The following is a 57173-nucleotide window of genomic DNA, read 5'->3' on the forward strand; positions in this document are numbered from 1 at the left end:
GCTGCAGAAGAGGAGTGGCAAAGACGTTGTCCAGCACTACTTTTGCGCCCGCGGCGTGCGCCATTTCGCTCACCGCGGCGATGTCCACCAGCGACTGGATCGGGTTGGACGGAGTCTCGAAGAACACCGCCTGCGTCGGCACCGACAGCGCCTGCTCCCATTGGGCGAGGTCGTCGCCGTCGACAAAGACGGTCTCCACGCCCCAGCGCGGCAGGATCTCGTTGCACACCACGAAACACGACCCGAACAGGCTGCGCGCGGCCACCAATCGATCGCCGGCGCCTAGCAGCGCACCCAGCGAGGTGAACACCGCGGCCATGCCGCTGGCCGTGGCGAGCGCCGCCGGTGCTCCCTCGATCAGCCGCAACCGTTCCTCGAACATCGAGACGGTGGGGTTGCCGTAGCGCGAGTACACATAGCGGTCCAGCTCGCCGGTGAACGCCTGCTCGGCGCTGGCCGCCGACGGGTAGACGTAGCCGGAGGTCAAGAACATGCCCTCGGCGGTCTCTTCGAATCCGGACCGCAACAACCCCCCGCGCACGCCGATGGTGGCTGGGCCGACGCCGTCGGGCAATGCCTTCGGAGTGCGGACCGACGGACTGTCGGTCATTGCTGTTTCCAGGGCAATCCGACTGCCCGCCAACCGGTTTCACCACGGTGTCCGTGCTCGTCCAGATTGCCCTCGAAACCGTCCAGGATGTTGTAGGACGGCGCTATGCCGGCCTCGGTGGCGGTCTCCGCGGCCCCGATCGAGCGGTTGCCCGAGCGACACAGGAAGACGACCGGGCCAGGCTCCGCCGGGAGCCGATCCTTCAGTTCGGTGAGGAAGTTCGCGTTGTGCCCGGTCGAGGTGTTCCATTCGATGAACACCGCGTCGCGGCCCAGACTCGACAGATCGGGTATGCCGACGAACCGCCATTCCGCGTCGGTGCGCACGTCGACCAGGACCGCCTGGGGGTTGTCGCTGAGCAACTTCCATGCCTCAAGCGGCGTGATATCTCCTGCGTAGCTCATTCGCGTGAGTCTAGTTAACGGCCCGGGGACACCGCGGTGGCCACGCCCCGAGCCCGGTCTCGCGCGGCCGCCACATCCGGCGCCGTGGCCAGCGCGACACCCCGGCGCGGCCCCGGTCCGCCGTCGAATACCCGAAGGTCGCTTTCCGGCACCGCCAGCGCCGCGGTCAGCGCCTCGGCCGTGGTAGCCGGGCGGCTGGTGCGGGCGGCGGCCGGTGAAATCATCAGCGCATCCACCGGCAGGCCCAGTATCGCCCGGGCCTGCAGCTCGAACGCCGAAATGCGCTGGCTGCGCAAGGTCACCCAAGCACTTTGCGGCAGAACGGCACTCACGTCAGCGAAGTACACCTCGTCGCCGTTGATCATCAATTCGACGGCGAAGACGCCGCGGCCGCCGAGCGCCTTGACGATGCGCGCCGCGATCGACTTGGCGGCGTCCAGGGCGGCCGGGCTCATCTTCTGGGGTTGCCAGGATTCGAGCACGTCGGCTTCGGCGTGGCGGTGCCCGATCGGCGAGCAGAACTCGATCAGCGGCCCGTTCGGGCCCTCGCTGCGGATTGCGAGCAGCGTGACGCAAAATTCGACCTCGACCACCGTTTCGGCCAGCACACGTGGCTGCTCGGCCTGCCCCGCCACGCGCCGCCACGCCGGCTCGACGTCGTCGGGGCCGGAAAGCACCGCGCGCCCGGCAGTCGGACCCAGCGACTCGACCAGCAACGGATAGCCGCCGTGCGCGGCCACCGCCTTGAGTTCGTCGACCGATCCGACGAACCAGAACGGCGCGGTCGGCAGGCCCAGCTGGTCGGCGGCCAGCCGGCGCAGTCCCTCCCGGTCGTTGGTCAGCCGGACCGTGCGGGCGTTGGGGACCAGTTCAATCGTGTCGTCTTGCGCGCGGGCCGCCAGCGCCTCGACCGCGGCACGGGGGACCGCGCCGGTGGCGGTCACCACGAAGTGCGGTTGCAGCCGGTCGATCGCCGCCGACACGGCGTCGGTGTTCGGGTGTTCGTCGACCCGGGCGCCCAGGCGGCGCAGGGCGGTCGCCAGCTCGCGGCTGAGCTCGCCGGAACCCAGCAACATCACCCGGGGGCCGCCTGCGGTGTCGCGCTGTGCTTCGGTCACAGTTGAATGCTACGGCCGACCGGGTCAGGGCTGGCCCGGCAATAACCGCACCATCAGGCCGGTACCTTCGGCTAGCACGTCGTTGTCGCCGTCGACTAATTCGGCCGAGACGAACGCCTTGCGGCCCTGGGCGCTGGTGACCCGCCCCCGCACCAGCAACGGAACGTCGATCGGGGTGATCTTGCGATAGTCGACGTGCAGGAAGGCCGTTCGGCTGATCGGACGTCCCGCGGCGTGCGCGATCATCCCGAACGTGTGGTCAAACAGCAACGGCAGGATGCCGCCGTGCACGGCCATGTTGCCGCCGACGTGAAAGCGGCTGAAATGGCCGGTCATTTCGACACCGTCGGGGGCGTAGCGCGTCAACGTCCAGGGCGGTATCAGCAGGCTGCCCATCCCGGGCAGCTCCGGCGCGCGGCCCGCCGGCGCCACGCCTTCGGCGGCCTCGTACGGCTCCAGCAGCTCCGCCAATGCGGCGACCCGGTCGGCCGCGTCGTCCCAGACGTCGTCGGCGGGGTCGGCCGACACGGCGAGGTCCTGCAGCCGGCGCATGGTCGCCACGAATCGCCCGAATCCCGGTCCGGGGGTAACCGGCGCGTATTCGGGAAAGCCGCCGTGATGGTCGTAGTCGGGGTCGAGTGCCTTGGGATCAGGGTCGGCCACTAGCGCGCCGCCAGCACGTCGCGGCGCACGATGGTCTGATCACGGCCCGGCCCCACGCCGATGCACGAAACATGCGCTCCGGCAAGCTCTTCCAGACGCAGCACGTAGTCGCGGGCCTTGGCGGGCAGGTCGTCGAATTCGCGTGCGCCGGAGATGTCCTCCCACCAGCCGGGCAGCTCCTCATAGATCGGTTCGGCCTTGTGTAGATCGGTCTGCGTCATCGGCATCTCGTCGGTCCGTGTCCCGTCGACCTGGTAGCCGACGCACACCGGCACGGTTTCCAGGCTGGACAGCACGTCGAGCTTGGTCAGGAAGTAGTCGGTGATGCCGTTGACCCGGGTGGCGTAGCGGGCGATCACCGCGTCGAACCAACCGGTGCGCCGCCGCCGACCGGTCGTGACACCGAACTCGCCGCCGGTCTTGGACAGGTATTCGCCGCTCTCGTCGAACAATTCGGTCGGGAACGGACCCGAGCCCACCCGGGTGGTGTAGGCCTTGAGGATTCCCAGCACGGCGGTGATCCGGGTGGGGCCGATGCCGGACCCGACGGCCGCGCCGCCCGCCGTCGGATTCGACGACGTCACATACGGATACGTGCCGTGGTCGACGTCGAGCAGAGTGCCCTGGGAGCCCTCGAGCAGAACGGTCTCGCCGGCCTCCAGCGCGGTGTTGAGCAGTAGCCGGGTATCGGCGATCCGGTGCTTGAATCCCTCGGCCTGCTTCAGCAGGGCGTCGACCACCTGATGCGGATCCAGCGCCTTGCGGTTGTAGATCTTGACCAGGATCTGGTTCTTGAGTTCCAGGGCACCCTCGACCTTGTGAGTCAGCTCCACGGGGTCGAGCACGTCGGCGACCCGGATGCCCTGGCGGGCGATCTTGTCCTGGTAGCACGGTCCGATGCCGCGGCCGGTGGTGCCGATCTTCTTGTTGCCCATGTAGCGCTCGGTCACCTTGTCGATGGCCACGTGATAGGGGAGCAGCAGATGCGCGTCGGCGGAGATCAGCAGCCTCGAGGTGTCGACACCGCGATCTTCGAGCCCCTTGAGCTCGTCGAGCAGCACACCGGGATCGATCACCACGCCGTTGCCGATGACGTTGGTGACGCCGGGCGTGAGCACTCCCGAGGGGATCAGATGTAGCGCGAAATTCTCTCCGGTCGGCAAGACGACGGTGTGCCCGGCGTTGTTGCCGCCCTGGTAACGCACCACCCACTGCACACGCCCACCGAGCAGATCAGTGGCCTTACCTTTGCCCTCGTCGCCCCATTGGGCGCCGATGAGGACGATTGCCGGCATGACATGCTCCCGCCTGGTCTCGCCTGCTTATTGTGGTCCAGCCGGGGTCCCACCTTAGCCTGGCGACGATGCGGGCGGCTTGCGGCCCGCTGAGGAACCAGGCAATTCAACCCGAGCCCAGCAGGTCGCGAGGAGCGCATGAATATCGCCGCGGACACGGCCGACATCGCGGTGCTGCGCTTCGGCGACCGGCGACTGCCTGGTCCGCTTCACGGCCTGCCGCTCCATCGGGTCGAGAGCCCGGCCGACATCGATGCCGCGATCGGGCCGTACCGACGACTGGTGGTGCTTGGCGACGACGCCGAGCTGGCCGCGGTGCTGGGCCGGCTGATGCGGGCCGAGCGGCTCGACGTCGAGGTGGCCTACGTGCCGCGCCGCCGCACCCGCGCCACCCGTATCTACCGCTTGAAGGCGGGATGGCGGGCGGCCCGGCGGGCCCGGCGCGGCACCCCCGGGCGGGTCACGCTGGTGCGCGACGAAACCGGCGCGGTGATCGTGGGCCGGGCCGGCTGGCAGCCACCCAAGGACGGTCATCGCATTCACGGCGAGGCCGTCGTCGACGACACGCGACTGTTCGACGGCGACGTGACCGGCGCGTATGTCGAGCCGACGCTGGCCGTGCCGGGCCTGCGGGCCGCGGTGCACGGACGCTGGCGCCGGTGGGTCCCGGGGCGCGCCGTTCAGCTGGGCAGCACCGGCGTCGTGGTAGTCCGCGACGGTGTCGCCGCGCACCGCGCCGCCCGGCGGTCGACGTTCTACCGCCACGTCGAGGGTTGGTTGCTGGTCCGGTAGTTTCGACCGGTGGACTCACACGGGCACGCATCGGTGCGGCCGAGCCCAATCTTCTTGGCACTGGTCGGATTGACGGCCGTCGGCGGTGTGCTGGCCTGGCTGGCCGGGACGACCGTGCGGCCGATCTCCTACGCCGGGGTGTTCGTCTTCGTGATCGCCGGTTGGCTGGCTTCGTTGTGCCTACACGAATTCGGCCACGCCGCGACGGCGTGGCGATTCGGCGACCACGACGAGCAAGTGCGCGGCTACCTGACCCTGGATCCGCGGCGCTACGCCCATCCCGGGCTGTCGCTGCTGCTGCCGATGGTGTTCATCGCGCTCGGTGGTATCGGTCTGCCCGGCGCCGCGGTCTACGTCCGCACCTGGTTCATGTCGCCGACGCGCCGCACCCTGGTCAGCCTGGCCGGCCCGGCGGCCAACCTGCTGCTGGCGGTGCTGCTACTGACGCTGACCCGGCTGTTCTTCGACCCGGACCACTGGGTGCTGTGGGCCGGCGTGGCATTTCTGGGCTTCCTGGAGATCATGGCGGTCGTGCTGAACCTGCTGCCCATCCCCGGCCTGGACGGCTACGACGCCCTGGAACCGCACCTGAGTCAGGAGACGCAGCGCGCCGTGGCGCCGGCCAAGCAGTACGGCGTGTTCATCCTGTTGTTCCTGCTGCTGGCGCCGGCGGTCAACCAGTGGCTGTTCGCGGTCGTGGACTGGTTCTTCGACTTCTCCGGGGTCCCGCACCTGCTGGCCAGCGCCGGCAAATCGCTGACGCGCTTCTGGAGCCGCTGGTTCTAGGACTTGCAATATATGCGCTATCACGCATATATTGATCGGCATGGGCGCAGGGCACAGTCACACCCCCGCCGAGGCCGACGCGTCTCGGATGATCCCCCGCATGGTCATGGCTGCCGGGATTTTGGCGACGTTCTTCGTGATCGAGCTGACGACTTCGCTGTTGATCAATTCCCTTGCGCTGCTGGCCGATGCCGGGCACATGCTGACCGACGTGGTCGCGGTGTTCATGGGGCTGGCGGCGGTGATTCTGGCCAAGCGCGGCAGCACCTCGCCGAATCGCACCTACGGCTGGCACCGCGCCGAGGTCTTCACCGCGGTGGCCAATGCGGTGTTGCTGGTCGGGGTGGCGTCGTTCATCCTCTACGAGGCGATCGAGCGGCTCGATACCGGAGCCGACGTTCCCGGCCTGCCGATGATCGTGGTGGCACTGGCCGGGCTGGTCGCCAACTTCGCGGTGGCGATGCTGCTGCGGTCGCACTCCGAGGGCAGTCTGGCCGTCAAGGGCGCCTACATGGAGGTCATCGCCGACACGGTCGGCAGCCTGGGCGTGCTGATCGCCGGTGTCGTGACCGTCACGACGCACTGGCCCTACGCCGACGTCGTCGTCGCCGTGTTGGTGGCCCTCTGGGTGCTGCCCCGGGCGTTCTCGCTGGCGCGCGCGGCGCTGCGGATCCTGTCCGAGACGTCGCCGGCCCACATCGACGTCGAGGAGCTACGGGCGGCGCTGGGCACCGTCGACGGCATGAGCGAGGTGCACGATCTGCACGTGTGGACGCTGTCGCCGGGCAAGGACATGTGCACGGTGCACCTGATCAGCTCCAGCGACTCAGCCAGCGTGCTCACTGACGCGCGTGAGGTGTTGCACCAGCGCGGGCTCGAGCACGCCACCGTGCAGGTCGAGACCCGCGACAGCGACTGCTCGGAGAACTGCTAGAGACCGAGCTCTTTGCGGGCCGCCGGGTCGCAGTCGTCGAGCAGGTCCAGGCAGCGGTTCAGCTCGTCGGTCTCGCCGATCGTGTCGGCGGCCTTGGCGAGCGCCGCCACACAGCGCAGGAAGCCGCGGTTGGGCTCGTGCGCATAGGGCACCGGACCGAAGCCCTTCCAGCCGTTGCGGCGCAATTGGTCCAGGCCGCGGTGGTAGCCGGTCCGGGCGTACGCATAGGCGGTGATGGCCCGGTCTTCGTCCAACGCCTCCTCGGCCAGCGCCGCCCAGGCCACCGATGCCGACGGATGCGCGGCGGCGACAATGCCCGGATTCTCGTTGGCCAGCAGTTCGGCTTCGGCTTCGCTGTCGCCGGGCAGCAGTATTGGATCGGGTCCCAGGAGATCACCCATCGGTGTCATAAGTTCCATTCTGCCGTCTCGCCGCGGGTGACTAAGCTCCAACTCATGCCTAACCCACCGGAGCCCGATCGCGGCACCCCGCCGGGTGAGGACCCAACCGGCGAGCACGTCGACGAGGCAACCGAGGCCTACCCGCTGGTTCCTCCCGACCCCGAGACCGAGACCGTGGTGATCAACCCCGACACGGACAGCCAGCTCGAGGGTGACCCGGCAGGGCAGCAGCCCGAACGTCGCTTTACCGCGCCCGGCTTCGACGCGAAGGAAACGGCGATCATCCACACCGCCCCGGAGCCGGCGACGGAAGTCTTCTCGACACACCCGGCGCAGCCCGGTGCGCCGGGGCAGCCGCTGCCGCCCGGACCGCCGCCGCTGTCTCCGAAATCAGCTGCACCGCAAGCTATCCCGGGCCGCGACGGGAACAAGCCGAGGTCGACGTCCAGGAGTTTCAACTGGGGTTGGGTGCTCGCGATCACCGTGATCGTGCTGGCCCTGGCGGCAATCGCAATCCTGGGCACCGTGCTGCTGACCCGCGGAAAGCACCAACACGTCTCGCAGGAAGACATGGTCCGCCAATCCATCCACGCCTTCGACACCGCGGTGCAGCGCGGCGACCTGATCCAGTTGCGCAGCATCACCTGCGGCACCACGCGCGACGGCTACGTCGACTACGACGAGCGCTCGTGGAACGAGACCTACCAACGGGTTTCGGCGGCCAAGCAATATCCGGTGATCGCCAGCATCGACCAGATCGTCGTCAACGGCCAGCACGCCGAGGCCAACGTCACCACATTCATGGCCTATGACCCGCAGGTCCGCTCGACACGCAGCCTCGACCTGCAGTACCGCGACGACCAGTGGAAGATCTGCCAGTCCCCCAGCGGCTAGTCGCCCTTCGCGCCGAGTGTGCGGCCAGCCGCACGTTGGGCGTCGGGTGCGCGGCTGGCCGCACACCCGAGCCGGCTAGACCCCGAGCGACTTTCCGGCGCAGTGCAGGTCGTTGCAGGCCTCGATCACGCGCTCGGTCATGCCCGCCTCGGCCTTCTTGAGGTAGCTGCGCGGGTCGTAGACCTTCTTGTTGCCCACCTCGCCGTCGACCTTGAGCACGCCGTCGTAGTTGGTGAACATGTGCCCGGCGAGCGGGCGGGTGAACGCGTACTGCGTGTCGGTGTCGACGTTCATCTTCACCACGCCGTAGCGCAACGCCTCCTCGATCTCCGACTTCAGCGAGCCGGAGCCGCCGTGGAAGACGAAGTCGAACGGCTTCGACCCGTCGGGCAGACCCAGTTTGGCCGACGCCACCTTCTGGCCCTGGTCGAGGATGTCGGGCCGCAGTTTGACGTTGCCGGGCTTGTAGACGCCGTGCACATTGCCAAACGTTGCCGCCAGCAGGTACTGGCCCTGCTCGCCGGCGCCGAGCGCCGCAACCGTCTTCTCGAAGTCCTCGGGCGTGGTGTAGCGCTTCTCGTTGATTTCGGCCTCGACGCCGTCCTCCTCGCCGCCGACCACACCGATCTCGATCTCGAGGATGATCTTGGCGGCCGCCGCGGCCTTGAGCAGCTCCTGCGCGATCTCCAGGTTCTCGTCGATCGGCACGGCCGAGCCGTCCCACATGTGCGACTGGAACAGCGGGTTCTTGCCGGCGGCCACCCGCTTGGCCGAGATGTCCAGCAGTGGGCGCACGTAGGTGTCCAGCTTGTCCTTGGGGCAGTGGTCGGTGTGCAGCGCGACGCTGATCGGGTACTTGGAGGCGATTTGGTGGGTGAACTTCGCCAGGGCAACCGCGCCGGTGACCATGTCCTTGACGCCGAGACCGGAGGCGAACTCCGCACCTCCGGTGGAGAACTGGATGATGCCGTCGCTGCCGGCGTCGGCGAAGCCCTTGATGGCAGCATTGACGGATTCCGAGCCGACGCAGTTGATAGCCGGGAAGGCATACGAATTTTCCTTGGCGCGTCCCAGCATCTCGGCGTAGACCTCGGGCGTTGCGATGGGCATGAATTCCTCCCTAAGACTTCGGTTGCCTCAGTATCGCAACTCCACGTTGCTGACGGGCACCCGACTGGGGGCCGGTATCTTGAGTCATCATGAGCACCGCCGTGACGGCTGAGTGGGTTTAATGCGCGACATCGTCGATCCGATGTTCTGGATCGGACCCCAAGGCCTGTTTGCCTCCGCGGTTCTGCCGACCATCCTGGTCATCGTCTTCGTCGAGACCGGCCTGCTGTTTCCGCTGCTCCCTGGCGAGTCGCTGCTGTTCACCGGCGGGCTGCTGGCCGCCCACGGCACGCTGAACATCTGGGTGCTGGCGCCTTCCGTCGCGGTGGTCGCGGTGCTGGGCGATCAGACCGGGTATTTCATCGGCCGCCGGATCGGGCCGGCGCTGTTCAAGAAGGAAGATTCCCGGTTCTTCAAACAGCATTACGTGACCGACTCGCACGCCTTCTTCGAGAAGTACGGGCCCGCGGCCATTATCCTGGCCCGCTTCATGCCGTTCATCCGGACCTTCACGCCGGTCGTCGCCGGGGTGTCCTACATGCGCTATCCGGTGTATCTGGCGTTCGACATTGTCGGCGGCGTGCTGTGGGGCGGCGGCGTGACGGTGGCCGGCTACTTCCTGGGCAACATCCCGTTCGTGCACCAGAACCTGGAAAAGATCATCCTGGTCATCCTGTTCGTCTCGCTGTTGCCGGCGCTGATCGCCGCCACGCGCGGCTACCTGACCCGACGGCGCTCCGCTAAGGGCGGCAAGGGTTCAGGCGACGACGAAGTCGCATCCGGTCTTGGCACGGACGTCGTCGACCGTCACCCCGGGGTGTAGTTCGGTCAGGGTGAGTCCGCGTTCCGGGTCGACGTCGAAGACGCACAGGTCGGTGATGATCATGTCGACCACGCTTTTCCCGGTCAGCGGCAGCGTGCACTGCTTGAGGATTTTCGGGCTGCCGTCCTTAGCGGTGTGATCCATCACGACGATCACCCGCTTGACGCCGGACACCAGGTCCATCGCGCCACCCGGACCCTTGACCATTTTGCCCGGAACCATCCAGTTGGCCAGGTCACCGTTCTCGGCCACCTCCAGGGCGCCGAGGATGGCCAGGTCGATGTGCCCGCCGCGGATCATCGCGAACGAGTCGGCGCTGCTGAAAAAGCTGGAGCCGCCGATCGTGGTGATGGTCTGTTTTCCCGCGTTGATCAGGTCGGGATCCACCTGATCCTCGGCAGGATATGCCCCGATGCCGAGCAGGCCGTTCTCCGACTGCAGCGTCACGTTGATGTCGTCGGGGATGAAATTGGCCACCAGCGTCGGGATGCCGATGCCCAGGTTCACGTAGTAGCCGTCGTGCAATTCTTTCGCGGCGCGCTTGGCCATGGTCTCGCGGATCGGGGTGTCGTTCTTGCTGACGGCCGCGCCCCTGATGGTGCGGAATTCGATCCGCTTCTCGTAGCCGGTGCCCTGGATGATGCGGTCCACGTAGATGCCGGGGGTATGGATCTGATCGGGGTCCAGTTCGCCGACCTCGACGAGTTCCTCCACCTCCGCGACGGTCACTTTGCCGCAGGTGGCGATCATCGGGTTGAAGTTGCGCGCCGTCTTGCGATAGATGAGGTTGCCCGCGGTGTCGCCCTTCCACGCCTTGACGATCGCGACGTCGGCGCGAATCCCTTCCTCCAGCACATATTCAGTGCCGTCGAAGACGCGCATGTCCTTGCCTTCGGCGAGTTGGGTGCCGAAGGCGGTGCGGGTGTAGAAGCCGGGAATCCCTGCGCCGCCGGCGCGTAACTTCTCGGCCGGCGTGCCCTGCGGGGTGAGCGACAGGTCCAGCTCACCGGCCAGCACCTGGCGCTCGAATTCCTTGTTTTCTCCTACGTAGGAGGCAATAACTTTCTTGACCTGACGCCCCTTGAGCAACAGGCCCATGCCGAAATCGTCGACGCCGGCGTTGTTTCCGACGATCGTCAGCTCTTTGACGCCGCTGTCCACCAACGCCAGGATCAGATTCTCCGGGATACTGCACAACCCGAATCCGCCTGCGGCAATGGTGATTCCGTCCTTCAGCAGGTCTTGCAGTGCCGACTCGGCATCCGGGCGAACCTTGATGCTGGAAGGGGTCATTCGACAGCTCCTCTCAAAGACCACTCACGCGTGGCCTGGTGTCACGGCGGTGACGTTACAGGCGGCCTCCATCAGCATCCACCCCGATAGCTGCACCGACAGATCCCTTTCCGGAGTCTCGGACGCGTTCACCGCGCCCTCGACGAACTGCGCGCGCGTGCCGCCGGCCGTCGGCAACTCCGCGTCGCGGTCCCAGAACGCTCCGAACAGCGGCAGCCCGTCCACGGTTTGCCGGTAATCCCAGGCCGATTTCGCGCTCGACAGCACGATCGTGCGCGCGGTGTCCCGGGCCACGGCGTCGTCGGCGGAGTCGCCCGGCAGATCGGTGGCGACCAGCGCGAGGTAGCGCGCGGTGATGCCGGCGAACAGCCCGCCGTCGCCCCCGCCGGAACCCTTCAGCACCCCCGACGGCGCCATGTGCTCGTTGACGGCGGCGACCAGGCGGTGCACCCGCGCGGCGTGCCGGGCCCGCGCCCGAACGCCGGTGCGCGCGGCCAGCTCGGTCTCCAGCCCGAGCACCACACCCTGGCAGTAGGTGTACTGGGCGCGGACCAGCGAGCCGGCCTTGATGCCGTCGAACACCAGGTGGGTGTCCGGGTCGATCAGGGTCTGCTCGATCCAATCGCCCAGCTGCGCGGCGCGCTTGAGATGCTCCCCGTAGCGAGCCAAGAAGATTCCCGCCGGACCGTTGGCCGGGGCGTTGAAGAACTGGTCCTGCTTGCGCCACGGGATGCCACCGCCGTCCTCGGGCACCCACGCCTTCATGAACTGGTCGGCGAGTTTCGGCAGGGCGCGGCCGCGCTCGATGCCGACGATCCGGGCGGCACGTTCCAGCGCGATTGCCAGCCAGGCCATGTCGTCGTAGTAGTTGTTGGACCAGCGGAAGTTGTTGCGCAGCCGGTGCGAGCGGACCTGCCGGTCGATCTCGGTGTACCGGTGCGGCTGTGGGTCGCGCTGTTGCGCGTCGACCAGGCAATCCAGCAGATGCGCCTGCCACCAGTAGTGCCAGGTGCCGAACAGCCGGTCCCGCCGCGCTGACGGCCAGGCCACCACGCCCAGCTGGGTTCCCGGTAACCCCCACAGCCTTTTCAGGTGGCGTTGGGCGACAGCGGCTTCGGAGCTGGCAGCGCGGTTGGCCCATAGCTGGTCCATGTCTACCGATCCTGCCTCATGCTCTTCGGGGCCGTTGAGTGTGCGTTGGCGACGTCGAATGTGCGCCCTGTGCGCCGCGGATCGGCGTGTCGTCGGCTCGGGCCGTGCATTCAACCCCGCCGACGCACAGCAAGGTTGACCTGCTGCCGAACCGAGGGTGTCCTACTGTGAAATATGCGCTACCGGCACACCATTTCGGGGACCACGTACTCGTTCGCGGGGCTGGTCGACGTGATGGCGAAGGCGACGCCGTTGCGCTCGGGCGACCAGCTGGCCGGCTGCGCGGCCGAATCCGACGCGGAACGGGCCGCGGCGGCGTGGGTGCTGGCCGACATCCCGCTGGCGACGTTTCTCAACGACGTGGTCGTGCCGTACGAGACCGACGAGGTCACCCGGCTCATCATCGACAGCCACGATCGCGAGGCGTTCCGCCCGATCGCGCACCTGACCGTCGGAGGCTTGCGCGACTGGCTGCTGGATGCGGCGTCGCGCGACGACAGCGCCGCCCGCATCGCCGCCGTCTCCCCCGGGCTCATCCCGGAGATGGTCGCCGCGGCGTCGAAGATCATGCGCAACCAGGACCTGATCCTGGTGGCCGCCGCCGCGACGGCGACCGCGGCGTTTCGGACGACGATCGGATTGCCGGGCACGCTGGCCACCCGGCTGCAACCCAACCACCCCACCGACGACCCGCGCGGGATCGCCGCGGCGATGCTCGACGGCCTGCTGATGGGCTGCGGCGACGCGGTGATCGGCATCAACCCGGCGACCGACTCGCCGCACGCGGCGGCGGCGCTGCTGCACCTGCTCGACGACATCCGCCAGCGGTTCGCCATCCCCGTGCAGTCGTGCGTGCTGTGCCACGTCACGACCACGATGGAACTGATCGAGCAGGGCGCGCCCGTCGACCTGGTCTTCCAGTCGATCGCGGGCACCGAGGGCGCCAACGCCGGCTTCGGCACTTCGATCGCGATGTTGACCGAAGCCAACGAGGCCGCACGGTCGTTGCGCCGCGGCACGGTCGGCGACAACGTCATGTACCTGGAGACGGGGCAGGGTTCGGCGCTGTCGGCCGGGGCCCACCTCGGCGTCGGAAACCAGCCGGTCGACCAGCAGACGCTAGAGGCGCGCTCCTACGCGGTGGCCCGAGCGCTGGAACCGCTGTTGATCGACACGGTCGTCGGCTTCATCGGGCCGGAGTACCTCTACGACGGCAAGCAGATCATTCGCGCCGGGTTGGAAGACAACTTCTGCGGGAAATTGCTCGGCCTGCCGATGGGCGTAGACGTCTGCTACACCAACCACACCGAAGCCGACCAGGACGACATGGACACGCTGCTGACCCTGTTGGGCGCGGCGGGTACCGCGTTCGTGATCGCCGTTCCCGGCGCCGACGACATCATGCTCGGCTATCAGAGCCTGTCGTTTCACGATGTGTTGTACGTCCGAAAAGCGTTGGGGCTGCGGCCCGCGCCCGAATTCGAAGCCTGGTTGGCCGGCCTTGGCATGGCCGACGCCGACGGCCGCATTCTGCCCGTCGACCTCGCGACGTCGCCGCTGCGCGCATTGGCGGCCGGCTGATGACCGACCTGTGGGCACCGCTGCGGGCCACCACGCAGGCGCGCATCGGGCTCGGCCGTGCCGGCAACTCGCTGCCGACCCGGCGGGTGCTGGAGTTCCAGGCTGCACACGCCGCGGCGCGCGACGCCGTCCACGAACCGCTCGACGTCGACGACCTGATCAAACAGCTGCACGGCACCGGGCTCGGCGAACCGCTGCGAGTGCACAGCCACGCTCAGACGCGCAGCGAGTATCTGCGTCGACCCGATCTGGGCCGCAGCCCCGCGGATCTGTCGAGCCTGCCAAAGACCAACGCGGACATCGGCTTTGTGCTCGCCGATGGATTGTCCCCCAGGGCCCTGACCGACCACTCCGCGGGCACGCTCGACGCGCTGGTCCGCGCATTCGACGGCCGCTACCGCATCGCCCCGCCGGTCATCGCCACCCAGGCCCGCGTCGCACTGGGGGACCGCATCGGCCAAGCCCTCGGCGTCACAACGGTTCTGGTGCTGATCGGTGAACGCCCCGGGCTGTCGGTCGCCGACAGTCTGGGCATCTACCTGACGCATCGGCCGACGCCGGGGGTCACCGACGCCGACCGCAACTGCATCTCCAACATCCATCCACCCGACGGCCTCGACTATTCGACGGCCGCGGCGGTCGCCGCCATGCTGGTGGCCGGGGCCCGGCAGCTCGGCCGGTCGGGCATCACCCTGAAGGATCGGGGCGGCTCAGCTGAGATTGGTTGCGGCGGTGTGCAACTCACGTAGTTCCCGACACGCGAGTTCGCCCAGGTCGTGGTCGTCGCCGGGTTCGGTCCAGCGCGCGTAGGCCGTCTTGAACGCCAGGGCGCCGAGCTCGGCGGCCAATGCCGCGGTCGGTTCCGGCACACCCCGGGATTGCAGCGCTTCAACCATCGCCAGCGCCAGCCCAATCTGCTTGAGCGCGTTGCGTTCCTGAAGCTCGGAACTGGCGGCGATCGCGGCCTTGAGCCTGGGCGCGAGTTCTTTGTTGAACGACGTGAACGCCGCCGCGGCCGACTTCAAACCCGAACACACTGCCGTCAACGGTGTCGCATCGGCCGGCGCCGCGGCGATGCCGTCGCGCAGCAGCTGCGCCAGCGCGTCCTGACCGGCCGCCAGCACGTCGCGTTTGTCCGGGAAGTGGCGAAAGAACGTGCTCTTCGTCAGGCCCGCACGCTCGGCGATCTCCGCCACCGTCGTCTGGTCGTAGCCGCGCTCGTTGAACAACTCGAGCGCCGCGCCGACCAAGCGTGCACGCGCATCGGGTTCCCAACGAGCCATGGCCCCAGCTTAGTGATGCGACCGTTGTCCCATCACTGCTGTATGGTGATGGGACAACAGTCACATCACATGGAGGGAGCAGCGTGTGCGCGTATTCGTCACCGGCGCCAGCGGAGGAATCGGCTCGGCCGTCGTCTCAGAATTGACCGCCGCCGGTCATCAGGTCGTCGGCCTGGCCCGCTCCGATGCCGCGGCCGCGACCATCAGCGGACTCGGCGCCGAACCGCTGCGCGGGAACATCGCCGACCTCGACATCCTGCAGAAGGCGGCCGTCGACGCCCACGGCGTTGTCTACCTGGCGTTCTCGCACGACTTCAGCACCGTCGGCGACGCCGTCGGAGACGAAGCCCGCGCGGTCGGCGCGCTCGGCGACGCGCTGGTCGGCAGTGGTAAACCGCTGGTGCTCGCGAACGGCACGCCGGCGGTGGCCGGGCGCCCAAGCACCGAAGACGACCCGTTCACCGTCGAGGGCCCGGTGGCGGGACGGGGCCGCACCGGCCAGGCCGTCATCGACCTGGCCGCGCGCGGCGTCCGGTCCGCCGTGGTACGGCTGCCGCGATCGGTGCACGACGCCGGCGGACGCTACGGCTTCGCCAGCCTGCTGATCCAGGCCGCCCGCCGCGCCGGCGTGTCGGGCTACGTCGGCGACGGTATGCAACGGTGGCCGGCCGTGCACCGCGACGACGCGGCGTCGTTGTTCCGGCTCGCCCTCGAACAGGCCCCGCCCGGCTCGGTACTGCACGCGGTGGGTGACGAGGGGGACCCGATGCGGTCGATCGCCGACGTGATCGGCCGTCGGCTCGGTGTTCCCGTCGAGTCCGCTGCCGCCGAGAATTTCGGCCCGCTCGGCGTCGTCTTCGCCGCCGACCAACCGGCGTCCAGCGCACTGACCCAGCAACGATTCGGTTGGCGGCCAACACATCCGAGCTTGCTGGAGGATCTGGAAACTGGCAACTACCCCGACTAGCGCGTCAACCGGGCGCAGCCGCCAACGCCAGCAACAGATCACGCAGCCCCGTCAGCGAGTGGGCCGGCAGGAACAGGTCGCAGTAGGGCAAGGCGGCCGCCATCGACCCGGTCAGCGGCTCGAAATCACGCTGTGCCGCACGAGGATTGAGCCATATCAACAGCTCGGCGCGGCGGCGCAGCCTAGCCATCGCATGCTTCAGCTCCTCGGGCGGATCGCTGTCCCAGCCGTCGGAGGCGACGATAACCACCGCGCCGCGCAGCGCGTTGCCGTACGGCGGGGCGAGCAGCGCGGCCACACCGCGGCCGATGAAGGTGCCGCCGTAACGGTCGGCGACCTTGGCGTTGGCCCGCTGCAGCGCCACCTCGGCCGACCGGTGCGACAGCACCGAGGTGAGCCGGGTCAGCGACGTCGAGAACGCGAACACCTCGGGCCGAGTTCCGGCCTGGCGCAACACCGCCCGCATCAAATGCAGATACACCGCGGCGTAGGGCTGCATCGAGCGGCTGACGTCACAGAGCAGCACCACTCGCCGCGGACGGCGTCGCGGCCGGGTCCGGGCCAGCACCATCGATTCCCAGCCGGTCGACCGCGCGGCGTTCATGGTGGCCCGCAGGTCGATCCGCTTGCCGCCGGGGCTGCGCTCGAAGCGCAGGCTGCGCCGCCGCGGCCAGCGCGCGACGGTCGCTTCCAGCCAAATACCAAGCAGCCGAAGGTCTTCGGGGTCGAAAACGTCGAACGGCTCGTCGGCCAGCGCAGCGATCCGGCTGGGCAGCACGTCGGGCAGCAGCAGACTCGGACTTGCCGTGTCTTCGCCGTTGGCGACGGTCCGCGTCACCCAGGGAAGTTTTTGCGTGGACGTGGATCCGCCCCCGCCCGGACGCACCGTGCCGGCGGCCGGCGTCTTGCGAACCGGCAGCGGCAGGGGTGTATCGGGGAGCGCGGCGTCGCCCGGTTCGGCCGCACCGAACACCGCAGCGAAGACCGTGTCGAAGGCCCCCAGGTCCTCCATCCGGTTGACCAACGTCAGCCTGGCCGCCCAGTACAGCGCGGTTCGATTGTCGGGGGCCAAATTTCGCAGTGCCTGCACAAAGTTCGCCGGGCCACTGGCGGGCACCAACACCCCCACGCTGCGCAACCGGGCGACCAGCGCCGTCGCGAGCGCCGCCCGGTCGACGCCCCGCAACAGCAAGGGGGTGCCCACGGGTCGCTAACGCCGCCGCAGCAGCACCCAGATCAGCACCAGCGCGGCAAGCGCCGCCAGCGCCGGGGCGGCGTATTTCTTCTTGAACTGGTCGCCACCGGCGAGCTGTAACAGGTCGATGGGCTCAGGCTCGGAAGCGGGGGCTTGCCGAGTTCCCGGGACCGGGTTCACCGGCCAAGCCGGAATCGGCTCCTCTGACCCCGACTCGGGCACCCCGGTCTCCGCCGCCGCTTCGGGCGCCTCCGCGGCGCCGGTCTTCTCGGCGGCCAGCTTGGCTTCCAGCGACTCCACGAACTGTCCCAGCAGTTTCTCCGACACCTGTTGCAACATGCCACTGCCGAACTGGGCCAGCTTGCCGACGATCGTCAGGTCGGTGTCAACGGTGACGCTGGTGCGCTCGCCGTCCGCCTGCAGCTGCGCGGTGACCGTCGCCGCCGCGTTACCGGTGCCGCGTGCTTCCTTGCCCTTGCCGTCGATGACGGCACGGTGCTGGTCGCGGTCCTGCTCGATGAAGCGCACCTTTCCGCTGAATTCGCTTGTCACGGGGCCCACTTTGACTTTGACCTTGCCGAGGTAGTCCTCGCCCTCGTGGCCGACCAGCTGGGCGCCCGGCATCAGCGGGATCACCTGCTCTAGGTCGCACAGCACGTCCCAGGCCTGATCGATGGGCGCACCAACGGTGAACTGGTTGGCAATCTTCATGCTGTGGGTCCTCTCATATGCGGCTGTACTCGGAAAATGCGTCGCGAATCTGCGTGCGGTCGTCGGGCGTCTTAGCCAGCGCACCGAGGCTCATGGCGGCGGAATCGTCGACGAGGTCCGCGACGCCCAGCGACACCAGGGCGGCGACCCAGTCGATGGTCTCGGCCACGCCCGGCGGCTTGTCCAGGTCTAGATCGCGTGCACTGCCCACGAATTGGGTGGCCTGTTCGATCAACGGCGCGGCCGCGCCGGGCACCGTGCGCCGCACGATCGCGGCGGCCCGGTCCGGCTCGGGGTAGTCGATCCAGTGGTACAGGCAGCGCCGCCGCAGCGCGTCGTTCAGGTCGCGGCTGCGGTTGGAGGTCAGCACCGCGATCGGCGGGTGCTCGGCGACGAAGGTGCCCAGTTCGGGTACGGTCACCGCAGACTCGCCGAGGAACTCCAACAGCAGGGCCTCGAATTCATCATCGGCCCGGTCGATTTCGTCGATCAATAGCACGGGAGGTGTGGGCCCCTGGTAGCGCACACACTGCAGGATGGGTCGGTCCACTAGGTAGGTCGCGGTGTACAGATCGGCTTCCTCGATGCCGGTGCCACGAGCTTCGGCCAGCCTGATGGACAGCAGCTGGCGTTGATAGTTCCAGTCGTAGAGCGCCTCGTTCGCGGTCAGGCCCTCGTAGCATTGCAGCCGAACCATCGGCGTTTTCAGCACCTCTGCAAGGGTTTTCGCTGCGGTGGTCTTGCCGACGCCGGGCTCGCCCTCGAGCAGCAGCGGCCTGCCGAGAGTGGTGGCAAGGTAGATCGCCGCGGCGGTCCCGGTGTCGAGTAGATAGTCCTTTGCGTCGAACTGGCGCACCACGTCGTCGGGGCTGCTGAACGTCACTGGGCACCCTTGCCGGCGGCGAATGCCGAGCGGCATCCCGGGCAGCAGAACCAATAGTCGGTACCCGCCAGCTGCAGGTGTTCGGTCGCGGGCCCGGTCGGCACCGTCATGCCGCACACCGGATCGATCGCCTCGGCCGCGGCGCTGGCCGCCGGGACCGTCTGCCGGGTCAGGCTGCCGTCGCGCACGGCGGCGATCAACTCGGCCGCGATCGACACCGCGATCTCCGCGGGAGTCTTGGCGCCGATGCGGATTCCGACCGGGGTGTGGCTGCGGGCCCGCTCGGCCTCGGAGATTTCGAGGTCGTTCAGGATCGAGGCCCCGCGGACCTTGCTGGCCACCAGACCGATATAGCCGACACCGTTATCCAGTGCGGCACGGATGATTTCGGCTTCCGGCCCGCCGTGGCTGGCGATCACCACCGCGGCGGTGTCGGACAGGTCGGTGTCACGCCGTGCGTCGTAACCGAGCACCCCGCACACGTCGATCAGCGCGTCGGCGATCGGGGTGGCGCCGTAGATCCGGATCAGCGGGGCCGGCAGCTGCGGTGTCAGGAAGATCTCCAGCGACCCGCCGGACAGGCACGGATTGACCACCACGCTGGCACCGGCGGCCTCCGGAAAGTGCACGTCCCCGTCGGGCAGCACCCGCAGCAGCACACTCTCGCCCGCCTGCAGCACACCCAGCGCCGCCTTGCGCACGGAGTTCTGCGCGCACTGCCCACCGACGAACCCCTCAATTGTTCCATCCGACAACAGGATTGCCTCATCACCCGGAAAGGCCGACGTCGGCGGCTGAGCACGCACCACCGTGGCATGCACAAACGGTGTCCGCGCCGCCAACAGTTGCTGAGCCCGCTCGCTGATCGCCGTCATCGCGCGTCCCTGGATCGGCGGCCTGGCGCGGCCCTGCATGGCTTCCCAGACCCGCGACGGCGTCAACGGCATGTCGGCATGCCGAACCCCGTACGGTGCCAACGCGTCCACCACGGCGTTGACCACCGCGGGCGGCGATCCGACCGTCGCCGATTCCCCGATGCCCTTCGCGCCGATCGGATGATGCGGCGACGGCGTCACGGTGTGACCGGTTTCCAGATGCGGAACCTCGAGCGCGGTCGGGATCAGGTAGTCCATCAGCGACCCGCCCAGGCAGTTCCCTTCCTCGTCGAAAGCGATCATCTCCATCAGGGCCATCCCGATGCCGTCGACGATGCCGCCGTGCACCTGGCCCTCGATGATCATCGGATTGATCTGGGTCCCGCAGTCGTCGACGGCGAGGAAGCGCCGCACCTTGACCACCGCGGTGCCCGGATCGATATCCACCACGCAGAAATACGCGCCGTAGGGATAGGTCAGGTTCTCCGGGTTGTAGCAGATCTGGGCGTCCAGCCCACCCTCGACACCCTCCGGCAGATCACCCGCGCCGTGGGCACGCATCGCGATGTCCTGAATCGTGACCGACGCGGACGGGTCGCCCTTGACGTGGAATTTGCCTTTCTCCCAATCCAAGTCGGCGACCGAAACCTCGAGCATGCCGGACGCGATGATCTTCGCCTTGTCGCGGACCTTGCGGGCCACCAGCGCCGCGGCGGCCCCGGACACCGGCGTGGACCGGCTGCCGTAGGTGCCCAGCCCGAACGGCGTCTGGTCGGTGTCGCCGTGCACGACGTCGATGTCGTCGGGCGGAATACCCAGCTCCTCGGCGACGATCTGAGCGAACGTCGTCTCGTGGCCCTGACCCTGCGTCTGCACCGAAAGCCGTACCACCGCTTTGCCGGTGGGGTGCACCCGCAGCTCGCAGCCGTCGGCCATGCCGAGGCCGAGGATGTCCATGTCCTTACGCGGACCGGCCCCGACGGCCTCGGTGAAGAAGGACATACCGATGCCCATCAGCTCGCCACGTTCGCGTTTGGCGGCCTGCTCGGCCCGCAGCACGTCATAGCCGATCATGTCCATGGCCTTGCGCATCGTCGTCTCGTAGTCACCGGAGTCGTAGACCCAGCCCGTCTTGCTGCGGTACGGGAACTGGTCGGGCCGCAGCAGGTTTCGCAGCCGCAGCTCGGCAGGATCCATCTTCAGGTCGAACGCCAGGCAATCCACCAGCCGCTCAACGAAATACACGGCCTCGGTGATCCGGAACGAACACGCATACGCCACGCCGCCGGGCGCCTTGTTGGTGTACACGGCTGTCAGGTGGCAGTAGGCGGCTTCAATGTCGTAGCTTCCGGTGAACACCCCGAAAAAGCCCGCCGGGTACTTCACCGGCGCCGCGGTGCCGTTGAACGCGCCATGGTCGGCCAGCACGGTGGATCGGATCGCCAGAATCTTTCCCTCGTTGGTGGCGGCGATCTCGCCGACCATGATGTAGTCGCGCGCGAAGCCGGTGGACGTCAGGTTCTCGCTGCGGTCCTCCATCCACTTCACCGGCTTGCCCAGCAGCAGCGAGCCGACGATCGCGCACACGTAGCCGGGGTAGATCGGTACCTTGTTTCCGAATCCGCCGCCGATGTCGGGCGCGATCACCTGGATCTTGTGCTCGGGCAGGCCGGCGACCAACGCGTACAGGGTGCGGTGCGCGTGGGGCGCCTGGCTGGTGGACCACAGCGTCAGCTTGCCGGTGACCGGATCCAAATCGGCTACCGCACCGCAGGTTTCCATCGGCGCCGGGTGGAACCGGGGGTAGATCATTTCCTGCTTGATGACGACGTCGGCCTTGGCGAACACCGCATCGGTGGCGGCCGCGTCACCGGTCTCCCAGTCGAAGCAGTGGTTGTCGGTCTTGCCCGCCAAGTCGGTCCGGATCACCGGAGCCGACGGGTCCAGCGCGGTGCGGACATCGACAACCGGGTCCAGCGGGTCGTATTCGACGTCGATCAGCTCCAGCGCGTCGCGGGCCGAATACCGGTCCTCGGCAACGACAAACGCGACCTCCTGACCCTGGAACCGCACCTTGTCGGTGGCCAGCACCGCTTGCACGTCGTTGGACAGCGTCGGCATCCAAGCCAGGCCCTTCTCGGCCAGGTCTGCGCCGGTCACCACCGCCTTGACCTTCGGATGTGCCTGCGCGGCAGTCACGTCGATGCCGACGATGGTGGCGTGCGCGTACGGCGAACGCAGGATCGCCAGGTGCAGCATGCCGGGCAGGGCGATGTCGTCGACGTAGCGACCCCGGCCGCGGATGAAGCGGGGATCCTCCTTGCGCATCATCCGGCCGTAGCCGCAGGGCTTTTGGTCGTTGTCGGCCAGGTCTTCCGTTGACGGCGGGCGGGACTCGATGGTCGTCATGAGCCGGCCTCCGCTGGTGCGCCATGCGTCGCGGCCCATTGAATGGACCGCACGATCGTGGTGTATCCGGTGCAGCGACAAATCTGCCCGGAAATCGCTTCCCGGATGGCCTCCTCGTCGGGGTTCGGGTCGCGGTCCAGCAGGGCACGGGCGGTGATCATCATTCCCGGTGTGCAGAAACCGCATTGCAGCCCGTGGCAGCGCATGAAGCCTTCCTGCACCGGGTCCAGCTCGCCGTTGGTCGCGAGACCCTCGACGGTGCGCACACTGTGGCCCGAGGCCATGACGGCGAGCATCGTGCAGGATTTCACCGGCACGCCGTCGACGTCGACCACGCACGTTCCGCAGTTACTGGTGTCGCAACCCCAGTGAGTTCCGGTGAGCCGCAGCTGATCGCGCAGGAAGTGCACGAGCAGCATCCGGGGTTCGACATCGGCGGTCACCTGCTCACCGTTGACGGTCATATTCACCTGCATGGCTATTCCTTTCTGTCGGCGACCCGCTACGCCCGGCTTTCGCCGCGCTTGCGATCGCCTTAATTCCCTGCTGCACGCACTCGTTGGGCTGCGGTACGCAAGGTGCGAGTGGTCAGTTCGGCGGCCAGGTGCCGCTTGTACTCGGCGGTACCGCGGGCATCGGTCACCGGGTCGCAGGCTTGCGCAGCACGCCGGCCCGCGTCGGCGAAGACCTCGTCGGTGACCGGCTGTCCGGCCAGACCCGCCGCCACCTCGGCAAGTGCCGCTCGGTCCACGTTGACAGCGGTCAGGCCCAGTCGGCCCGCGGCGATCGCGTCGCCGTCGAGGGTGAGCGCCGCACCGGCCGCCGCCACGGCCCAATCACCAACGCGCCGTTCGACTTTGGCATATGCACTGGATGAGTTGTGCCGCAGCGGGATTCGCACCTCGACGAGCATCTCGTTGAAGGTGAGTGCGGTTTCGTAGGGCCCGACGATGAAGTCGTCGATCGGTATTTCGCGTTCGCCCGACGGCCCTCGGGCCAGGCATACCGCGTCCAGCGCTTCGCATACGGTCGACAGATCCTCGGCCGGGTCGGCCTGACACAGCGAGCCGCCCAGGGTGCCGCGATTGCGGACCACGGGGTCGGCGATGACACGTTCGGCGTCGCGGAAGATCGGGCAGTCGGCGGCCAGCGGCTCGGAGTCCAGCAGCTCGCGGTGACGGGTCATGGCGCCGATACGGACCAGGGTCGGGTCGGTGATCACGTACCCGAGTTCAAGCGCCAGGTCGTTGATGTCGACGAGGTATTCGGGGTTGGCGATGCGCAGCTTCATCATCGGCAGCAGGCTGTGCCCGCCGGCGACCACTCGCGCCCCCTCACCCAACCGATCCAGAAGTCCGATGGCGTGGTCGACACTGGTTGCACGTTCGTATTCGAAGGGACCGGGTACCTGCATGTGACGCACCTCACTTGGAAGGGGACCACAAGTGTCGGCCGCTCTGACTCGGGCGTCAATAGTGAGTTAAGCGATCGTTGAAGTCGCCTCGAACCCGCCCGTGACCTGCTGCTCCGGGGCCTCGTGGTGGATTCGGCCGGCCAGCCGGGCCAGCGGCAAACCACCGCCGCCCCACCGCCGGGCGATGATGTCGGCCGCGATCGAGACCGCGGTCTCCTCCGGTGTTCGGGCGCCCAGATCCAGCCCGATCGGGCTGGTGAGCCGGCTCAGCTCGGCGTCGGTCAGCCCGACCGCCCGCAGCCGCTCCACTCGGTCGGCGTGCGTGCGCCGCGAACCCATCGCCCCCACGTACCCGACGTGCGGCAGGCGCAACGCCACCTCGAGAACCGGGACGTCGAACTTCGGATCGTGGGTGAGCACGCAGATCACCGTGCTCTCGTCGATGGCGCCCGCCTCCGCCTGGGTGGCAAGGTAGCGGTGCGGCCACTCGACGACGACGCGCTCGGCCGCCGGAAAACGGGCCGGCGTGGCAAACACGGAACGCGCGTCGCACACCGTGACGCGGTAGCCGAGGAAGGCGCCCTGCTGCGCGAGGGCGGCGGCGAAATCGATGGCGCCGAACACCAGCATTCGCGGCTGCGGGGCATAGCTGGCGACGAATACCTCCATGCCTTCGCCGAGGCGCTGGCCATCGGGCCCGTATTTGAGGACTTCGCTGCGGCCCACCGCGAGTAGCCCGCGCGCATCGTCGGCGACCGCGGCGTCGGCGCGCGCCGATCCCAGCGATCCCGCCTCCGCATCCCGGCGGACGACGAGGCGCCGGCCGATCCACCGCGCGTCGGGATGGCCGATGACGGTCGCAACCGCGACCGGACATTGCTCGTCAATGTCGTCGGAGACCGCGCCTAGTTCGGGAAAGGTCTTCTGCGATACCGCCTCCACGAAGATGTCGATGATGCCGCCGCATGTCAGACCGACAGCGAAGGCGTCGCCGTCGCTGACCCCGTAGCGTTCCAGCCGTGGCGTTCCGGTCTGCGTCACCTCGGTAGCGGCTTGGTAGACAGCGCCTTCCACGCAACCACCCGACACCGAGCCGCTCACCGAGCCGTCCGGTGCGACCACCATCGAGGCTCCGGGCAGCCGCGGTGCCGACCGAAAAGTTCGCACCACGGTCCCTAGACCCGCAGTGTCACCGGCGCGCCAAATCTTCATTAGTTCGGCAAGCACGTCTCGCACGCTTCCCAAAGTAGGCTCATAAGCATGACTCCGGCTCAACTTCGGGCCTATTCGGCGGTGGTTCGGTTGGGCTCGGTGCGAGCGGCCGCCGCGGAACTCGGTGTTTCCGACGCCGGAATCTCGATGCATGTCGCGGCTCTCCGCAAAGAACTCGACGACCCGCTGTTCACCAGAACCGGTGCGGGGCTGGCGTTCACACCCGGCGGGCTGCGACTAGCCAGCCGCGCGGTCGAAATCTTGGGTCTGCAGCAACAAACCGCGATCGAGGTCACCGAGGCGGCGCACGGGCGCCGGCTGCTGCGGATCGCGGCGTCGACGGCGTTCGCCGAACACGCGGCGCCCGGCCTGATCGAGTTGTTCTCGTCGCGGGCTGACGACTTGTCGGTGGAGTTGAGCGTGCATCCGACGAGCCGGTTCCGCGAGCTGATCGCGTCGCGCGCCGTCGACATCGCTATCGGCCCGGCCAGCGAGAACTCGGCGGCCGCCGACGAGTCGATCTTCGTGCGGCCCTTCCTGAAATACCAGATCATCACCGTCGTCGCGCCGAATAGTCCACTGACTGGCGGTATTCCGGCGCCGAGCGTGTTGCGTCAGCAGCAGTGGATGCTCGGGCCGTCGGCGGGCAGCGTGGACGGCGAGATCGCAATTATGCTGCGCGGCTTGGCAATTCCAGAGTCGCAGCAGCGAATATTTCAGAGTGACGCGGCCGCGCTCGAGGAGGTGCAGCGGGTCGGCGGTGTGGCGTTGACGATCGGCTTCGCCGTCGGCAAGGACCTCGCCGCGGGCAGACTGGCGCATGTGACCGGCCCGGGCCTGGACCGGTCGGGCGAGTGGTGTGCGATGACGTTGGCGCCCTCGGCTCGTCAGCCGGCGGTGTCGGAGCTGGTTCGCCTTATCACGACGCCGCGGTGTATTCAGGCGATGATCCGCGGATCGGGCGTCGGGGTGACGAGGTTTCGCCCCAAGGTTCACGTCACGCTGTGGAGCTGAGCGTGTTGCGTGTGGGCCAGGCCGCCGCCACGCCGCTGCAGCCGGCGCACTCTCAACTACCAGGCGCGGTTGAGGTCCGCGTGCTGACGGATCCAGGCGTGCATCGCGATCCCGGCGGCGACGCCGGCGTTGATGCTGCGCGTCGAGCCGAACTGAGCGATCGACACCGTCACCGCCGCACCCAGCCGGGTGTCGTCGGTGATGCCCGGCCCTTCTTGACCGAACACCAGCAGGCATTCGCGCGGCAGCGCGGCTTCTTCCAGGCGCGCGGCGCCCGGCACGTTGTCGACCGCGACCACGCTCAAACCCGCGGCAGCCGCGAAATCCAGTAGCTCGGCGGTGCTGTCGTGATGGCAGAGCCGCTGGTAGCGATCGGTCACCATGGCGCCGCGGCGATTCCAACGGCGCCGGCCGACGATGTGCACGGTGTCCACCGCAAAGGCGTTGGCGGTACGCACCACCGACCCGATATTCGCGTCGTGCCCGAAGTTTTCGATCGCGATGTGCAGCGGGTGCCGGCGATTGTCTATGTCGGCGATGATCGCTTCCCGCGTCCAATACCGGTAAGCGTCAACGACATTGCGAGTATCCCCGTCGCGCAACAGAATTGGGTCATAGCGCGAGTCGTCGGGCGGATCGCCCGACAAGGGCCCGACGCCGGCGGCCGGTGGTACCGCCCATTCCGTGGGCCCGGGCCCGAGGTCGCTCATCGCTGCGTCCAGACACCCGCGTGGGTGCCGACGATCGCCACCGTCGCATACAGCAGCGCCTGGTTGATTTCGCCCTGCGTGCACAACGACGCGGAGACGCGCACCGCGTCCAGCGAGGCGTCCGGCAGGATCAGCACCGACGACCCGTACACCGCGCAGGCCGGGTTCAGGCCGCGGCCCGGAACGGTCGGCGACGCGAGCAGCATCATCGGGCCGCCGCGACGGGCGGAGTCGTCGCGGTACCGGGCCGCCAGGGATTCGGCCTGCAGCCCCAGCAGCATGTAGCCGTTACCGGTGAAGGCCCCCGGATCACCGAGCTGCGCCTTGGTCACCGGGGTACCGTCGGCGTGCCAGGCCGACAGACTGGTGGTCTGGACGACCAGGCCCGTGTCGTTGACATTCGTCGGCATCAGCCCGATCGGAAACGCGGCCGGGTAAGCGGCGGAGGTGTCGGCGATGCGGTCCCGCTCCGAATAGCTGTACACACCGCGCACCTGACTGCGATCCTTCAGCGGGCCCAGGCACACCGCCCCGGTCAGCCGGTTCGGCGGCGCCGACAGCGGCGACTTGATATCGGGCACCACGGCCATCGCGGCGTCGCAGCTGCCCAACCCGGTGGCCTCCATCGGATGGGCGAGCGCGCCGTAGAGCCCGAAGCGGATGTCCGCGGGGTTGGCGTGCGGCGCCTTCGGGTCCGTCGGTGCGGCGTCGACGTCGACGTCGACCAACACGTAGTCGCCATCCCAGCGCAGGTTCGACACCGAGATGTTCCAGCCCAGCAGCGCCAGCGATTCGCCCAGCCGCGCACCCTGAGCTCCATACGGCCGGACGGCGTGGCTGGAACTCGAGCAGCCCATCAGGCAGGTGGCCAAACAGACTGCTATCGCAAGGAAAGTGCGCACAGCGGTGAAGCCCTAGCCCAACCCCAGATCGGCCAGGCCCAGCACGCTGCGGTACAGCAATCCCTCGGCCTGGATCGCCTCCGCGGCGCCGGTCGCGCGGTCCACCACGGTGGCCACGCCGACGACTTCGGCTCCCGCCTCCTGGACGGCATGCACCGCCGTCAGCGCCGAGCCGCCGGTGGTGCTGGTGTCCTCGACCACCAGCACCCTTTGACCGGACACCTCGGATCCCTCGATAAGACGTTGCAGCCCATGGGCTTTCGCAGACTTGCGCACCACAAAGGCATCGATCGGTCGCCCGGGCGCGTGCATGACGGCCGTCGCGACCGGGTCGGCGCCCAGGGTCAGCCCGCCGACGACCGCGTAATCCCAGTCCGCGGTGAGTTCGCGCATCAGCACGCCGATCAGGGCGGAGGCGCGGTGGTGCAGCGTGGCCCGGCGCAGGTCGACGTAGTAGTCGGCCTCTTTGCCCGACGACAGGGTGACCCGGCCGTGCACCACCGACAGCCGGCGCACTAGTTCGGCCAGTTCGTCGCGATCAGACATGTTGCAGCGCAATAGCTTTCAGCGCTGGAAGTTGCTGGCCTGTTGGCCGTTGCGCCCCGTGGCTGATGGGGGTCGCCGGATGGCTTCGGTGCAGCCCTCGTCGCGGCTGGGCGATTCCGGGGCGCGGCGGCCGGCATCTCCCAACAGCCCGGACATTTCCTGCGCCGAGCGCCGGGGCGGCAACTCCGCCCGGCCGGCCGGGGCCAGCGGACGACTCGGCGCCGCGCTGCGCGGTCCCGCCGGCTCGTCGCTGTCGGCGGGCACCGGCGGCAACACCCGCAAGAGGTCGTTGAACTGGCGCACCGTGCGCAGCCCCTCGTCCCACTGGGTGCGCGTACTGGCGATCGGCATCGCGACCAGCGTCCAATTCTGTTCGTTCCACATGATCTCCGCGCAGTCCGGCGCGGTGTGGGCGAAGGTGACCATGCGCCGGTCGCAAGCCCGACGGGCCGCGTCCAGGTTGGTCGAGTAGACCATCCGCGGGCCGATCGCACCCAGCAGCCAGATGTCGCTCTCGCGCGGCTCTTTGAGTCCCTTGAGCCGCAGGTCGACGACGACGTTGGTGCCCACCTTGCGGTGCAGCGCGATCACCGTGGCGACTTCCTCGAGATCGAAGATGTAGACCGCTTCGCCCCGGATCTGCCCCAGCACGACGTTGTGGGCGGCAACATCCCCCACCGTCGACATCACGCCACGCTTCCAGCGCTTGAGGATGTCGGTCGATTCGCGCTCGTAGTCGAACCCATGCGAGCGGGCCCAGGATTTGCGCCGCCTGCTGCGCCCCCGGCGACGATCGACGTCGACGTACAGCAACACCACCGCGCCGACGAAGCACAGCGCGGAGAGGGTGAACCAGAGGGGGACCATCCTAAGTAGCGTATCTGCTATGGCGCCGGAACCGAGAATGCGACCTGGTCACAACCACATTAAGGTTTGCTGGCCCGCGTAGGGTTCCGTCCATGGTCTACGAGGGCTACCAGCTAATTCGCGTCGCCACGGCCGACGGCGTTTGCCGGACCACGATCGACAACCCCCCGATCAACCTGCTGGACGTACCGCTGCTGAACGAGTTCGACCGGCTGGCGCGCGAGGTCGCGGCCGACGACCAGGTACGCGTGCTGGTCGTCGACTCGGCCGACCCGGAGATGTTCATTGCCCACGCCGACGTGGGACTGATCCTGGACCTGCCGGCTGACGATGTCGGGCTACACGGCGAGCTGTCGTTGTTCCACGCGGTCACCGAGCGGGTCCGGACGCTGCCGAAGGCGACGATCGCGGTGATCGAGGGCGTCTGCCGCGGCGGCGGCTGCGAGTTCGCGATGGCGTTCGATATGCGGTTCGCCGCACTCGGCGTAACGGTCCTCGGCCATCCCGAGCTGGCCGTCGGCATCATCCCGGGCGGTGGCGGCACCCAGCGGCTGCCCCGGCTGATCGGCCGGGCGCGCGCCCTGGAAGTCATCCTCGGCTGCATGGACGTCGACGCCGAGACGGCCGAAGCCTGGGGATATGTGAACCGCGCGCTGCCCGCCGATCGGCTGCGGCGGTTTGTCGACAACCTCGCCGGCCGCATCGCGTCATCGCAGGCGGTGGCCATCGTCAACGCGAAGCGAGCGGTCGGCGCCGCAACCGGAGATGTGGTGGAAGGTCTGCGCATCGAGGACCAGTTGTTTCGCGAAACCCTCGCGCAGCCGGCCGCCCGCCAACTGCTGCAGGCAGTGATCGACGCCGGTGCCCAGACCCGTGACTTCGAGCTGGGCGACCGGCGTCGCTAGAAAGAACACGCCGAACGTGCTCAGGGGGCGGAGAAATCGCGCGCTCAATTCCCGCCATGAGAGCACGTTCGGCGAAGGCGGCGCCAGAGCGCCAACCGGCTTAACCCAGGATCAGGCCGTCGCCGTCCGGGCTGACGTTGACCGGGACGGTGTCGCCGTCGTGGACCTCGCCGGCCAGCAGCAGCTTGGCCAGCTGGTCGCCGATGGCCTGCTGGACCAGCCGCCGCAGCGGCCGTGCCCCGTAGACCGGGTCGAACCCGCGCTGGGCCAGCCATTTCTTGGCCGGTAGCGACACCTCCAGCTGCAGCCGCCGCTGCGCCAGCCGCTTGGCCAGCTGCTCGAGCTGGATGTCGACGATCTGGACCAACTCCTCGGGGTTGAGTCCCTCGAAGATCAGCACGTCGTCGAGGCGGTTGATGAACTCCGGCTTGAACGCCGCGCGCACCGCCGCCATCACCTGCTCCTCGCTGCCACCCGAACCGAGGTTGGACGTCAGGATCAGGATCGTGTTGCGGAAGTCGACCGTGCGCCCCTGGCCGTCGGTGAGCCGGCCCTCGTCGAGCACCTGCAACAGCACGTCGAACACGTCCGGGTGGGCCTTCTCGACCTCGTCGAACAGCACGACGGTGTAGGGGCGCCGACGCACCGCCTCGGTCAGCTGACCACCCTGGTCGTAGCCGATGTAGCCGGGAGGCGCACCGACCAACCGGGCCACCGAGTGCTTCTCGCCGTACTCGCTCATGTCGATGCGGACCATCGCCCGGTCGTCGTCGAACAGGAAGTCGGCCAGCGCCTTGGCGAGCTCGGTCTTACCGACACCGGTCGGGCCCAGGAACATGAATGAACCCGTGGGCCGGTTCGGGTCCGCGACCCCGGCGCGGCTGCGACGCACCGCGTCGGACACGGCCTGCACGGCCTTCTTCTGTCCGACCACGCGCTTGCCCAGCTCGTCTTCCATCCGCAGCAGCTTGGCGGTCTCGCCTTCCAGCATGCGGCCGGCCGGGATGCCGGTCCACGCCGACACCACGTCGGCGATGTCGTCGGGCCCGACCTCCTCCTTGAGCATCACGTTCTCGCGGGCCTCGGCCTGCGGCAGCGCGGCGTCGAGCTTCTTCTCCACCTCGGGAATGCGCCCGTAGCGCAGCTCGGCCGCCTTGGCCAGGTCGCCGTCGCGCTCGGCGCGCTCGGACTCCCCGCGCAGCGTGTCCAGCTGTTCCTTGAGTTCGCGGACGACATCGATGGCGTTCTTCTCGTTCTGCCACCGGGTGGTCAGCTCGGCGAGCTTTTCCTTCTGGTCGGCCAGCTCGGCGCGCAGCTTTTCCAGCCGCTCCTTGGACGCCTCGTCCTCTTCCTTCTCCAGCGCCATCTCTTCGATCTCGAGGCGACGCACCAGGCGCTCGACCTCGTCGATCTCGACGGGCCGCGAATCGATCTCCATCTTCAACCGCGACGCGGCCTCGTCGACCAGGTCGATGGCCTTGTCCGGCAGGAAGCGCGCGGTGATGTAGCGGTCGCTCAACGTGGCCGCGGCCACCAGCGCGGAGTCGGTGATCCGCACCCCGTGGTGCACCTCGTAGCGGTCCTTCAGCCCGCGCAGGATGCCGACGGTGTCCTCGACCGACGGCTCGCCGACCAGCACCTGCTGGAAGCGGCGCTCCAGCGCGGCGTCCTTCTCGATGTACTTGCGGTACTCGTCGAGCGTGGTGGCACCGACGAGGCGCAGCTCGCCGCGGGCCAGCATCGGCTTGATCATGTTGCCGGCATCCATGGCGCCCTCGCCGGTCGCACCGGCGCCAACGATCGTGTGCAACTCGTCGATGAACGTGATGATCTGCCCGGCCGAGTTCTTGATGTCGTCGAGCACGGCCTTGAGACGCTCCTCGAACTCGCCTCGGTACTTCGCGCCGGCCACCATCGAACCCATGTCCAGGCTGACGACGGTCTTGTCGCGCAGACTCTCGGGCACGTCGCCGGCCACGATGCGCTGGGCCAGGCCCTCGACGATCGCGGTCTTGCCGACGCCGGGCTCGCCGATCAGCACCGGGTTGTTCTTGGTGCGACGGGAGAGCACTTGCACGACGCGGCGAATCTCGTTGTCGCGGCCTATGACCGGATCGAGTTTGCCCTCACGGGCGCGCTCGGTCAGGTCGGTGGAGTATTTCTCCAGCGCCTGGTAGGTGGCCTCCGGATCGGCACTGGTGACCCGGGCGCTGCCACGGACCTTGACGAACGCCTCCCTTAAAGCTTGAGGCGACGCGCCGTGCCCGGTGAGCAGTTTGGCGACGTCGGAGTCTCCGGTGGCCAGGCCCACCATCAGGTGTTCGGTGGAGACGTATTCGTCGTCCATCTCGGTGGCCAGCTGCTGGGCCGTGGTGATCGCGGCCAGCGATTCGCGGGACAGCTGCGGTTGCGAGCTGGACCCACTGGCTTGGGGCAGCCGCTCGAGCAGACGCTGGGTCTCGGTGCGAATGGTCGCGGGCTCGACGCCGACAGCCTCCAGCAGCGGTGCGGCGATCCCGTCGTTCTGCGTCAGCAGCGCCAACAGCAGGTGAGCCGGCCTGATCTCGGGGTTACCGGCAGCGCTGGCGGCCTGCAGGGCTGACGTCAGGGCCGCTTGCGTCTTGGTTGTCGGGTTGAAAGAGTCCACGACGCCTCCGTTCGGGTATCGGGAAAATGCTCGTCCGCTTGTTCAACGTCGTCAATATTGAGTCTGCTCCGCTCAAGTTTAAGTTTTTTTCACCCGATCCGATAGAGGTCTTTGGTCCATGAAACAGACGTATTACGGCCTCGCGCCGCCGCCGCGCAGAATTCCGGTCGCCTTCCGGCTGGCCGAGCTGCTGCCGTTTCGCTGGCGGTACGTCTGGACACTGTTCGTGGTCGCGATCGCACCCGTCGCGCTATGGATCCAACTGCCCAAGGCGTTCGCCGCGGCGGCGGTACTCACGCTGGCCGGGATCTACGCCGTGCACCTGCTGGGCGCGCGGGTGCGAATCGGACTGCTCCAGTGGGGCCGGGTCGCAACCGTCACCGGAACTGAAATACTTTCGTGTGCAACGCGTTTCAATGCCCGACTACCGATGGCGCACGGCTGGACGGTCACGCGCGGGCGCGTCAGCGGCCCCAACATCAAGACGAAGGTGTCCTACACGCTCGACGATCACCAGGGAGAGCTCGTGGTGCACGGGCGGGAATACACCGACGGGGTGATCCTGGCCGACGAGCGCGATCCCACCCGGGCGCGGTGCGTGACCGCCTTCGCCTATGACCTCGACCGCGACGAGAGCGGCAACTGGGCCGGCACGCTGCGGCCTCGGCTGCGGGCGGGGATGGCCTGCTGGTTGGGTCTCGTGATCGGCTGGCTGGTCCTGGCCGGTCTGACGGTGACCGGGATCCGCACCGACCTCGCGACCGACGACCTGCCCACCAAGGTCCCCGGCGCGGGCACCTTGCAGGTCAGCGGGTCCGGCACCGCAAAGACAATCCCCTGCAACGGCGGCTATCTGTCGGTGAGCGGGGTGGACAACACGATCACCGTCACGGGTCACTGCACCAGTGTCAGCGTCGCCGGCAAGGGGAATCGCGTGACGATCGACAGCACGGACGCGATCAGCACCGCGGGCACGGACAACGTCGTCACCTACCACTGGGGTTCGCCGAACGTCGCCAACACCGGAAGGTCGAACACCGTCGGGCAGGGCTGATCTGCCTGGGCGAGCTTAGAATCGGGCCCCGTGGGCTTAGAGGACTCCGAGGCGTTGCGGGTGCTGCGCGACGCCCTCGCACCGGACGACCCGGTCGCCGGCAGCGAACTCGTCCATCGCTTCTACACGCACTGGTTCGCCCTCGACGTCGCGGTGCGCGACCTGTTCCCGCCCGAAATGGAAGCTCAGCGAACCGCTTTCGGTCACGCCCTGCACTGGGTCTACGTCCAGCTGGTGGAGCAGCGCGCTGCCGAGCCGGTAGCATTTTTCGCCCAGCTTGGCCGGGATCACCGTAAATACGGTGTGCTGCCAAGTCATTACGAGTCCTGCCGGCGCGCGTTGTACACCACGCTGCGCACCCAGTTGGGCCGGCACTGGACCGACGCCGTCGACGAGGCCGCCACTGAGTCGCTCAACCTGATCACCGGGGTGATGGCCGGCGCCGCCGATGCCGAAGAGGGACCCGCCTGGTGGGACGGCACCGTTATCGAGCACCAACGGGTGTCCCGCGACCTCGCGGTGGTTCGGCTGCGACTGGACCGGCCGATGCACTACCACCCCGGTCAGTACGTCAACGTCCAGATCCCGCAATGCCCGCGACGGTGGCGCTTCCTGAGCCCGTCCATTCCGGCCGAGCCCGACGGCGGGATCGAGTTTCACGTCCGCCAGGTCCCCGGCGGCCTGGTCAGCACCGCGATCGTCAACGAAAGCCGAATGGGCGACCGATGGCGGTTGTCCAGCCCGCATGGTGGCCTGCAGGTGGACCGCACCGGCGCCGACGTGCTGATGGTGGCCGGCAGCACCGGTTTGGCGCCGCTGCGGTCGCTGATCATGGACCTGTCCCGCTTCGCGGAGAACCCACGAGTGCACCTCTTCTTCGGCGCGCGCTACCGTTGTGAGCTCTACGACCTGCCGACGCTGTGGCACGTCGCCGCGCACAACCCCTGGCTGTCGGTCTCGCCGGTGTCCGAATACAACAGCGACCCCGCCTGGGCCGCCGACTACCCGGACGTCACGCCACCGCGCGGGCTGCACGTCCACCAGATCGGTCAGTTGCCGGACGTGGTAACCAAATACGGCGGTTGGGGCGACCGGCAGATCCTCGTCTGCGGCGGGCCGAAGATGGTCCAGGCGACCAAGGCCGCGCTGATCGCCAAAGGCGCCCCACCGGAGCGCATTCAGCACGACCCGTTGAGCCGTTAGGCTCACCCCGTGCACTTCGTGACCCTGCGCGATCCCGCGTCGTCGTTGACCGCACGGTTCGTGCCGGAAGCGGGCATGATCGGTACCTCGCTGATCGACGATGGTGTCGAGTTGCTCGGTCAGCGGCGCGGGCTGGACGCCTATATCGAAGCCGGCAAGACGATGGGCATACCGATTCTGTATCCCTGGGCAAATCGCTTGGGCGCCAACACGTATACGGCCGAGAATGTGACCGTCGAGTTGACGCCGGGTGAAAACGGGGTGCGGGCGGACCCCAACGGCCTGCCCATCCACGGCACGTTTGCGGCTTATCCGGGTTGGCGGGTGGTGACGGAGTCGGCCAACGAGCTGACCGCCGAGGTGGACTTCGGTGCGCAGCCACGGCTGCTGGCCAGCTTCCCGTACCCGCATCTGCTGACGGTGTCGGTGCGGCTGGCCGACCGGACGCTGACGGTGCGCACCACCGTCACCGCGACCGGCGACACCGCGGTCCCGCTGTGCTTCGGCTTTCACCCGTATCTGCGCGCGCCCGACGTGCCACGCAGCGAATGGATCATTGAGGCGCCGCCATTGCGGCATTTAGCCCTCGACCAACGGGGACTGCCCACCGGCGGGTTTTCGGAGCAGCCGGCCATGAAGGAACCGTTGGGCGACAACACTTTTGACGACGCTTACGACCAGGTGGCTGATGGCGCGGTGTTCGCGGTGTCCGGCGGCGGACGGCGCCTGGAGGTCCACTTCGAGCAGGGCTATTCGGCGACCCAGATCTTCGCGCCGCCCGCCGAGGACGTGGTCTGCTTCGAACCGATGACCGCGCCGACCGATGCGCTCAGCCGGGGCAACTACCCCACGGCGCGTCCGGGTGAACCGGCCGTCGCGGTGTTCTCGATTCGGGCCTAGCGACCGTCCCGACCAATGAGCGGTTACCCCTGATCGCGGGACGGTCGGCGGGGCTTCCACACCACCAGGGCCGTGCTCTTGGGTACCACCGCGACGTCACGGCGCTGATTGGCGCGCAACATCGCGATCTCCTCGGTCATTTCCTTCAACCGCGACTGCAGCGCCTCGACCTGATTCGTCAGCTCGATGATGCGCTTGATGCCGGCGAGGTTGACACCCTCGTCCTGCGATAGACGCTGCACCTCGCGCAGCAGATCCACATCGTGCTGCGAATAGCGCCTTCCGCCACCGGAAGTGCGGCTCGGGATGACCAGCCCGAGGCGGTCGTAGGTGCGCAGGGTCTGTGCATGCATGCCGGCCAGTTCGGCCGCCACCGAGATCAAGAAGGTCCGGGCTTCGTCTCGCTTGGAGTTTTTCGCCATCAGCGATTACCCGCCCATCCGGCCCGCGGATTGAACCCACTGGAGCGTTCGGCCTCCGCATAGGCCTCCAGGGCCTCCTGAGCGGCGCCTTCCAGGTTCGGCGGCACAGCGACTTTCACGGTGACCAGCAAGTCTCCGCTGCCGCCGGTGCGCTTAGGCACACCGCGTCCGCGCACCCGCAGGATCCGGCCGTCGGCCGTACCCTTGGGTACCCGCACGCCGACCTTACCGTCCAGCGTGGGAACCGAAAGCGTTGAACCCAAAGCCAATTCGCTGAAGCTGACCGGAACCGTCACGGTGAGGTCGTCGCCGTCGCGGCTGAATATCTTGTCCGGCCGCACATGGACGGTCACGTACAGATCGCCCGATGGCGCACCGCGCAGCCCGGCTTCGCCCTGCCCGGGCAGCCGGATCCGTTGTCCGTCTTCGACGCCGGGCGGGATCCGCACGTTGATGGTGCGGGTACGGGTGGTGACGCCGGTGCCCTTGCACTCGTCGCAAGGGTGCTCGATGATCGAGCCGCTACCCCGGCAGTCGGTGCAGGGCTCGGAGAATCCGAACGCACCCTGGTTGCTGCTGACCACACCCGCGCCGTTACAGGTGGGGCACACCTTCGGGCTGGTGCCCGGACGTGCCCCGCTGCCATGGCAATTCGTGCAAGGCGCCGGGCTGGTTAGCCGCAGCGGCATCGCGACGCCATTGGCGGCCTCGACGAAATCCAGCTCCGTCTCGGTTTCCAGATCGTTGCCGCGCCGGGGCCGGCTGGGACGAGCGCCCGCGCCGCGTCCGAACAAGCCACCGAACAGGTCGCCGATGTTGGTACCCCCGCTGCGGCCGGCGGCGTCGAACAAATCGTTGAGATTGAACTCGGCGCCATCAGAGCCATAGCCGCCCACGTTGAAGCCACCGAAGCCGCCCGTGTCGAACCGTCGACCGCCAAGCCCACCACCGGCGAAGAGCCGACGGGTTTCGTCATACTCCTTGCGCTTGGTCGCATCCGAGAGCACGTTGTATGCCTCCGACACCGCTTTGAACCGTTCACCGGCGGCGGGGTTGTCGGGATTCGCATCGGGATGCAGGTCGCGCGCCAACTTGCGGTACGCGCGCTTTATCTCTTCGGAGCTGGCGTCGGAGGAGACGCCAAGCTCCTTGTAGAAGTCCTTCTCGACCCACTCACGCTGGGCCATGTCGCGTCACCTCCTCTCACCTTTCGCTATTCCTGTTGTGCTGATTCTGTGCCTTATTCACCTGAGGTGTCGGCGTTATCGTTCGTGTCGGCCGGTTCGGTTTTAGCCGGCTCGGGCACGGCAGCCGCTTCGCTGTCGCCCGCGACCGTGTCGACGACACCAACCAGGGCGTGACGCAAAACGTTTTCGCCCAGTTTGTAGCCCTCGCGCATAACGGTGCCGATCACCGGTTTTGAGCCTTCGCCGCCATCACCCTCGTGCTGAACGGCTTCGTGCAACACCGGGTCGAAATCCTCGCCCTCGGCGCCGAACGCCACCAGACCCAGTCCGGTCAGCGCGCCCATCAGCTTGTCGGCCACCGACTTCAGCGGGCCCGATTCGAGGTCACCGTGCTTGCGCGCGCGGTCGAGATCGTCGATCACACCCAGCAATTGACTGACAACGGTGGCCTTGGCCCGATCCGCCGCGGCCTGCTGATCGCGCAGGGCACGCTTGCGATAGTTGGCGAAATCGGCCTGCACCCGCTGCAGATCGGCAAGCAGCTCGGCGGCCTTGCCTGCCTCCTCCGGCGTTTCGCCGGAGAACGACCCGGAGGCCGTCCCGCCCGGCGCCCCAGTTTGGGGGCCGGGAGGGACGTTTCGGACTTCTCCGGTCTCGGGATCAATCCGCCGCTTGTCGGTGACAGTTACCTGTTCCTGCGGATTGCCTTCGGTCACTTGGACTCCCGGTCGTCGTCGACCACCTCCGCGTCCACGACATCATCAGTGGAGCCGGATGAGCCGCCGGACTCGGTGCCGCCGGGCTGTCCGCCGGCCGCCTGAGTGGCTTCGTAGATCGCCTGACCCAGCGCCTGAGACTCCTGGCCCAGCTTCTCCATCGCCGTCTTGATCGCGGAGATGTCGGTGCCGCCCAGAGCCGACTTGGCCTCGGCGATCGCGCCGTCGACCTTGGTCAGCGTCTCCTCGGGAACCTGCGACCCGCCCTCGGCTTCGCGCTGCTCCTTGACGAACTTCTCCGTCTGGTAGACCAGCGACTCGGCCTGGTTGCGGACGTCGGCCTCTTCGCGACGCTTGCGGTCCTCCTCGGCGTGCGCCTCGGCGTCCTTGATCATCCGGTCGATCTCCTCCTTGGACAGGCCGGAGCCCTCCTGGATTTTGATCGTGTTCTCCTTGCCGGTGCCCTTGTCCTTGGCCGTGACGTGCACGATGCCGTTGGCGTCGATGTCGAAGGTGACCTCGATCTGCGGGACACCGCGCGGCGCCGGCGGGATACCGGTCAGCTCGAACGAGCCGAGCAGTTTGTTGTGCGAGGCGATTTCGCGCTCACCCTGGAAGACCTGAATCTGCACCGACGGCTGGTTGTCGTCGGCCGTGGTGAAGGTCTCCGACCGCTTGGTCGGGATCGTGGTGTTGCGCTCGATCAGCTTGGTCATCACGCCTCCCTTGGTCTCGATACCAAGGCTCAGCGGTGTGACATCAAGCAGCAGAACGTCTTTCACCTCACCCTTGAGGACACCCGCCTGTAGCGCGGCACCCACGGCCACGACCTCGTCGGGGTTGACACCCTTGTTGGGTTCTTTGCCGCCAGTGAGCTCCTTGACCAGGTCGGTCACCGCGGGCATCCGGGTGGAACCGCCCACCAGGACCACGTGGTCGATCTCGGACACCGAGATGCCGGCGTCTTTGATCACCGACTGGAACGGCTGACGCGTGCGGTCGAGCAGATCCTGTGTGATGCGCTGGAATTCGGCGCGGGTCAGCTGCTCGTCGAGGAACAACGGGTTCTTGTCCGCGTCGACGGTGATGTAAGGCAGGTTGATCGAGGTGCTCTGCGAACTCGAGAGCTCGATCTTGGCCTTCTCGGCGGCCTCACGCAGCCGCTGCATCGCCATCTTGTCCTTGGTCAGGTCAATTCCGCTGGTGCCCTTGAACTTGTCGACGAGCCACTCGACGACACGGTCATCCCAGTCGTCCCCACCGAGGTGGTTGTCACCACTGGTGGCGCGAACCTCGACCACGCCCTCGCCGATCTCGAGCAGCGAGACGTCGAAGGTGCCGCCGCCGAGGTCGAAGACCAGGATGGTCTGTTCCTTCTCGCCCTTGTCCAGGCCGTAGGCCAGTGCGGCCGCGGTCGGCTCGTTGACGATGCGCAGCACGTTGAGGCCGGCGATCTGGCCGGCTTCCTTGGTGGCCTGACGCTGGGCGTCGTTGAAGTACGCGGGCACGGTGACGACCGCGTCGGTGACGTCCTCGCCCAGATAGGCCTCGGCGTCGCGCTTCAGCTTCATCAGCACGCGGGCGCTGATCTCCTGAGCGGTGTATTTCTTGTCGTCGATCTCGATGGACCAGTCGGTGCCCATGTGCCGCTTGACCGAACGGATCGTGCGGTCGACGTTGGTGACCGCCTGGTTCTTGGCGGGCTGGCCGACGAGCACCTCACCGTTGCGCGCGAAGGCGACGATGGACGGGGTGGTGCGTGAGCCCTCGGAGTTGGCGACGACGACGGGGTCGCCGCCTTCCAAGACTGCGACGACGGAGTTGGTGGTCCCGAGGTCGATACCGACCGCACGAGCCATAGTGATTCCTCCTCATAGTGTAGAGCTTCTTTGGTGCCACTATACTGAGTGAACCCCGCTCAAGCCTGCCCCTCGGAGCGTCGGTCTGTCAACCTAGGCTTGAGTCTGGATCACTCAACTTGTCGATGATCCTAACGATCGATGCCACGACCTTGTTCCCGCGGGCCTAGAGAATTCTTTTCCGGACGTCACCAGCCTCTGCACCAGGCAGGACGTCGCCCAGGAAGCCCGCCTGCGGGTTGACCGATCGCCGCAGGTCGTAACCCTGCATTGGCCCCACGCTCGGGGTGTCAGGTTCCGGGGGGTTTCACGGGTTAGTGCGCGTCGTTGCGGTGGGAAACTCTCCCCCAGCGATGGGAGACAAAAATGAAACAGACACCAACGGTGATCGGCTACGTGCTGGCGCGGCTGCACCAGATCGGCGTCTCCGACATCTTCGGGGTCCCGGGCGATTACGCGTTCCCGGTCCACGACGCGATCGTCGCGCACCCCGATGTCAATTGGATCGGCTGCTGCAACGAGCTCAACGCCGGCTACGCCGCCGACGGATACGCGCGCATACGGGGGTCGGCGCGCTGACCACCACCTATGGGGTGGGCGAACTCGCGGCCATCGGCGCGGTGGCAGGTGCGTACGCCGAGCGACTGCCGGTGTTCCACCTGACCGGCATGCCGAACCGGAGCGCGCAGGCGGACCGCGCCCTCGTGCACCACACGCTCGGCAACGGCGAGTTCGGCTTGTTCAAGGGCATGGCTGACGCGGTCACCGCGGCCAGCGCGATCATCACGCCCGCCAACGCGGTGGCCGAGACCGAGCGTTTGATCGCCGCCGCGCTCTACGACCGCCGCCCGGTCTACCTGGCCTTCCCCTCGGATGTCGTCGACAAACCGGTCATGGCATCGTCTGACCCGCTGCCCCGCCCCGCCAGCGACCGGGGGGCACTGACAGCGGCGGCGGACGCCGTGGCGCAGGCCTTGAATACGGCCTCGACGGCGTGCGCGCTGCCTGGCCTGCTGAGCGACCGTCTTGGCGTCACCGCTGCGGTGATGCAGCTGATCGAGAGAGCCGAACTGCCGTTTGCGACCATGTTCGCGGACAAATCGGTCATCGACGAGGACCACCCCAACTACATCGGCATGTACGACGGCCGGTTGATGGACGAGGGCGTTCGAGCATTCGTCGAGTCCGCCGATGTGGTCATGCTGATCGGCACACTGCAGACCGATTTCAACACCGGCGCCTTCACCGCGAGGCTCGACCCGGCCCGCACCATCGACATCGGCCTGCACCACACCCGGGTGGGTGCGACGGTCTTCCAGGACGTCGAGATGGCCGACATCTTGATGGAAGTCATCGAGCGCCGCCTGCAAAAGCATGCACCCGCGAGCATCCCGCTTGGCGCACCGCCCAGCCTTGACTGCACCACCGACGCGGCGATCACCGCCGACCAGCTCTATCCGCGATGGATCGACTTCATCGCGCCCGACGACATAGTGATCGCGGAAACCGGCACGTGCTCAATGGGTTTGGCGTTTGGACGGCTTCCCCGCGGCGCACGGTTCTACAACCAGACCTTGTGGGGTGCCATCGGCTGGGCCACCCCGGCGGCCCTCGGCGCCGCGGTCGCCGAACCCGGCCGACGGTTGCTCCTGATCACCGGAGAAGGTTCTCACCAGTTGACGGCCCAGGAGATCTGCCAGTTCCACCGACTGGGCCTGAAGCCAATCATATTCGTACTCAACAACACCGGATATCTGATCGAGCGCCTGCTATGCAAGGACCCGGAGACCGCCTACAACGACGTAGCCCCTTGGAACTACGCTGAACTGCCGCACGCGCTCGGCTGCGAGGGCTGGTTCACCGCCCGGGTCACCACCCTGGGCGAACTCGACGCCGCCCTGCACACCGCCTCCCAAGTCGACAGCGCCGCGTATGTCGAAGTCGTCACCGCCGCATACGAATCGCCACCGCTGGCCCGCAAGCTGCACGACAGCGTCAAGACGCTGTACCACCTGCCCTGAAGGATCGGAGCCACATGACAACGCGTTCTAGAGGACAGGGCTGGTCGCTCGACATCGCCTTGGCGCAAGGCGGATTCGACGCCCTGCATCCCGGCGGTAAGGGCACCCTGGAGCTGCTGGGCCACGACCATACGGACTTTGACAAGGTGTTCGCACTCGTCCAAAGCGGTGCCATGCTGCCCAAGGCATGGGCGCAGATCGCCGGCCAAGCCGAGACTCGGGCTCGCCACCATGACGAGCATGGCTACCGAAGGACCGCGTCGGATCTGTATCTGCGGGCGGCGGTGATGTACGGCCGTGCTCAGTACTCCATCTTCGACAGCGCGAACGCCCGCAAAGCGCGGTTACGGGAGCGGTGCGACCACTGCGTCGACCGCCTGGCCGAGTTGCACGAAAACCGTTTGCGCCGAGTCGAACTCGCCTTCGACGGCAAGACATTGTTCGGGCTGCTGCATCTCCCCGCCAGGGATGTACGCGACGCGCCCGCGGTCATCCTCGGCCCCGGGATGGACATGATCAAAGAGGACTACATCCTGGCCGCCGAACGGTTCTACACCAGCCGCGGGGTGGTTGTGCTGTCGATCGAGGGGCCAGGCCAGGGCCAAACGCGGTCGCAGGGACTCACCGTCGGACTGGACAACTACGAACGCGCCATCGAGACCTACGCCGCCTACCTGGCTGGGCTACCGCAGGTCGACTCCGCACGGATCGGGATGCTCGGCATCAGCATGAGCGGTTACTGGGCACTGCGAGCGATCGCGTCCCCTGACACTCTGCTTCGGGCCGCCGCGACGTTCGAGGCGGTGTCCGCTGATTTCGAGACGATCTTCGAGGCCGCCCAGCCCAGCTTCAAAAACAACTACATGTACATGGCGGGGTACACCGACGAAGACGCATTCGATCGCGACCTCAAGGCGCGAATGCCGTTGGGCGACCTCGTCGCCCGCATCACCAGACCCGTGCTGCTGGGCATCGGCGAATTCGACGAACTGACACCGGTGGAAAACGCGCTCGCCACTTACGAACGCATCACCGCCCCCAAAGAGATGCGGGTGTACGAAGGACAGTTTCACCCGCTCGGTGGCGTGGCCGCCGAGGTGTTCGCGTTCGGCGCCGACTGGGTCCTGCGCGCCCTCGACGGCGACTTCGACCAACCCGGCCGCGACGAACGCCATTTCATGCGCTCCGACGGCGCGGCAGTCGAGGGCTGCGCCGATCCACCGTGGTGGCTCGGTGCGGCGCCGCCAATACTGCAGCACGCCAGGCCAGCAGTCCCCTAGAACCTCCGGAGGAACTTGTGACCACAACAGAGCCCGACAACGCCGCCCCGACAATTCGCGGCGAAGTGGGCGCCACCGTCCTCGGTCCCGACAACGTTCCGATCGGGGCGCAGAATCCCGGCTCCCCCGACACCGATGCCGGCAGCCTGCCCAACCTCAAATGGTCCTTCGCCGCATCACACAACCGCCTGTTGAACGGAGGCTGGGCGCGTGAGACGACGGTGCGCGAATTGCCGGTCGCCACCACCCTGGCCGGAGTCAACATGCGGTTGAAGGCGGGCGCCTACCGCGAATTGCATTGGCACCGCGAGGCCGAGTGGGCCTTCATGCTCGCCGGTAGCGCTCGGATAGCCGCGATCGATCCGCAGGGCCGCAACTTCATCGACGACATCGGCCGCGGCGATCTGTGGAATTTCCGCGCCGGCTTCCCACATTCGATCCAGGCACTGGAGGACTGTGAATTCCTCTTGGTGTTCGACGACGGGAATTTCTCCGAGAACGAAACCTTCCTCGTCACAGACTGGTTCGCGCACACGCCCAAGCACATCCTGGCCAAGAACTTCGGGGTCCCGCGCTCAGCGTTCGACGACATCCCGACGGCCGGCGACATCGACCACACCCGCTATATCTTTCCCGGTGAGGTGCCGGGCGCGCTGGTCGACGACATCGCGGCCGTGCAGTCCCCGCATGGCACCGCCGAGCCGATGAGCTACCGCTTGCTGGCCCAGGATCCCATCGAAGTGCCCGGTGGCAGCATCCGTATCGCCGACAGCAATAACTTTCCGGCGGCCTCGACGATCGCCGCCGCGTGGGTCGAGCTCGCACCGGGCGCGGTGCGCGAAATGCATTGGCACCCAGACAACGACGAGTGGCAATACTGGGTGTCCGGACATGCCCGCATGACGGTGTTCGGCTCGAGCGGAAAAGCCAGAACGTTCGACTACTACGCGGGCGACGTCGCTTACGTCCCCAGCGCGATGGGTCATTACTTCGAGAACGTCGGCGACGAGTCGGTACAGATGCTCGAACTGTTCCGCAGCGACCACTTCGCCGACGTATCGGCCAACCAATGGCTCGCGCTTACGCCACCCGAAGTCGTCGGCGCCACCCTCAATCTCGACCGATCCACGATCGACGCGTTGCGGAAGGACAAGCCGCTCATCATGCCCGGCGGCGGTGACGACGGTAACTTCTAGGGGGTGTCGAGCGGGCCGCTGATCGGTCGGCGCAGGGAGCAAGCGGCCGTTGCGAAGCTCGTCGCGAACGCGCGGGCGGGACATGGTGGCGCTCTTGTCGTGAGCGGTGAGGCCGGCATCGGCAAGACCGCCCTGCTTGACGACATCGTGGCCCGCTCCGGTGATATTCGCATCATCCGAATCAGCGGTGCCGAGTCCGAACTCGAACTCGCTTTCGGAAGCCTTCAACAGCTGTGCGCTCCGCTGCATCAATTCATGGAACGATTATCCGAACCACAGCACAATGCCTTACGAGTGGCGCTGGGAATTCGGGGAGGTGACCCGCCCGACGCACTACTGGTCGGGCTGGCACTGTTGGGCCTGCTCGGTGAGGCGGCTGGGGACCAGACGACCATGTGCATCATCGATGACGCACAGTGGCTGGATTCCGCGTCGTTGCACATGCTTACCATCGCCGCCCGCCGAATCGTGGCCGACCCGGTGGCCATGATCTTCGCCACCCGCGACACCAGTACGGTCCGCGAGCTCGCGGGGCTGCCCGAGCTGACGCTGCGCGGACTCGGTGCCGCCGATGCGCGCGCACTCTTGGCAGCCACCCTGCCCGGCCGGCTTGACGAGCAGGTGCTCGCGAACATCATTTCGGAGGCCACTGGAAATCCGTTGGCGCTACTGGAGATTCCGAAAGCGTTGAGTCAAAACGAATTGGCCGGGGGATACGGAATCGCTCAAGCAGCGCCCCCTGCCAGTGTGGTCGAGCGGAGCTTCTTGCGTCAGATTCGCGGGATCCCTGCGCCGACAAGAACACTGCTCGTGCTGGCCGCGTGTGAGCCGACAGGCAGATCCGACTGGCTCTGGGCAGCAGCGGCCAAACTCGGCGTTGCACCCGATGCCGTGACCCCGGCCCAGGCGGCGGAACTGGTAAATGACCACAACGGCATACGCTTTCGGCACCCGCTGATCCGGACGGCCATCTATCGCAGCGCATCATTGGCCGAACGCCGTCGGGCACACGGCGCGCTGGCAGAGGTCATCACCGAAGAGTCCTCGGCCGACCATCGAGCCTGGCATCACGCCCATGCCGCAGCCGGCCCTGACGCGGACGTCGCCGACGCGCTGGAGCTTTCAGCCGAACGGGCACGTGCTCGCGGGGGCATTGCGGCCTCGGCGGCGTTCATCGAACGCGCCGCGCATCTCTCGGTCGACGTCGACCTTAGGGCTCGGCGGGCATTGTCTGCTGCGCAGGCGAAACTCGAGGCGGGTTCGATAGAAGCCGCGGACCACCTGCTGGCCGTGGCAACCGACTCCAGCGACGACGAGAGCATCGGCGCCACAGCTGAATTGCTGCGCGCACGCCTAACCTTCGCGACGAGGCGCGGCAACGATGCTCCGCCATTGTTATTGGCCGCGGCGCAGCGGCTGTCCAAGACGAACGCGCCGCTGTCCCGCGAGACGTTTCTCGAGGCGTTGACGGCCGCCGCCCTCGTCGGGCGGTTCGCTTCCGACCCCCACAACACCGCGTCGCGCATCGCGCAAGTCGCGCACCGCGACGCTCCACCCGAACCACACTCACCCCATGCGATCGACGATCTGCTAAGCGGATTGATCCTCCGATTGCGCGACGGACACGCCGCGGCTGCACCACGCTTACGAAGTGCCGTGACGAAGTTCCTGCAAGAAGACGCTGCGGGCACGGCAGAGCCACGCTGGCACGAGATCGCCTACATGGTCTGCCTGGATCTCTTCGATCAGGACAGCTACAACCACTTGGTGAGCCGGCAAACGCGCGCACTGCGCGCCACCGGTGCGCTCTCCGTGATGCCGCCGGCCCTGGTCACCGAGGCCGGTATGTCCGTCACCGCTGGAAAGTTCGTTCGCGCCGAGATGCTGCTGGGCGAGGCTGCCACCATCGTCACTGCGACCACCGGCGGGGCAATGCCGGACACGCCCATCCACTGTTACCTCGCTGCCTACCGCGGACAAGAGGACCAATGCCGCGAGCACGTCGAGCACAAATTGCGCGAGGCTCAAGACGTCGGCCAAGGTTTTGAGTCAGCCACCGCCCTGTATGCCTTGGCCATCTTGCACATCGGGCTGGGTCAGTTTCAGGATGCCCTGACCGCCGCGTCCAGGGGGGTGGATTACGACGAGCTCGGCATCTGCGGTTACCTGTTGGCGGAACTGGTCGAGGCCGCGTCCCGGTGCGGGGACTCCACCGCCGCCCGCGAGGCGCTGGCACGGCTGACCGCCCGCACTGACGCGTCCCCGACCGGAACCGCAAAGGGCATCGGAGCGCGTTCTGCCGCTTTGGTATGCACGGACGACGACGCGGACGCGCTCTACCGTGAAGCCCTCGCCCAACTGCAACGCAGTCCGGCCGTCGTATACCTGGCCCGAACCCACCTCGTCTACGGCGAATGGCTGCGGCGGGTGAAGCGCCGCTCCGAGGCCCGCACACAATTGCGCACCGCCTACGACTTGTTCACGCACATGGGTGCAGACGGGTTCGCCCGCCGGGCCAGGCGTGAGCTCACCGCAACCGGTGAGAAGGTCATCACCCACACTCCTCGCGCCGCTACCGGGTTGACGACCCAAGAGACCCAGATCGCCGCACTGGTACGAGACGGTTATACGAACGCCGAGATCGCCGGCCAACTATTCCTCAGTCCGCGCACCGTCGAGTGGCACTTGGGCCATATCTTCACCAAACTCGGTGTCGCCTCGCGCAGAAGCCTCCGCGGACTCACACTCAGATGACTCCGTCACCACCCCCGGTGGTTTCCCGGGTTCGCATCGCATCCCCGAACGGTTGAGTGGTGTGCGTGAGTGCCCGATCAGGCCCGGACCGGAGTGGGTCGCCCAGCGTAGCGGTCCCGGAATGGCTTGCTCGCCGCCGGACCTGCGGTGAAAACGAAGTCGGGGCCGTCGACCCGTCGTCCCGAAATGCGATCGACCAGAACCGGTTCGGCCTCCACCCCGGTGTCCGCATCGACAAGCACCATGCTGCGTGCGCCCGGTTGCAGACGCGAGTTGCCCCAGGCGGCCAGCGCGACGATCACTGGGCGCAATGTGCGACCGAGTTCGGTCAAAACATATTCGTGCCGAACGGGTTTCGTCTGATAAGGACGACGCTCGAAGATCCCCGCCTCGACCAGTCGTTTCAACCGCCCCGCCAGCAGACTAGACGACACCCCCAGGTTCTCCTGGAACTCGTCGAAGCGGGTATTGCCGTCGAAGGCGTCGTGCAGGACCAGCAAGGTCCACCAGTCCCCGACCAACGCTAGCGTCGCCGACAGTGGGCACTCTCGGTCCTCGAGCCGGACCTTCTCAGTCATTCCGCCACCTTGACTTCTAAATCAGAAGTTACTAACTTCGGTTTCAGAAGTCAGTCTACCCGGGGAGAAGCAGATGAATGAAGAGTCGATGCCCCAAGCCCTTTCGGACTATCTGGCCGCGGCTGAGCGGCGCGACGTCGAGGCGGTGGTCGCGTGTTTCAGCGACGACGCCAGTGTCCTCGACGAGGGTAAACACCGAACCGGCCGGGCCGAGATACGGCGATGGCGCGAAGACGTGGACTCCGCCTTCGAATACACGTCAACGATCACCGGTTTCACGGCACTCGGCGAAACGGACGGTGTGCGGCGCTACGACGTGTTCCTGCACCTGGAGGGCAACTTCCCCGGCGGCGAGGTCGATCTGGTCAACAGCTTCGCCATTCGCGGCAACCGCATCGTGAACCTGCGCATCGTGCCGGCGGGATCATGATCGCGCCGCTACGCACGCGCCTCGGCGCGTACGGCGCCTGGTTGCACCCTGGCTACGGCGACGCCGCACGCACCGAATTCGCAACCGAAGCAGAACAATTGGGCTACCCGACCGTCTGGCTCGGCCTGGGCACCGCCTCGATCGAAGACCTCGCCCCGGTCGAACAGATCCTAAAATCGACCACTTCGATTATCGTCGCGACCGCGATCGTAAACATGTGGACCAATGATGCCGCCGCCATCGCGAAGGCCTACCGCAGGCTCAACTCAACCTATGGTGATCGGCTCCTGCTCGGCGTTGGCATCGGTCACCCCGAAGCAGTCTCCACCTACCGCACGCCGTACACCACGATGGTCGACTATCTCGATCGACTGGATGCCGGCGGAGTCCCCGCTGACGGCCGGATCCTGGCCGCGCTGGGCCCACGCGCCCTGCGGTTGGCCGCGGACCGCACACTCGGCACCCATCCCTATCTGGTAGTGCCCGAACACACCCGGGAAGCCCGCGCGATGCTCGGGCCCGAGGTCGTCGTCGCGCCCGAGCAGACCGTGGTGCTTGATCCCGATCCGCTGGCCGCCCGAAAGATCGCTCGCACCTTCGTATCCGACCCGTATTTGCGCCTGAGTAATTACACCAACAACCTACGCCGGTACGGTTACACCGACGCCGACCTCGAGGGCGAGGGCAGCGACCGACTCATCGACGCGCTGGTTCCGCACGGCAGCACGCGGGGCATCGCATCGAGCCTGCGCGATCACCTCGCGGCCGGCGCCGACCACATCGGAATCCAGATCCTGACCGCTGACGGAGCCAGCCCGATGCCCGGCTACCGGGCGCTGGCATCGACCCTGTTCGGCTCGTGAACCCGGCGCACCATGCGGTCAGGAATTGATGAATCCAGTACGCCGGCATTGACTACGCCAGCCTGCGTGGCGATCATGCTGTGCGGAAAACCCTTGTAGGCCTTCAAGGTTCCGTTCGTCCGCAACGCTGCGGACTTGGGGCCTGCGGCCACTTAAGGCACGATCTGGTCGTCTTCGCTGTCATAGCCGTCGCGGGTTTGGGTGGGCCCGCCGTGGCCACGCCGATCGTGCGCAACGACCCGGAAATCTTGCTGCAAGAAGAACAGCATCTGGTTGTCCCAGTCATCGGAGGACAACGGCCAGCCATGGCTGAACACGATTGGCCGCCCGGTACCCCAGTCCTTGAAGAACAGGGTGACGTCCGGCGATCAGGTGTGTGTCCGTCTGGTCCCGCCAAATGCCATTCGGTGACAATCCTCGGATCACACCAGCAGTTGATCGGTCAGCTACCTGGCAATACGGCCACCATCTCGAATTCGACATGTCATGGAAATGACGTTTCTGTTAATTAGGCATGCGTAGGACAACTAACCAGTAGCGTCACCGTTGTCTTGAACATGTATTCCAGTTGTCCTCGAGAAGGGCGAAGCGTCGTGACTGCTCGCGAGGTCGTCGTTGCGCGTCGCGCAACCCCACCGCGTTGCGCCCACCTGCGATGAAGGCCGCCGGCTCGACGTCGCGATTCGCGTGGTGGCACGAGTGGGCCGCGCCGCTGTGGATCGGTTGTAACTTCGCCGCCTGGACGCGCCTGCTGGCCCGCAACCGTTTCGACGTGCACTGGACCGCTGGCATTACGTGGTGCTCTACACGCTCCTGTCCGTCGTGAACTCTTTCCTGGGGATGTGGCAGAACGTCCTCTTCGGCAGGCGAGTCGCCAGCACGGCGATCGGCGATGCGCCGATCTTCATCATCGGGCACTGGCGCAGCGGCACCACGATGCTGCACAAAATGATGGTCCTCGACGACCGTCACACCGGTCCGACAACCTACGAATGCATTGCGCCAAACCACTTTCTGCTGACCCAGCGGTTTGCCCGGTTCGCGGAGTTTCTGACGTCGAAGCATCGCGCCATGGACAGCATGGAGATGAGCATGGCGCACCCGCAAGAAGACGAGTTCGCCTGGTGCATGCTGGGATTGCCCTCGCCGTACCTCACCATCGCGTTCCCGAACCGGCCGACCCAGGACGAGCAGTACCTGGACATGGACAAGCTGACTCCGCGAGAACTGGAAACGTGGAAACGGACCTTCTTTCGGTTCGTCCAGCAGGTGTACTTCCGCCGCCGCAAGGCGATCGTCCTGAAAAGTCCGACTCACAGCTTCCGGATCAAGGTGCTGCTGGAGATATTTCCGCAGGCGAAGTTCATCCACATCGTTCGGGATCCGTACGTCGTCTACCCGTCGACCGTCAACCTGTTCAAAGCGTTCTCGCTCGTCCACGGGCTGCAACGGCCGAAGTTCGAGGGACTGGATGAAAATGTCCTGTCCAACTACCTCGACCTGCATCGAAAGCTGGACGAAGGGCGCGAACTCGTTGACCCGTCAAGGTTTTACGAATTGCGCTACGAGGATTTGATCGGCGATCCCGAGGGCCAGCTGCGCAAGATGTACGAGCACCTGGACCTGGGCGACTTCGATCGGTACGTGCCTCGGCTACGGCGATACCTGGACGAGAAGGCGACCTACCGGACGAACCGCTACGAGATAACGACCGAACAGCGCGCGCTCATCACCGAGCGCTGGGCCGAAGTCATCGATCGCTACGGCTACGGGGCCGCGGCCGCGCTGCCCCAAACACGAGAACATCGCCCTCGCAAGTTAATTCAGCGCGCGGCGATCTCCTCGATCAATGCGAGCACCGCGCGGGTGGCCGCGCTGGTCGACCGGGCCGCGGATGTGGTGACGAACAATCGCCATTCCAGGTCGTAGTCGCTGACGCGCAGTGTGGCCAGGCCGAAGTCGTCGATCTCGTCGAGGATCGTCCAGCTCAGAAACCCGATCCCCAGGCCGTTGCGGATGTAGGTCGCGGCCGTACCCAGGTCGGCGACCTCCACCGCGACGGTCCGTTCGACGCCCGCGGCGGTGAACGCGTTGTCGATCACCGTCCGGGTCCCGTATCCCGGTGGGCTGTCGACGAAAGACATCCCTTCTAGCTCGGCCAGTGGGACTGAATCCTGTTGGGCCAGAGGATGATCAGCGGGTACGACCAGCAGCAGCGGAACGGCGGCAACCAGCCGGGCGTTCAGGTCGGCCGGCGGCGGCCCGGTGAAGACGAGAAAAGCGACGTCGAGATCGCCATCGCGGAGCTGGCGGGCGAGTCCGGCCGATCCGGCGCTGGCGGCGCGCAGGTGAACCGTCACTCCCGGATGCCGGGTGTGCAGTTCGGACAGCACCGCGGGCATGTCGATCACGCTGATCGACGTCAGGATTCCCACCGTGACAGTGCCGCGCACCGAGCCGCGGGTGGCGTTGACGGCATCTTTGGCCGCGCGGGCGGCGTCGAGGGTTTCGCAGGCACGGGGCCGCAGCTCCTCTCCCGCTGGAGTCAGCTCGACGCCCGCCGAGCCCCGCACGAATAGGTCCGCGCCGAGTTCACGCTCGAGGGCCTTGATCGTCGCTGACACGCCCGATTGGACGACATGCAACTTCTTTGCCGCCTCGGTGAAGCTACGGTTGTCCGCGACGGCGAGGAAGTACTCAAGATGGCGGAGCTCCACCCAGCCATTATCACCGCAAGTGCTAATACCCATCAGAACATGTCGTTGGCCCTGATGCTGCTGGCAAACGTAGCGTCGAGCTGGTCGAGCGTGCTGACCGCCCGTCGACCGCCCCCATCCCCGACCTTGCTGGATGTGCCAATGACTCTGCAAGCTCCCCCCTGACTCGGACCAGAACGCGCTGGTCGTCTCCCTCCACCGACGATCAGTTCGTCGTCGAGAACCCCGCAACGGGCCGGACCATCACCGTGGTCCAGGGAGCCGGACCCAACGAGGTCGACCAGGCGGTCCGCAAAGCCCACGCCGCACACCTGCGCTGGAAGCAGCGCCCAGCCCGCGAGCGCGGCGCCTACCTGCGCGAGATCGCCAAAATCATCCGTGCCCACACGGACGAACTCGCGATGCTCGAGTCACGGGAAATGGGCAAGCCGATCATCCAGGCGCGCCAGTTCGACCTCGAAGCGGCGATCTCCATCTTCGAATTCTTCGCCAGCATTGTGGAAGCCATACCGAACAAGACGCGCGACCACGACACGGTTCTCGACGTCACCACGCTGGAGCCGTACGGAGTGATCGCGGCCATCGTCCCCTTCAACTGGCCGCCCATCCACACTGCCGGCAAGATCGCTCCAGCAATCGCCGTCGGTAACGCCGTCGTGTTGAAGCCACCGGAGCAGACGCCCTCGGTCGTGTTGCGGATGGTGGAACTGATCCAGTCGGTGCTGCCGGACCGCGTAGTGCACGCCGTGCCGGGCAAGGGCGAGGTGGGTGCCGCGCTCGCCGGACACCGACTGGTGGGCAAGGTCTCTTTCACCGGGTCACCCCGGACGGGTTCCGCGGTGATGCGCAATGCCGCCTGCAGCCTAACCCCCACCCTGATGGAGCTCGGCGGAAAGAACCCGTTGATCGTCTTCGACGACGCCAACATGCACGAGGCGCTGATGGCCGCCATCGATGGTGGCTTCTTCAACCAAGGCGAAGCGTGCACCGCTTCCTCGCGAATCCTGGTGCAGGACAAGATCTATGACGAGTTCGCCGCGAAGCTGTGCAAAGCGGTGACCAAGCTGAAGGTGGGTGACGGCGCCGACCCCACGACCGACGTCGGGCCGCTGGTCACCCGTGCGCAGCAGAAGCAGGTGCTGGACTACCTCAAGCTCGGTGTGGCCGAAGGCGCACGCATCGCCGCCCAGGCGCCGCTGCCCGACGACCCGCGCCTGGCCGACGGCTTCTACGTATCACCGACGGTGCTGACCGACGTGACTCCGCGGATGCGGGTCGCGCGGGAAGAGATCTTCGGACCGGTCGTCACCCTGATTCCCTTCAGCGAAGAGGGTGAGGCGGTACGGATCGCCAATAGCACCCCCTTCGGACTGGTTGCGGCGGTGTTCACCCAGGATGGCGACCGCGCGTTGCGGGTGAGCCGGCAGATCCGGGCCGGCGCCGTCTTCGTCAACAACTATGTCCGGATCGCCATCGGCACCGGCTTCGGCGGGGTCGGTCACAGCGGGTTCGGGCGCGAACATGCCGAGGAGACCCTGTCGGAATACGGGTACACCAAGACGATTCGCTGGGCCGCCAAGCGCGACGAACTTCCCTACTGGACCGCCGCCAACCGCGTGTTGGAGAGCTAAAGGACCACAAGTGCGGACCATCGCACTCGAAGAGCATTACGCCACAATGGGTTTCCTGCGCGGGCCGGGTAGCTGGCTGGCGTCGCGCGCGGGCGTGATCGAACCGATCGCCGATCTGGGCGACAGCCGTATCGCGGCCATGGACGAGGCGGGAATCGATCTGGCGGTGCTGTCGCTGGCCGCGCCCGGCGTCGAGCAGCTGGAGAGCCCGAAAGCCATTGCGCTGGCGCGCGAATGCAACGACGAACTCGCAGCGGCGATCGCCCGATATCCGGAGCGGTTGGCGGGATTCGCGTGCGTGCCGATCAGTGCGCCGGACGCGGCGGCCGACGAACTGGATCGGGCGTTGCGCAAGCTCGGCTTTCTCGGCGCGGTGATCAACGGGCACAGTCAAGGTCGCTATCTGGACGACCCTTATTTCGAGCCGGTTCTCGATCGGGCGGCGGCGCTCAACGCGCCGATCTACCTGCATCCGACGATTCCGCCGGCCGGCGTCATCGAGTCCAGCTACGCGGGATTCTCCCCCGAAGTCACGTTCGCCTTCGCCACTGTGGGGTGGGGCTGGCACATCAACACCGCCACCCACGTGCTGCGACTGATTCTCGGTGGCGTGTTCGACCGCTACCCCGACTTGCAGATCATCATCGGGCACATGGGCGAGGCGACGTCGTTCATGCTGCCGCGATTCGACGCCACGCTGAAGCCGGAACTGACCGGGCTCAAACACCCCGTCAGCACCTACCTACGGCGCAATGTGCACTACACCTTCGCCAACTTCAACGACGAAGCGACCTACGCAAACCTGGTCGCCAACGTCGGCATTGACCGCGTGGCCTTTTCGGCCGACTACCCGTTCGGGTCGATGAAGATCGCCCGCGCCTTCCTGGACAAGCTCCCGCTGACCGACGACGAGCGGGCCCGCATCAGCCACCGCAACGCGGAGAAGCTGCTGGGGCTGTGACCTAGCCGGGCTCGTCGACGTCCTGACCGCCGGCAAGGTCGCTGCAGTCGACGATCTCGACGTCGTGGCGGCCCCGCAGATACGACCCGGCGCCTTGGTCTCCGGATATCCGGGCCAGCACATCGGGCCAGTGCCGGCGCGCAATGACCACCGGATGCCCGGGACGATCCCCGAAATATGCACGCGCCAAACCACTTCCGGTTACACGGCCAAGCACCCGTGCGACGACGTCAGCGCCCACGTCGGGCGTGTCGATCACGTGCAACACGGCATCGTCGGCGCGCAGTCGGTCGGCCTCGGCCAGGCCGGCGCGTACCGACTCGCTGAGGCCCTGATACCAGAGCGGCGCGGTGACCGCCGTGACGCCGGCCGGTGCCGCGACGTCGGCGGCACCCAACACCAGGACGACGTCGGTACAGCCCCCGTCGCGCAGCGCGCCGGTCGCAATCTCAAGCCAGCCTTCCACCAAGACTTTTGGCTTGCCGTAGCGTCGCCCGGCGCCCGCGGCGAGCAAGACTCCGACGTGGCGGGGCGAATCGGGTAACCGCACTCCCCCATGATGCATTCACCTTCGGGCTCACCGACAGCCCCCTCGGGCCCCTGATAACACTTTGTTATCAGCGCCATTTCAAATGCGTGTCACCGCAGTATATTTCCCCATCCCGTGCGTAATCTACGTCTGACATCTCAGATCTTCGGGAGCGACGCGTGCGGTTATCGCAGAGGGCACGGTGGAGTCTGGCCGGCGGATCGCTGCTGTTTTCGCCCGTGTTGGTGGTCAGTCCCATGCTGATTAACGGATGTACTTCCGTCATCGAGGGCAAACCAGTCGCCGCGCCGGGCGCCGGGCCGAACGAACCCGCATTTCCCACGCGGAGGCCGAGCGCTGCGCCGTCGAACCCCACCGGAATCCCACCCACAACGCCGGTGAACCCGACCGCACCGGCCGGCGCGATTCCGCTGCCGCCCGACCAGAACGGCTACGTCTTCATCGAGACCAAGTCCGGCATCACGCGTTGCCAGATCAACAAGGACAGCGTCGGATGCGAAGCGCCGTTCACCGACTCACCCATGCAGGATGGTGAGCACACCAACGGCATTCACATCACCTCCGGCGGCACGGTCCAGTGGGTTCTGGGCAACCTGGGCGCCATCCCTACCGTCACGATCGACTACAAGACCTACGACGCGCAGGGCTGGACGATCGACGCGTCCGAGGCCGGCACCAAGTTCACCAACGGCCACACCGGACACGGCATGTTCGTTAGCGTCGAGAAGGTCAACACTTTCTGACGCCCGATCAGTACGATCGGTGCCGTGGCAGGGCCCCCGGATGACTTCAACAACGAGCCGACGCGGTATCGAGACGTCGGCAGGGGCGAAGGCCCGCCGGTCGACGAGCCGCTGTCACCTGCCCCCGATCAGCACGGCCCGGTCGAGCCGCAGCTGGATCCTTTCGACGAACAGACCGAGCCCACCGCGTGGTACCGCAGGCCGGTGGGGCTGATCCTCTGGGGACTGTCCGTTCTGATCCTGATTGCCCTGATCGTCTACGGCATCATCCAGCTGATCGGAGACCAGGGCACCACCAGCAACCCGAAGACCACTACGACCACGCCGTCGACCACCACTACGACGGTCGCGACCGCCACGCCGTCGTCGACGCCGACGACAACGACGACCACGGGGCCAGCCACCAGCAGCGCCGAGGCGCCCGAACCGGGACCGACGCATCAGCCCACCCAGCAGCAACCCACGCGTCGGCATCACTGGCCGTCGTGGTTGCCGACGACCATCCCCCAATTGCCCTAACGAGTTGGTTGCAATTAAGTCAACGTTTGGCGGCCGATCGGAACCCGCCCGTGTGGGTCCCACTTCGGCCGACACCACGCCGCTAGTCTCAGCGACCATGGCAAGGCACGCGCCGGCAGACTATTTCGTCGACGACGACCCGACCGTCTACATCCACTACGGAGACGACGACCACGACGGCGCGGAGCCCGATCCCAACGATCCGATTCCGGGCTGGCGCAAACCAATTGCGTTGGCCGGGTGGGGCATCCTGATCGCGATTCTGATCGCGCTGATCGTCTGGGGCATCATCCAGCTCGCGCAGGGCACCCCACCGCAGGAACCGGTCACCGGAACCACCCCCGTGACCGCGACCACCACACCAGCCCGGCCGTCGGGCACCTCGAGCGTGCCACCGCCGGCACCGAGCGAGCAGACAACCACCACGTCTCCAGACCCTCCAACGGCGTCCACCGAGGACTCGCTGCCGTCGGCCAGCATCACCACGCCGACCACGCCATCAAGCGAGGCGTACCCGCTGCCCCAATTGCCGTCGGTGATCACGCTGCCCGCGCTGCCGGGGCTGCCGACCGAGATCACGCTGCCACCCGGTCTGTGAAAACGGCTCCCACCTAGACTCGCGGCAACCCACAGCCACATTTACGACAAAGCACAGAGGTATGCCAGATGTCCGAGTCGCTCGGGTTGTCCATCGGGATGGCCAATCTGGTCGCTGCCCGCGCGGGGGGCGACGCGGTGATGCGCAGATCCGTGCTTACCCTGTTTGACCAGCGGACATCGGAAGTCGGCCTGCCGGAGGAAGGTGCGAACCCAGCCGAATCCGGCCTGGTGATGCGCGGATTCGTCGAACGGGTCGGCGACCGAACTCCGCTGGTGGCGGCCGACGGCACGAAATACCTCGGTGATGCGCTGACGGTCGAAGCGCTCGAGGCGATGGCCCGCACCGTCGACTACGGGACGCCGGTCACGATCGCGGTCCCCGCCTATTGGTCGCCGGAGCAGTCCGCGGCGCTGCGCGAGGAATTCTTCGCCCAGCCGGGCCTGGCTCCCGGCGGCGTTCCGCCGACGCTGATCTCCGACGCCACCGCCGCGCTCACCGCGCTGCGGGCTGAACCGGACTTTCCGACCGACGGCATCATCGCGTTGTGCGACTTCGGCGCCGGCGGCACCACCGTCACGCTGAGCGACGCCGG

Annotated in this window: 54 protein-coding genes and 4 pseudogenes (2 of these 58 only partly in view); 27 read left to right on the top strand and 31 right to left on the bottom strand. The window is 67.0% G+C overall.

The genetic code is table 11. The features are described from left to right. The 5 genes in view from G6N54_RS15680 to G6N54_RS15700 are tightly spaced (at most 24 nt apart) and all read right to left on the bottom strand, a layout consistent with a single transcriptional unit that may run on beyond the window. Nucleotides 1-610, bottom strand: the 5' portion of a protein-coding gene (locus G6N54_RS15680; protein ID WP_163790926.1) for an O-succinylhomoserine sulfhydrylase. 605 nt of this gene lie to the left of the window's left edge; the window shows 610 of its 1215 coding nt (coding positions 1-610); its start codon is at nt 608-610; its stop codon lies off the left edge, out of view. Then, nucleotides 607-1014 (bottom strand): rhodanese-like domain-containing protein, encoded by a 408-nt coding sequence (locus G6N54_RS15685; protein WP_163790927.1) that lies wholly within the window; start codon nt 1012-1014, stop codon nt 607-609. The genes G6N54_RS15680 and G6N54_RS15685 overlap by 4 nt, the downstream gene beginning before the upstream one ends. 14 nt (nt 1015-1028) lie before the next feature. After that, nucleotides 1029-2132, bottom strand: coding sequence for an ATP-grasp domain-containing protein (locus G6N54_RS15690; protein ID WP_308207260.1), 1104 nt, complete (start codon nt 2130-2132; stop codon nt 1029-1031). 24 nt (nt 2133-2156) lie between these two features. Further along, nucleotides 2157-2795: a PaaI family thioesterase gene (locus tag G6N54_RS15695; RefSeq protein ID WP_163790928.1), complete on the bottom strand. Its 639-nt coding sequence runs from the start codon at nt 2793-2795 to the stop codon at nt 2157-2159. Beyond that, nucleotides 2795-4090 (bottom strand): adenylosuccinate synthase, encoded by a 1296-nt coding sequence (locus G6N54_RS15700; RefSeq protein ID WP_163790929.1) that lies wholly within the window; start codon nt 4088-4090, stop codon nt 2795-2797. Before G6N54_RS15700 ends, G6N54_RS15695 begins: the two co-directional genes overlap by 1 nt. A gap of 138 nt (nt 4091-4228) precedes the next feature. On the opposite strand from G6N54_RS15700, the gene G6N54_RS15705 reads away from it, so the two are divergent. The 3 genes from G6N54_RS15705 to G6N54_RS15715 are packed head-to-tail and all read left to right on the top strand — an operon-like array spanning nt 4229 to nt 6602. Further along, complete coding sequence (locus G6N54_RS15705) at nt 4229-4882, top strand: peptidase M50 (protein WP_163790930.1); 654 nt, start codon at nt 4229-4231, stop codon at nt 4880-4882. Nucleotides 4883-4891: 9 nt separating this feature from the next. Next, nucleotides 4892-5668, top strand: a complete 777-nt coding sequence (locus G6N54_RS15710) for a site-2 protease family protein (RefSeq protein WP_163790931.1) — start codon at nt 4892-4894, stop codon at nt 5666-5668. A 40-nt stretch (nt 5669-5708) separates the two neighbouring features. Beyond that, nucleotides 5709-6602: a cation diffusion facilitator family transporter gene (locus G6N54_RS15715; protein WP_163790932.1), complete on the top strand. Its 894-nt coding sequence runs from the start codon at nt 5709-5711 to the stop codon at nt 6600-6602. Here G6N54_RS15715 and G6N54_RS15720 read toward each other — a convergent pair. After that, nucleotides 6599-7012, bottom strand: coding sequence for a DUF3151 domain-containing protein (locus G6N54_RS15720; protein ID WP_163790933.1), 414 nt, complete (start codon nt 7010-7012; stop codon nt 6599-6601). The genes G6N54_RS15715 and G6N54_RS15720 overlap by 4 nt on opposite strands. Before the next feature lie 45 nt (nt 7013-7057). Here G6N54_RS15720 and G6N54_RS15725 point away from each other — a divergent pair, with 45 nt between their 5' ends. Next, nucleotides 7058-7897 (top strand): Rv0361 family membrane protein, encoded by an 840-nt coding sequence (locus G6N54_RS15725; protein ID WP_163790934.1) that lies wholly within the window; start codon nt 7058-7060, stop codon nt 7895-7897. A gap of 75 nt (nt 7898-7972) precedes the next feature. Here G6N54_RS15725 and fbaA read toward each other — a convergent pair whose 3' ends face one another. Further along, nucleotides 7973-9007: a class II fructose-bisphosphate aldolase gene (gene fbaA / locus G6N54_RS15730; RefSeq protein WP_163790935.1), complete on the bottom strand. Its 1035-nt coding sequence runs from the start codon at nt 9005-9007 to the stop codon at nt 7973-7975. Nucleotides 9008-9128: 121 nt separating this feature from the next. Here fbaA and G6N54_RS15735 point away from each other — a divergent pair, with 121 nt between their 5' ends. Continuing rightward, entirely contained in the window at nt 9129-9830 is a 702-nt protein-coding gene (locus tag G6N54_RS15735; protein WP_163790936.1) for a DedA family protein, read from the top strand. Here G6N54_RS15735 and G6N54_RS31125 read toward each other — a convergent pair. Together G6N54_RS31125 and G6N54_RS15745 are read right to left on the bottom strand one after the other, a co-directional pair. Continuing rightward, complete coding sequence (locus G6N54_RS31125) at nt 9765-11123, bottom strand: 3-oxoacid CoA-transferase (RefSeq protein ID WP_163790937.1); 1359 nt, start codon at nt 11121-11123, stop codon at nt 9765-9767. The two genes, G6N54_RS15735 and G6N54_RS31125, sit on opposite strands and share 66 nt — an antisense overlap. A 24-nt stretch (nt 11124-11147) precedes the next feature. Further along, nucleotides 11148-12275, bottom strand: coding sequence for a glycoside hydrolase family 76 protein (locus G6N54_RS15745; RefSeq protein ID WP_163790938.1), 1128 nt, complete (start codon nt 12273-12275; stop codon nt 11148-11150). 174 nt (nt 12276-12449) lie between these two features. Between G6N54_RS15745 and G6N54_RS15750 the strand changes: the two genes are divergently transcribed. After that, complete coding sequence (locus tag G6N54_RS15750) at nt 12450-13856, top strand: ethanolamine ammonia-lyase subunit EutB (protein ID WP_163790939.1); 1407 nt, start codon at nt 12450-12452, stop codon at nt 13854-13856. Continuing rightward, nucleotides 13856-14605: an ethanolamine ammonia-lyase subunit EutC gene (eutC, locus tag G6N54_RS15755; RefSeq protein ID WP_163790940.1), complete on the top strand. Its 750-nt coding sequence runs from the start codon at nt 13856-13858 to the stop codon at nt 14603-14605. Before G6N54_RS15750 ends, eutC begins: the two co-directional genes overlap by 1 nt. On the opposite strand, the gene G6N54_RS15760 is transcribed toward eutC, so the two are convergent. Next, nucleotides 14567-15139: a TetR/AcrR family transcriptional regulator gene (locus tag G6N54_RS15760; protein ID WP_163790941.1), complete on the bottom strand. Its 573-nt coding sequence runs from the start codon at nt 15137-15139 to the stop codon at nt 14567-14569. The two genes, eutC and G6N54_RS15760, sit on opposite strands and share 39 nt — an antisense overlap. An 85-nt stretch (nt 15140-15224) precedes the next feature. Between G6N54_RS15760 and G6N54_RS15765 the strand changes: the two genes are divergently transcribed. Beyond that, complete coding sequence (locus G6N54_RS15765; protein ID WP_163790942.1) at nt 15225-16106, top strand: SDR family oxidoreductase; 882 nt, start codon at nt 15225-15227, stop codon at nt 16104-16106. Nucleotides 16107-16110: 4 nt separating this feature from the next. Here the strand turns inward: G6N54_RS15765 and G6N54_RS15770 are convergent, their stop codons facing one another. From G6N54_RS15770 to G6N54_RS15805, 8 genes and pseudogenes are all read right to left on the bottom strand, one after another. Beyond that, the gene (locus tag G6N54_RS15770) at nt 16111-17310 is read right to left on the bottom strand and encodes a vWA domain-containing protein (protein ID WP_163790943.1); all 1200 of its coding nucleotides are present in this window, start codon (nt 17308-17310) and stop codon (nt 16111-16113) included. A 6-nt stretch (nt 17311-17316) separates the two neighbouring features. Next, nucleotides 17317-18012, bottom strand: a complete 696-nt coding sequence (locus tag G6N54_RS15775) for an SRPBCC family protein (RefSeq protein WP_163790944.1) — start codon at nt 18010-18012, stop codon at nt 17317-17319. Nucleotides 18013-18025: 13 nt separating this feature from the next. Then, complete coding sequence (locus G6N54_RS15780; RefSeq protein WP_163790945.1) at nt 18026-18895, bottom strand: AAA family ATPase; 870 nt, start codon at nt 18893-18895, stop codon at nt 18026-18028. Between the two features lie 176 nt (nt 18896-19071). Beyond that, nucleotides 19072-19770: pseudogene (locus tag G6N54_RS15785) on the bottom strand (XdhC family protein); the annotation flags it as partial. 12 nt (nt 19771-19782) lie between these two features. Continuing rightward, nucleotides 19783-22179 (bottom strand): annotated as a pseudogene (locus G6N54_RS15790) (aerobic carbon-monoxide dehydrogenase large subunit); the annotation flags it as partial. After that, the gene (locus G6N54_RS15795; RefSeq protein ID WP_163790946.1) at nt 22176-22655 is read right to left on the bottom strand and encodes a (2Fe-2S)-binding protein; all 480 of its coding nucleotides are present in this window, start codon (nt 22653-22655) and stop codon (nt 22176-22178) included. The pseudogene G6N54_RS15790 and the gene G6N54_RS15795, both read right to left, overlap by 4 nt. 59 nt (nt 22656-22714) lie before the next feature. Next, the gene (locus tag G6N54_RS15800; RefSeq protein WP_163790947.1) at nt 22715-23593 is read right to left on the bottom strand and encodes an FAD binding domain-containing protein; all 879 of its coding nucleotides are present in this window, start codon (nt 23591-23593) and stop codon (nt 22715-22717) included. A gap of 66 nt (nt 23594-23659) precedes the next feature. After that, a complete protein-coding gene (locus G6N54_RS15805) occupies nt 23660-24829 on the bottom strand; it encodes an XdhC family protein (protein ID WP_170313053.1) in 1170 nt (389 codons plus the stop codon). A 24-nt stretch (nt 24830-24853) separates the two neighbouring features. Between G6N54_RS15805 and G6N54_RS15810 the strand changes: the two genes are divergently transcribed. Next, nucleotides 24854-25819, top strand: coding sequence for a LysR family transcriptional regulator (locus G6N54_RS15810; protein ID WP_163790948.1), 966 nt, complete (start codon nt 24854-24856; stop codon nt 25817-25819). Between the two features lie 56 nt (nt 25820-25875). Here G6N54_RS15810 and G6N54_RS15815 read toward each other — a convergent pair whose 3' ends face one another. Genes G6N54_RS15815 through ttfA form a run of 4 tightly spaced genes read right to left on the bottom strand, consistent with a single transcriptional unit; the run spans nt 25876 to nt 28844 of the window. After that, nucleotides 25876-26529: a TrmH family RNA methyltransferase gene (locus G6N54_RS15815; protein ID WP_179969071.1), complete on the bottom strand. Its 654-nt coding sequence runs from the start codon at nt 26527-26529 to the stop codon at nt 25876-25878. Continuing rightward, nucleotides 26526-27386 carry a hypothetical protein gene (locus G6N54_RS15820; RefSeq protein WP_163794759.1) on the bottom strand — a complete coding sequence of 287 codons (861 nt, stop codon included), beginning with the start codon at nt 27384-27386 and terminating at the stop codon, nt 26526-26528. Before G6N54_RS15820 ends, G6N54_RS15815 begins: the two co-directional genes overlap by 4 nt. Before the next feature lie 57 nt (nt 27387-27443). Beyond that, on the bottom strand, nt 27444-27977 hold the full coding sequence (pyrE, locus tag G6N54_RS15825; protein WP_163790949.1) for an orotate phosphoribosyltransferase: 534 nt from the start codon (nt 27975-27977) through the stop codon (nt 27444-27446). 18 nt (nt 27978-27995) lie between these two features. Beyond that, nucleotides 27996-28844 (bottom strand): trehalose monomycolate transport factor TtfA, encoded by an 849-nt coding sequence (gene ttfA / locus G6N54_RS15830; protein WP_163790950.1) that lies wholly within the window; start codon nt 28842-28844, stop codon nt 27996-27998. 92 nt (nt 28845-28936) lie between these two features. Between ttfA and G6N54_RS15835 the strand changes: the two genes are divergently transcribed. Next, complete coding sequence (locus G6N54_RS15835; RefSeq protein WP_163790951.1) at nt 28937-29749, top strand: enoyl-CoA hydratase/isomerase family protein; 813 nt, start codon at nt 28937-28939, stop codon at nt 29747-29749. 100 nt (nt 29750-29849) lie between these two features. Here G6N54_RS15835 and clpB read toward each other — a convergent pair whose 3' ends face one another. Further along, nucleotides 29850-32396 (bottom strand): ATP-dependent chaperone ClpB, encoded by a 2547-nt coding sequence (clpB, locus tag G6N54_RS15840; protein ID WP_163790952.1) that lies wholly within the window; start codon nt 32394-32396, stop codon nt 29850-29852. A 118-nt stretch (nt 32397-32514) separates the two neighbouring features. On the opposite strand from clpB, the gene G6N54_RS30585 reads away from it, so the two are divergent. The 3 genes from G6N54_RS30585 to G6N54_RS15855 are packed head-to-tail and all read left to right on the top strand — an operon-like array spanning nt 32515 to nt 35553. Further along, a complete protein-coding gene (locus tag G6N54_RS30585) occupies nt 32515-33450 on the top strand; it encodes a DUF3060 domain-containing protein (RefSeq protein WP_232072846.1) in 936 nt (311 codons plus the stop codon). A 30-nt stretch (nt 33451-33480) separates the two neighbouring features. Beyond that, entirely contained in the window at nt 33481-34653 is a 1173-nt protein-coding gene (locus G6N54_RS15850) for an FAD-binding oxidoreductase (protein ID WP_163790953.1), read from the top strand. A 9-nt stretch (nt 34654-34662) separates the two neighbouring features. Beyond that, nucleotides 34663-35553, top strand: coding sequence for an aldose 1-epimerase (locus tag G6N54_RS15855; RefSeq protein ID WP_163790954.1), 891 nt, complete (start codon nt 34663-34665; stop codon nt 35551-35553). Between the two features lie 23 nt (nt 35554-35576). Here G6N54_RS15855 and G6N54_RS15860 read toward each other — a convergent pair whose 3' ends face one another. From G6N54_RS15860 to dnaK, 4 genes are read right to left on the bottom strand one after another with little or no spacing between them, the layout of a single operon-like run. After that, nucleotides 35577-35975 (bottom strand): heat shock protein transcriptional repressor HspR, encoded by a 399-nt coding sequence (locus G6N54_RS15860; RefSeq protein WP_163790955.1) that lies wholly within the window; start codon nt 35973-35975, stop codon nt 35577-35579. Further along, complete coding sequence (gene dnaJ / locus G6N54_RS15865; protein WP_163790956.1) at nt 35975-37162, bottom strand: molecular chaperone DnaJ; 1188 nt, start codon at nt 37160-37162, stop codon at nt 35975-35977. Before dnaJ ends, G6N54_RS15860 begins: the two co-directional genes overlap by 1 nt. 53 nt (nt 37163-37215) lie before the next feature. Further along, entirely contained in the window at nt 37216-37878 is a 663-nt protein-coding gene (gene grpE / locus G6N54_RS15870; RefSeq protein WP_163790957.1) for a nucleotide exchange factor GrpE, read from the bottom strand. Continuing rightward, complete coding sequence (gene dnaK, locus G6N54_RS15875; RefSeq protein WP_163790958.1) at nt 37875-39737, bottom strand: molecular chaperone DnaK; 1863 nt, start codon at nt 39735-39737, stop codon at nt 37875-37877. The genes grpE and dnaK overlap by 4 nt, the downstream gene beginning before the upstream one ends. Nucleotides 39738-40103: 366 nt before the next feature. Between dnaK and G6N54_RS31385 the strand changes: the two genes are divergently transcribed. Genes G6N54_RS31385 through G6N54_RS15895 form a run of 5 tightly spaced genes read left to right on the top strand, consistent with a single transcriptional unit; the run spans nt 40104 to nt 46988 of the window. Then, nucleotides 40104-40316 (top strand): thiamine pyrophosphate-binding protein, encoded by a 213-nt coding sequence (locus G6N54_RS31385; protein WP_197939534.1) that lies wholly within the window; start codon nt 40104-40106, stop codon nt 40314-40316. 14 nt (nt 40317-40330) lie between these two features. Beyond that, the gene (locus G6N54_RS31390; RefSeq protein ID WP_332107598.1) at nt 40331-41758 is read left to right on the top strand and encodes an alpha-keto acid decarboxylase family protein; all 1428 of its coding nucleotides are present in this window, start codon (nt 40331-40333) and stop codon (nt 41756-41758) included. Between the two features lie 14 nt (nt 41759-41772). Continuing rightward, on the top strand, nt 41773-43038 hold the full coding sequence (locus G6N54_RS15885) for an alpha/beta hydrolase (protein WP_163790959.1): 1266 nt from the start codon (nt 41773-41775) through the stop codon (nt 43036-43038). A gap of 17 nt (nt 43039-43055) precedes the next feature. Continuing rightward, nucleotides 43056-44234, top strand: a complete 1179-nt coding sequence (locus G6N54_RS15890) for a cupin domain-containing protein (RefSeq protein ID WP_163790960.1) — start codon at nt 43056-43058, stop codon at nt 44232-44234. Between the two features lie 3 nt (nt 44235-44237). Beyond that, nucleotides 44238-46988 (top strand): helix-turn-helix transcriptional regulator, encoded by a 2751-nt coding sequence (locus G6N54_RS15895; RefSeq protein WP_163790961.1) that lies wholly within the window; start codon nt 44238-44240, stop codon nt 46986-46988. Between the two features lie 77 nt (nt 46989-47065). On the opposite strand, the gene G6N54_RS15900 is transcribed toward G6N54_RS15895, so the two are convergent. Then, on the bottom strand, nt 47066-47566 hold the full coding sequence (locus G6N54_RS15900) for a winged helix-turn-helix transcriptional regulator (RefSeq protein WP_163790962.1): 501 nt from the start codon (nt 47564-47566) through the stop codon (nt 47066-47068). Between the two features lie 73 nt (nt 47567-47639). Between G6N54_RS15900 and G6N54_RS15905 the strand changes: the two genes are divergently transcribed. After that, nucleotides 47640-47996, top strand: a complete 357-nt coding sequence (locus tag G6N54_RS15905) for a nuclear transport factor 2 family protein (protein ID WP_163790963.1) — start codon at nt 47640-47642, stop codon at nt 47994-47996. Beyond that, nucleotides 47993-48859 (top strand): TIGR03620 family F420-dependent LLM class oxidoreductase, encoded by an 867-nt coding sequence (locus G6N54_RS15910; RefSeq protein ID WP_163790964.1) that lies wholly within the window; start codon nt 47993-47995, stop codon nt 48857-48859. The genes G6N54_RS15905 and G6N54_RS15910 overlap by 4 nt, the downstream gene beginning before the upstream one ends. Before the next feature lie 173 nt (nt 48860-49032). Here the strand turns inward: G6N54_RS15910 and G6N54_RS30600 are convergent. Next, nucleotides 49033-49212 (bottom strand): annotated as a pseudogene (locus tag G6N54_RS30600) (alpha/beta fold hydrolase); the annotation flags it as partial. Nucleotides 49213-49514: 302 nt separating this feature from the next. Here G6N54_RS30600 and G6N54_RS15920 point away from each other — a divergent pair. After that, a pseudogene (locus tag G6N54_RS15920) lies at nt 49515-50629 on the top strand (sulfotransferase family protein); the annotation flags it as partial. A 53-nt stretch (nt 50630-50682) separates the two neighbouring features. Here G6N54_RS15920 and G6N54_RS15925 read toward each other — a convergent pair. Continuing rightward, complete coding sequence (locus G6N54_RS15925; protein ID WP_163790965.1) at nt 50683-51576, bottom strand: LysR family transcriptional regulator; 894 nt, start codon at nt 51574-51576, stop codon at nt 50683-50685. A gap of 161 nt (nt 51577-51737) precedes the next feature. Here G6N54_RS15925 and G6N54_RS15930 point away from each other — a divergent pair, with 161 nt between their 5' ends. Both G6N54_RS15930 and G6N54_RS15935 read left to right on the top strand, forming a co-directional pair. Next, the gene (locus tag G6N54_RS15930; protein WP_163794762.1) at nt 51738-53207 is read left to right on the top strand and encodes an aldehyde dehydrogenase family protein; all 1470 of its coding nucleotides are present in this window, start codon (nt 51738-51740) and stop codon (nt 53205-53207) included. A 10-nt stretch (nt 53208-53217) separates the two neighbouring features. Then, nucleotides 53218-54168 (top strand): amidohydrolase family protein, encoded by a 951-nt coding sequence (locus G6N54_RS15935; RefSeq protein ID WP_163790966.1) that lies wholly within the window; start codon nt 53218-53220, stop codon nt 54166-54168. Between the two features lies 1 nt (nt 54169). Here the strand turns inward: G6N54_RS15935 and G6N54_RS15940 are convergent, their stop codons facing one another. Beyond that, nucleotides 54170-54718, bottom strand: a complete 549-nt coding sequence (locus G6N54_RS15940) for a nucleotidyltransferase family protein (protein ID WP_372513312.1) — start codon at nt 54716-54718, stop codon at nt 54170-54172. 158 nt (nt 54719-54876) lie between these two features. Between G6N54_RS15940 and G6N54_RS15945 the strand changes: the two genes are divergently transcribed. From G6N54_RS15945 to G6N54_RS15960, 4 genes are all read left to right on the top strand, one after another. Beyond that, nucleotides 54877-55461 (top strand): hypothetical protein, encoded by a 585-nt coding sequence (locus tag G6N54_RS15945; protein WP_163790968.1) that lies wholly within the window; start codon nt 54877-54879, stop codon nt 55459-55461. 15 nt (nt 55462-55476) lie between these two features. After that, complete coding sequence (locus G6N54_RS15950) at nt 55477-55980, top strand: hypothetical protein (protein ID WP_372513313.1); 504 nt, start codon at nt 55477-55479, stop codon at nt 55978-55980. 97 nt (nt 55981-56077) lie between these two features. Next, nucleotides 56078-56578, top strand: a complete 501-nt coding sequence (locus G6N54_RS15955) for an oligopeptide transporter substrate-binding protein (protein ID WP_163790970.1) — start codon at nt 56078-56080, stop codon at nt 56576-56578. A 68-nt stretch (nt 56579-56646) separates the two neighbouring features. Beyond that, nucleotides 56647-57173, top strand: the 5' end (the start) of a protein-coding gene (locus G6N54_RS15960; protein WP_163790971.1) for an Hsp70 family protein. The gene runs 1120 nt beyond the window's last position; 527 of the gene's 1647 nt are visible here — the first part of the coding sequence; its start codon is at nt 56647-56649; its stop codon lies off the right edge, out of view.

The organism is Mycobacterium stomatepiae (assembly GCF_010731715.1).
GTDB classification, from domain to species: domain Bacteria; phylum Actinomycetota; class Actinomycetes; order Mycobacteriales; family Mycobacteriaceae; genus Mycobacterium; species Mycobacterium stomatepiae.

Excerpts from the sequence above, each read along its gene's own strand:
- G6N54_RS15685 (WP_163790927.1), bottom strand. The coding sequence starts at position 1,014 with ATGAGCTACGCAGGAGATATCACGCCGCTTGAGGCATGGAAGTTGCTC.
- G6N54_RS15700 (WP_163790929.1), bottom strand. The coding sequence starts at position 4,090 with ATGCCGGCAATCGTCCTCATCGGCGCCCAATGGGGCGACGAGGGCAAA.
- G6N54_RS15705 (WP_163790930.1), top strand. The coding sequence starts at position 4,229 with ATGAATATCGCCGCGGACACGGCCGACATCGCGGTGCTGCGCTTCGGC.
- G6N54_RS15715 (WP_163790932.1), top strand. The coding sequence starts at position 5,709 with ATGGGCGCAGGGCACAGTCACACCCCCGCCGAGGCCGACGCGTCTCGG.
- G6N54_RS15720 (WP_163790933.1), bottom strand. The coding sequence starts at position 7,012 with ATGACACCGATGGGTGATCTCCTGGGACCCGATCCAATACTGCTGCCC.
- G6N54_RS15725 (WP_163790934.1), top strand. The coding sequence starts at position 7,058 with ATGCCTAACCCACCGGAGCCCGATCGCGGCACCCCGCCGGGTGAGGAC.
- fbaA (WP_163790935.1), bottom strand. The coding sequence starts at position 9,007 with ATGCCCATCGCAACGCCCGAGGTCTACGCCGAGATGCTGGGACGCGCC.
- G6N54_RS15735 (WP_163790936.1), top strand. The coding sequence starts at position 9,129 with ATGCGCGACATCGTCGATCCGATGTTCTGGATCGGACCCCAAGGCCTG.
- G6N54_RS31125 (WP_163790937.1), bottom strand. The coding sequence starts at position 11,123 with ATGACCCCTTCCAGCATCAAGGTTCGCCCGGATGCCGAGTCGGCACTG.
- G6N54_RS15745 (WP_163790938.1), bottom strand. The coding sequence starts at position 12,275 with ATGGACCAGCTATGGGCCAACCGCGCTGCCAGCTCCGAAGCCGCTGTC.
- G6N54_RS15750 (WP_163790939.1), top strand. The coding sequence starts at position 12,450 with ATGCGCTACCGGCACACCATTTCGGGGACCACGTACTCGTTCGCGGGG.
- eutC (WP_163790940.1), top strand. The coding sequence starts at position 13,856 with ATGACCGACCTGTGGGCACCGCTGCGGGCCACCACGCAGGCGCGCATC.
- G6N54_RS15760 (WP_163790941.1), bottom strand. The coding sequence starts at position 15,139 with ATGGCTCGTTGGGAACCCGATGCGCGTGCACGCTTGGTCGGCGCGGCG.
- G6N54_RS15775 (WP_163790944.1), bottom strand. The coding sequence starts at position 18,012 with ATGAAGATTGCCAACCAGTTCACCGTTGGTGCGCCCATCGATCAGGCC.
- G6N54_RS15795 (WP_163790946.1), bottom strand. The coding sequence starts at position 22,655 with ATGCAGGTGAATATGACCGTCAACGGTGAGCAGGTGACCGCCGATGTC.
- G6N54_RS15800 (WP_163790947.1), bottom strand. The coding sequence starts at position 23,593 with ATGCAGGTACCCGGTCCCTTCGAATACGAACGTGCAACCAGTGTCGAC.
- G6N54_RS15810 (WP_163790948.1), top strand. The coding sequence starts at position 24,854 with ATGACTCCGGCTCAACTTCGGGCCTATTCGGCGGTGGTTCGGTTGGGC.
- G6N54_RS15815 (WP_179969071.1), bottom strand. The coding sequence starts at position 26,529 with ATGAGCGACCTCGGGCCCGGGCCCACGGAATGGGCGGTACCACCGGCC.
- G6N54_RS15820 (WP_163794759.1), bottom strand. The coding sequence starts at position 27,386 with ATGGGCTGCTCGAGTTCCAGCCACGCCGTCCGGCCGTATGGAGCTCAG.
- pyrE (WP_163790949.1), bottom strand. The coding sequence starts at position 27,977 with ATGTCTGATCGCGACGAACTGGCCGAACTAGTGCGCCGGCTGTCGGTG.
- ttfA (WP_163790950.1), bottom strand. The coding sequence starts at position 28,844 with ATGGTCCCCCTCTGGTTCACCCTCTCCGCGCTGTGCTTCGTCGGCGCG.
- G6N54_RS15835 (WP_163790951.1), top strand. The coding sequence starts at position 28,937 with ATGGTCTACGAGGGCTACCAGCTAATTCGCGTCGCCACGGCCGACGGC.
- G6N54_RS30585 (WP_232072846.1), top strand. The coding sequence starts at position 32,515 with ATGAAACAGACGTATTACGGCCTCGCGCCGCCGCCGCGCAGAATTCCG.
- G6N54_RS15860 (WP_163790955.1), bottom strand. The coding sequence starts at position 35,975 with ATGGCGAAAAACTCCAAGCGAGACGAAGCCCGGACCTTCTTGATCTCG.
- dnaJ (WP_163790956.1), bottom strand. The coding sequence starts at position 37,162 with ATGGCCCAGCGTGAGTGGGTCGAGAAGGACTTCTACAAGGAGCTTGGC.
- dnaK (WP_163790958.1), bottom strand. The coding sequence starts at position 39,737 with ATGGCTCGTGCGGTCGGTATCGACCTCGGGACCACCAACTCCGTCGTC.
- G6N54_RS31385 (WP_197939534.1), top strand. The coding sequence starts at position 40,104 with ATGAAACAGACACCAACGGTGATCGGCTACGTGCTGGCGCGGCTGCAC.
- G6N54_RS15885 (WP_163790959.1), top strand. The coding sequence starts at position 41,773 with ATGACAACGCGTTCTAGAGGACAGGGCTGGTCGCTCGACATCGCCTTG.
- G6N54_RS15900 (WP_163790962.1), bottom strand. The coding sequence starts at position 47,566 with ATGACTGAGAAGGTCCGGCTCGAGGACCGAGAGTGCCCACTGTCGGCG.
- G6N54_RS15905 (WP_163790963.1), top strand. The coding sequence starts at position 47,640 with ATGAATGAAGAGTCGATGCCCCAAGCCCTTTCGGACTATCTGGCCGCG.
- G6N54_RS15910 (WP_163790964.1), top strand. The coding sequence starts at position 47,993 with ATGATCGCGCCGCTACGCACGCGCCTCGGCGCGTACGGCGCCTGGTTG.
- G6N54_RS15955 (WP_163790970.1), top strand. The coding sequence starts at position 56,078 with ATGGCAAGGCACGCGCCGGCAGACTATTTCGTCGACGACGACCCGACC.